Source organism: Streptomyces sp. cmx-18-6 (assembly GCF_046548915.1).
GTDB lineage: Bacteria > Actinomycetota > Actinomycetes > Streptomycetales > Streptomycetaceae > Streptomyces.
Genome location: NZ_JAEBEP010000002.1, coordinates 401,990 through 456,363 on the forward strand (window position 1 = coordinate 401,990; position 54,374 = coordinate 456,363).

56 protein-coding genes and 1 pseudogene (2 of these 57 running past the window's edge) are annotated in these 54,374 nt (G+C 71.4%); 34 read left to right on the forward strand and 23 right to left on the reverse strand.

What is annotated here, in order from left to right:
• Positions 1 to 215: the end of a calcium-binding protein gene (locus ACLJPL_RS06755; RefSeq protein ID WP_411079765.1), read on the forward strand. Its footprint begins 532 nt before the window's first position; the window shows 215 of its 747 coding nt (coding positions 533–747); the start codon falls outside the window, past its left edge; it ends in the stop codon at positions 213 to 215.
• Between the two features lie 194 nt (positions 216 to 409).
• Here the strand turns inward: ACLJPL_RS06755 and ACLJPL_RS06760 are convergent, their stop codons facing one another.
• Together ACLJPL_RS06760 and ACLJPL_RS06765 are read right to left on the reverse strand one after the other, a co-directional pair.
• Entirely contained in the window at positions 410 to 2,878 is a 2,469-nt protein-coding gene (locus ACLJPL_RS06760; protein WP_411079766.1) for an HAD-IC family P-type ATPase, read from the reverse strand.
• A 181-nt stretch (positions 2,879 to 3,059) separates the two neighbouring features.
• Entirely contained in the window at positions 3,060 to 3,389 is a 330-nt protein-coding gene (locus tag ACLJPL_RS06765; protein ID WP_411079767.1) for a DUF2530 domain-containing protein, read from the reverse strand.
• 213 nt (positions 3,390 to 3,602) lie between these two features.
• On the opposite strand from ACLJPL_RS06765, the gene ACLJPL_RS06770 reads away from it, so the two are divergent.
• Complete coding sequence (locus tag ACLJPL_RS06770) at positions 3,603 to 5,057, forward strand: NCS2 family permease (RefSeq protein ID WP_411079768.1); 1,455 nt, start codon at positions 3,603 to 3,605, stop codon at positions 5,055 to 5,057.
• A gap of 42 nt (positions 5,058 to 5,099) precedes the next feature.
• Here ACLJPL_RS06770 and ACLJPL_RS06775 read toward each other — a convergent pair whose 3' ends face one another.
• Positions 5,100 to 5,327: a hypothetical protein gene (locus ACLJPL_RS06775; protein WP_411079769.1), complete on the reverse strand. Its 228-nt coding sequence runs from the start codon at positions 5,325 to 5,327 to the stop codon at positions 5,100 to 5,102.
• A 134-nt stretch (positions 5,328 to 5,461) separates the two neighbouring features.
• Here ACLJPL_RS06775 and ACLJPL_RS06780 point away from each other — a divergent pair, with 134 nt between their 5' ends.
• Together ACLJPL_RS06780 and ACLJPL_RS06785 are read left to right on the forward strand one after the other, a co-directional pair.
• Positions 5,462 to 5,902 carry a MarR family winged helix-turn-helix transcriptional regulator gene (locus ACLJPL_RS06780; RefSeq protein ID WP_356747320.1) on the forward strand — a complete coding sequence of 147 codons (441 nt, stop codon included), beginning with the start codon at positions 5,462 to 5,464 and terminating at the stop codon, positions 5,900 to 5,902.
• A gap of 141 nt (positions 5,903 to 6,043) precedes the next feature.
• A complete protein-coding gene (locus ACLJPL_RS06785) occupies positions 6,044 to 7,378 on the forward strand; it encodes an MFS transporter (protein WP_411079770.1) in 1,335 nt (444 codons plus the stop codon).
• Positions 7,379 to 7,457: 79 nt separating this feature from the next.
• Here the strand turns inward: ACLJPL_RS06785 and ACLJPL_RS06790 are convergent, their stop codons facing one another.
• Together ACLJPL_RS06790 and ACLJPL_RS06795 are read right to left on the reverse strand one after the other, a co-directional pair.
• The gene (locus ACLJPL_RS06790) at positions 7,458 to 8,015 is read right to left on the reverse strand and encodes a Uma2 family endonuclease (RefSeq protein WP_411080034.1); all 558 of its coding nucleotides are present in this window, start codon (positions 8,013 to 8,015) and stop codon (positions 7,458 to 7,460) included.
• A gap of 123 nt (positions 8,016 to 8,138) precedes the next feature.
• Positions 8,139 to 9,182 (reverse strand): EamA family transporter, encoded by a 1,044-nt coding sequence (locus ACLJPL_RS06795; RefSeq protein ID WP_411079771.1) that lies wholly within the window; start codon positions 9,180 to 9,182, stop codon positions 8,139 to 8,141.
• Between the two features lie 77 nt (positions 9,183 to 9,259).
• Between ACLJPL_RS06795 and ACLJPL_RS06800 the strand changes: the two genes are divergently transcribed.
• The 3 genes from ACLJPL_RS06800 (at position 9,260) to ACLJPL_RS06810 (ending at position 11,504) form a co-directional block, all read left to right on the forward strand.
• Positions 9,260 to 9,748, forward strand: coding sequence for a MarR family winged helix-turn-helix transcriptional regulator (locus ACLJPL_RS06800; RefSeq protein ID WP_411079772.1), 489 nt, complete (start codon positions 9,260 to 9,262; stop codon positions 9,746 to 9,748).
• A gap of 89 nt (positions 9,749 to 9,837) precedes the next feature.
• Positions 9,838 to 10,827, forward strand: coding sequence for an aldo/keto reductase (locus ACLJPL_RS06805; protein WP_411079773.1), 990 nt, complete (start codon positions 9,838 to 9,840; stop codon positions 10,825 to 10,827).
• 164 nt (positions 10,828 to 10,991) lie between these two features.
• On the forward strand, positions 10,992 to 11,504 hold the full coding sequence (locus tag ACLJPL_RS06810) for a hypothetical protein (RefSeq protein ID WP_411079774.1): 513 nt from the start codon (positions 10,992 to 10,994) through the stop codon (positions 11,502 to 11,504).
• A gap of 27 nt (positions 11,505 to 11,531) precedes the next feature.
• On the opposite strand, the gene ACLJPL_RS06815 is transcribed toward ACLJPL_RS06810, so the two are convergent.
• Together ACLJPL_RS06815 and ACLJPL_RS06820 are read right to left on the reverse strand one after the other, a co-directional pair.
• A complete protein-coding gene (locus tag ACLJPL_RS06815) occupies positions 11,532 to 12,926 on the reverse strand; it encodes a polysaccharide pyruvyl transferase family protein (RefSeq protein WP_411079775.1) in 1,395 nt (464 codons plus the stop codon).
• Between the two features lie 391 nt (positions 12,927 to 13,317).
• Positions 13,318 to 14,154, reverse strand: coding sequence for an SDR family oxidoreductase (locus tag ACLJPL_RS06820; RefSeq protein WP_411079776.1), 837 nt, complete (start codon positions 14,152 to 14,154; stop codon positions 13,318 to 13,320).
• Positions 14,155 to 14,392: 238 nt separating this feature from the next.
• Between ACLJPL_RS06820 and ACLJPL_RS06825 the strand changes: the two genes are divergently transcribed.
• Entirely contained in the window at positions 14,393 to 15,169 is a 777-nt protein-coding gene (locus ACLJPL_RS06825) for an SDR family oxidoreductase (protein ID WP_411079777.1), read from the forward strand.
• Between the two features lie 33 nt (positions 15,170 to 15,202).
• Positions 15,203 to 16,102: a LysR family transcriptional regulator gene (locus tag ACLJPL_RS06830; RefSeq protein ID WP_411079778.1), complete on the forward strand. Its 900-nt coding sequence runs from the start codon at positions 15,203 to 15,205 to the stop codon at positions 16,100 to 16,102.
• Here ACLJPL_RS06830 and ACLJPL_RS06835 read toward each other — a convergent pair.
• Entirely contained in the window at positions 16,059 to 17,339 is a 1,281-nt protein-coding gene (locus tag ACLJPL_RS06835; RefSeq protein WP_411079779.1) for an erythromycin esterase family protein, read from the reverse strand. The genes ACLJPL_RS06830 and ACLJPL_RS06835 overlap by 44 nt on opposite strands.
• 166 nt (positions 17,340 to 17,505) lie before the next feature.
• On the opposite strand from ACLJPL_RS06835, the gene ACLJPL_RS06840 reads away from it, so the two are divergent.
• Together ACLJPL_RS06840 and ACLJPL_RS06845 are read left to right on the forward strand one after the other, a co-directional pair.
• Complete coding sequence (locus ACLJPL_RS06840; RefSeq protein WP_411079780.1) at positions 17,506 to 17,832, forward strand: nuclear transport factor 2 family protein; 327 nt, start codon at positions 17,506 to 17,508, stop codon at positions 17,830 to 17,832.
• Between the two features lie 214 nt (positions 17,833 to 18,046).
• On the forward strand, positions 18,047 to 19,300 hold the full coding sequence (locus ACLJPL_RS06845; RefSeq protein WP_411079781.1) for a protein kinase domain-containing protein: 1,254 nt from the start codon (positions 18,047 to 18,049) through the stop codon (positions 19,298 to 19,300).
• A 219-nt stretch (positions 19,301 to 19,519) separates the two neighbouring features.
• Here the strand turns inward: ACLJPL_RS06845 and ACLJPL_RS06850 are convergent, their stop codons facing one another.
• A complete protein-coding gene (locus ACLJPL_RS06850) occupies positions 19,520 to 20,305 on the reverse strand; it encodes an SAM-dependent methyltransferase (RefSeq protein ID WP_411079782.1) in 786 nt (261 codons plus the stop codon).
• A 257-nt stretch (positions 20,306 to 20,562) separates the two neighbouring features.
• Between ACLJPL_RS06850 and ACLJPL_RS06855 the strand changes: the two genes are divergently transcribed.
• Complete coding sequence (locus ACLJPL_RS06855; RefSeq protein ID WP_411079783.1) at positions 20,563 to 21,618, forward strand: LacI family DNA-binding transcriptional regulator; 1,056 nt, start codon at positions 20,563 to 20,565, stop codon at positions 21,616 to 21,618.
• 307 nt (positions 21,619 to 21,925) lie between these two features.
• Complete coding sequence (locus ACLJPL_RS06860; protein WP_411079784.1) at positions 21,926 to 22,993, forward strand: LuxR C-terminal-related transcriptional regulator; 1,068 nt, start codon at positions 21,926 to 21,928, stop codon at positions 22,991 to 22,993.
• Positions 22,994 to 23,122: 129 nt separating this feature from the next.
• On the opposite strand, the gene ACLJPL_RS06865 is transcribed toward ACLJPL_RS06860, so the two are convergent.
• The 4 genes from ACLJPL_RS06865 to ACLJPL_RS06880 all read right to left on the reverse strand — a co-directional run bounded on the left by ACLJPL_RS06865 (position 23,123) and on the right by ACLJPL_RS06880 (position 27,104).
• Positions 23,123 to 23,851, reverse strand: a complete 729-nt coding sequence (locus ACLJPL_RS06865) for an HAD family hydrolase (protein ID WP_411079785.1) — start codon at positions 23,849 to 23,851, stop codon at positions 23,123 to 23,125.
• Between the two features lie 121 nt (positions 23,852 to 23,972).
• The gene (locus ACLJPL_RS06870) at positions 23,973 to 25,157 is read right to left on the reverse strand and encodes an MFS transporter (RefSeq protein WP_411079786.1); all 1,185 of its coding nucleotides are present in this window, start codon (positions 25,155 to 25,157) and stop codon (positions 23,973 to 23,975) included.
• A 1-nt stretch (position 25,158) separates the two neighbouring features.
• Positions 25,159 to 25,827 (reverse strand): dienelactone hydrolase family protein, encoded by a 669-nt coding sequence (locus tag ACLJPL_RS06875; RefSeq protein ID WP_411079787.1) that lies wholly within the window; start codon positions 25,825 to 25,827, stop codon positions 25,159 to 25,161.
• A gap of 20 nt (positions 25,828 to 25,847) precedes the next feature.
• Positions 25,848 to 27,104, reverse strand: coding sequence for a cytochrome P450 (locus ACLJPL_RS06880; protein ID WP_411079788.1), 1,257 nt, complete (start codon positions 27,102 to 27,104; stop codon positions 25,848 to 25,850).
• Positions 27,105 to 27,663: 559 nt separating this feature from the next.
• Here ACLJPL_RS06880 and ACLJPL_RS06885 point away from each other — a divergent pair.
• Positions 27,664 to 28,716 carry a CPBP family intramembrane glutamic endopeptidase gene (locus ACLJPL_RS06885; protein WP_411079789.1) on the forward strand — a complete coding sequence of 351 codons (1,053 nt, stop codon included), beginning with the start codon at positions 27,664 to 27,666 and terminating at the stop codon, positions 28,714 to 28,716.
• A 116-nt stretch (positions 28,717 to 28,832) separates the two neighbouring features.
• Positions 28,833 to 29,396 (forward strand): hypothetical protein, encoded by a 564-nt coding sequence (locus tag ACLJPL_RS06890; RefSeq protein WP_411079790.1) that lies wholly within the window; start codon positions 28,833 to 28,835, stop codon positions 29,394 to 29,396.
• 118 nt (positions 29,397 to 29,514) lie between these two features.
• Here the strand turns inward: ACLJPL_RS06890 and ACLJPL_RS06895 are convergent, their stop codons facing one another.
• Positions 29,515 to 30,114 (reverse strand): TetR/AcrR family transcriptional regulator, encoded by a 600-nt coding sequence (locus ACLJPL_RS06895; RefSeq protein ID WP_411079791.1) that lies wholly within the window; start codon positions 30,112 to 30,114, stop codon positions 29,515 to 29,517.
• 223 nt (positions 30,115 to 30,337) lie between these two features.
• On the opposite strand from ACLJPL_RS06895, the gene ACLJPL_RS06900 reads away from it, so the two are divergent.
• On the forward strand, positions 30,338 to 32,620 hold the full coding sequence (locus ACLJPL_RS06900; protein ID WP_411079792.1) for a glycoside hydrolase family 3 N-terminal domain-containing protein: 2,283 nt from the start codon (positions 30,338 to 30,340) through the stop codon (positions 32,618 to 32,620).
• 172 nt (positions 32,621 to 32,792) lie between these two features.
• The gene (locus tag ACLJPL_RS06905; protein ID WP_411080035.1) at positions 32,793 to 33,857 is read left to right on the forward strand and encodes a VOC family protein; all 1,065 of its coding nucleotides are present in this window, start codon (positions 32,793 to 32,795) and stop codon (positions 33,855 to 33,857) included.
• An 89-nt stretch (positions 33,858 to 33,946) separates the two neighbouring features.
• Here the strand turns inward: ACLJPL_RS06905 and ACLJPL_RS06910 are convergent, their stop codons facing one another.
• Positions 33,947 to 34,339: a MerR family transcriptional regulator gene (locus tag ACLJPL_RS06910; protein ID WP_411079793.1), complete on the reverse strand. Its 393-nt coding sequence runs from the start codon at positions 34,337 to 34,339 to the stop codon at positions 33,947 to 33,949.
• 57 nt (positions 34,340 to 34,396) lie between these two features.
• A complete protein-coding gene (locus tag ACLJPL_RS06915) occupies positions 34,397 to 35,455 on the reverse strand; it encodes an MDR family NADP-dependent oxidoreductase (RefSeq protein WP_411079794.1) in 1,059 nt (352 codons plus the stop codon).
• A gap of 362 nt (positions 35,456 to 35,817) precedes the next feature.
• Between ACLJPL_RS06915 and ACLJPL_RS06920 the strand changes: the two genes are divergently transcribed.
• Positions 35,818 to 36,459 carry a TetR/AcrR family transcriptional regulator gene (locus tag ACLJPL_RS06920; protein ID WP_411079795.1) on the forward strand — a complete coding sequence of 214 codons (642 nt, stop codon included), beginning with the start codon at positions 35,818 to 35,820 and terminating at the stop codon, positions 36,457 to 36,459.
• 265 nt (positions 36,460 to 36,724) lie between these two features.
• Here ACLJPL_RS06920 and ACLJPL_RS06925 read toward each other — a convergent pair whose 3' ends face one another.
• Positions 36,725 to 37,429, reverse strand: coding sequence for a GDSL-type esterase/lipase family protein (locus ACLJPL_RS06925; protein ID WP_411079796.1), 705 nt, complete (start codon positions 37,427 to 37,429; stop codon positions 36,725 to 36,727).
• 172 nt (positions 37,430 to 37,601) lie between these two features.
• Between ACLJPL_RS06925 and ACLJPL_RS06930 the strand changes: the two genes are divergently transcribed.
• Positions 37,602 to 38,627, forward strand: coding sequence for a WD40 repeat domain-containing protein (locus tag ACLJPL_RS06930; RefSeq protein ID WP_411079797.1), 1,026 nt, complete (start codon positions 37,602 to 37,604; stop codon positions 38,625 to 38,627).
• 118 nt (positions 38,628 to 38,745) lie between these two features.
• Here ACLJPL_RS06930 and ACLJPL_RS06935 read toward each other — a convergent pair whose 3' ends face one another.
• Entirely contained in the window at positions 38,746 to 39,147 is a 402-nt protein-coding gene (locus ACLJPL_RS06935; protein WP_411079798.1) for a PPOX class F420-dependent oxidoreductase, read from the reverse strand.
• Positions 39,148 to 39,178: 31 nt separating this feature from the next.
• Positions 39,179 to 40,099 carry a TetR/AcrR family transcriptional regulator gene (locus ACLJPL_RS06940; protein WP_411079799.1) on the reverse strand — a complete coding sequence of 307 codons (921 nt, stop codon included), beginning with the start codon at positions 40,097 to 40,099 and terminating at the stop codon, positions 39,179 to 39,181.
• A gap of 128 nt (positions 40,100 to 40,227) precedes the next feature.
• Here ACLJPL_RS06940 and ACLJPL_RS06945 point away from each other — a divergent pair, with 128 nt between their 5' ends.
• The 15 genes and pseudogenes from ACLJPL_RS06945 to ACLJPL_RS07015 all read left to right on the forward strand — a co-directional run bounded on the left by ACLJPL_RS06945 (position 40,228) and on the right by ACLJPL_RS07015 (position 49,955).
• A complete protein-coding gene (locus ACLJPL_RS06945; protein WP_411079800.1) occupies positions 40,228 to 41,334 on the forward strand; it encodes an ATP-binding cassette domain-containing protein in 1,107 nt (368 codons plus the stop codon).
• Positions 41,331 to 42,221, forward strand: coding sequence for an ABC transporter permease (locus tag ACLJPL_RS06950; RefSeq protein WP_411079801.1), 891 nt, complete (start codon positions 41,331 to 41,333; stop codon positions 42,219 to 42,221). The genes ACLJPL_RS06945 and ACLJPL_RS06950 overlap by 4 nt, the downstream gene beginning before the upstream one ends.
• Positions 42,222 to 42,277: 56 nt before the next feature.
• A pseudogene (locus ACLJPL_RS06955) lies at positions 42,278 to 42,827 on the forward strand (class I SAM-dependent methyltransferase).
• Positions 42,828 to 42,966: 139 nt separating this feature from the next.
• Positions 42,967 to 43,290, forward strand: a complete 324-nt coding sequence (locus ACLJPL_RS06960) for a gas vesicle protein (protein WP_411079802.1) — start codon at positions 42,967 to 42,969, stop codon at positions 43,288 to 43,290.
• Between the two features lie 33 nt (positions 43,291 to 43,323).
• The gene (gvpJ, locus tag ACLJPL_RS06965) at positions 43,324 to 43,818 is read left to right on the forward strand and encodes a gas vesicle protein GvpJ (RefSeq protein ID WP_411079803.1); all 495 of its coding nucleotides are present in this window, start codon (positions 43,324 to 43,326) and stop codon (positions 43,816 to 43,818) included.
• A gap of 131 nt (positions 43,819 to 43,949) precedes the next feature.
• Positions 43,950 to 44,690 (forward strand): GvpL/GvpF family gas vesicle protein, encoded by a 741-nt coding sequence (locus tag ACLJPL_RS06970; protein ID WP_411080036.1) that lies wholly within the window; start codon positions 43,950 to 43,952, stop codon positions 44,688 to 44,690.
• Between the two features lie 4 nt (positions 44,691 to 44,694).
• Positions 44,695 to 44,961, forward strand: coding sequence for a gas vesicle protein GvpG (locus ACLJPL_RS06975; protein WP_411080037.1), 267 nt, complete (start codon positions 44,695 to 44,697; stop codon positions 44,959 to 44,961).
• A complete protein-coding gene (locus tag ACLJPL_RS06980) occupies positions 44,954 to 45,820 on the forward strand; it encodes a histone protein (RefSeq protein WP_411079804.1) in 867 nt (288 codons plus the stop codon). Before ACLJPL_RS06975 ends, ACLJPL_RS06980 begins: the two co-directional genes overlap by 8 nt.
• A gap of 6 nt (positions 45,821 to 45,826) precedes the next feature.
• A complete protein-coding gene (locus ACLJPL_RS06985) occupies positions 45,827 to 46,972 on the forward strand; it encodes an SRPBCC family protein (RefSeq protein WP_411079805.1) in 1,146 nt (381 codons plus the stop codon).
• Positions 46,969 to 47,352 (forward strand): gas vesicle protein, encoded by a 384-nt coding sequence (locus tag ACLJPL_RS06990; protein WP_411079806.1) that lies wholly within the window; start codon positions 46,969 to 46,971, stop codon positions 47,350 to 47,352. Before ACLJPL_RS06985 ends, ACLJPL_RS06990 begins: the two co-directional genes overlap by 4 nt.
• A complete protein-coding gene (locus ACLJPL_RS06995; protein ID WP_411079807.1) occupies positions 47,349 to 48,323 on the forward strand; it encodes a GvpL/GvpF family gas vesicle protein in 975 nt (324 codons plus the stop codon). The genes ACLJPL_RS06990 and ACLJPL_RS06995 overlap by 4 nt, the downstream gene beginning before the upstream one ends.
• A 2-nt stretch (positions 48,324 to 48,325) precedes the next feature.
• Positions 48,326 to 48,565, forward strand: a complete 240-nt coding sequence (locus ACLJPL_RS07000; protein WP_411079808.1) for a gas vesicle protein — start codon at positions 48,326 to 48,328, stop codon at positions 48,563 to 48,565.
• Positions 48,562 to 48,840 (forward strand): gas vesicle protein K, encoded by a 279-nt coding sequence (locus tag ACLJPL_RS07005; protein ID WP_411079809.1) that lies wholly within the window; start codon positions 48,562 to 48,564, stop codon positions 48,838 to 48,840. Before ACLJPL_RS07000 ends, ACLJPL_RS07005 begins: the two co-directional genes overlap by 4 nt.
• A 119-nt stretch (positions 48,841 to 48,959) precedes the next feature.
• A complete protein-coding gene (locus ACLJPL_RS07010; RefSeq protein ID WP_411080038.1) occupies positions 48,960 to 49,427 on the forward strand; it encodes an Asp23/Gls24 family envelope stress response protein in 468 nt (155 codons plus the stop codon).
• 114 nt (positions 49,428 to 49,541) lie between these two features.
• Complete coding sequence (locus ACLJPL_RS07015; protein ID WP_411079810.1) at positions 49,542 to 49,955, forward strand: DUF4259 domain-containing protein; 414 nt, start codon at positions 49,542 to 49,544, stop codon at positions 49,953 to 49,955.
• A 25-nt stretch (positions 49,956 to 49,980) separates the two neighbouring features.
• Here ACLJPL_RS07015 and ACLJPL_RS07020 read toward each other — a convergent pair whose 3' ends face one another.
• From ACLJPL_RS07020 to ACLJPL_RS07035, 4 genes are all read right to left on the reverse strand, one after another.
• Complete coding sequence (locus ACLJPL_RS07020; RefSeq protein ID WP_411079811.1) at positions 49,981 to 50,592, reverse strand: Uma2 family endonuclease; 612 nt, start codon at positions 50,590 to 50,592, stop codon at positions 49,981 to 49,983.
• Positions 50,593 to 50,747: 155 nt separating this feature from the next.
• Positions 50,748 to 51,866: a phosphoserine transaminase gene (serC, locus tag ACLJPL_RS07025; protein WP_411079812.1), complete on the reverse strand. Its 1,119-nt coding sequence runs from the start codon at positions 51,864 to 51,866 to the stop codon at positions 50,748 to 50,750.
• 112 nt (positions 51,867 to 51,978) lie between these two features.
• On the reverse strand, positions 51,979 to 53,217 hold the full coding sequence (locus ACLJPL_RS07030) for a cytochrome P450 family protein (RefSeq protein ID WP_411079813.1): 1,239 nt from the start codon (positions 53,215 to 53,217) through the stop codon (positions 51,979 to 51,981).
• Between the two features lie 61 nt (positions 53,218 to 53,278).
• A protein-coding gene (locus ACLJPL_RS07035; protein ID WP_411079814.1) for a cytochrome P450 crosses the window boundary here: on the reverse strand, positions 53,279 to 54,374 show its 3' portion. Its footprint extends 176 nt past the window's final position; the window shows 1,096 of its 1,272 coding nt (coding positions 177–1,272); its start codon lies beyond the right edge, outside the window — the gene reads right to left on this strand; its stop codon occupies positions 53,279 to 53,281.

The window sequence follows — 54,374 nt, forward strand, 5'->3', positions numbered from 1 at the left end:
CGTACGCGGGCTACACCAAGCAGCCCGTCCAGCTCCAGTTCCGCAAGAAGGGCGCCAAGACCTTCACCACGGTCAAGACGATCAAGTCGGGCGCCGGCGGCAGCCTGAAGACCACCGTCAAGGCGTCGGTGGACGGCGACTGGCGCTACAGCTTCGCCGGTACGACCCCGACCCCGGCCGTCGTGTCCGGCGGCGACTTCGTCGACGTGAAGTAGAGACGGAAGAACCACTCGCGATCACGCGCAGGGCCCCCGGGAAGCGACCTCGCTTCCCGGGGGCCCTGCGCGTGGAGCTCCCTGAGAGCCCTCCGCGTACGCCTCACGTCCTGCGCGTACGCCCTCTATGCCCTTACGCCCAGCGCACGCCCTACGTCCTGCGCGTACGCCCCATGTCCTTCGCCGCGTGCGGCTCACGCACCGAAGCGCCGGCCCACCAGCCGCCAGCTGAACTCCAGCGCGGTCGCCGCCGCCACCGCGATGCCGACCGCCGCCCACGGCATGGTCGTGCCCACCAGCTTCAGGGCGAAGAACTCCTGGAGCCACGGCACCACGAGCACGATCAGGAAGCCGAGCCCCATCGCCGCCACCAGGCCGATGCGCCACCAGGTGTACGGGCGGGCGATGATCGCCAGCACCCACATCGCGACCAGGAACAGCGTCAGCGTGGCCGCGCTCGTCTCGGCCTCCAGCGCGCCGGGACCGGAGTAGTGGTGGCGGGCCAGCAGGTAGGTGGTGAAGGTGGCCGCCGCCGCGATGACGCCCGAGGGGATCGCGTACCGCATGACCCGGCGTACGAAGTGGGGCTGGGCCCGTTCCTTGTTCGGCGCGAGGGCCAGGAAGAACGCGGGGACGCCGATGGTCAGCGTGGCCAGCAGCGTCAGGTGCCTCGGCAGGAACGGGTACTCCACCTGGAAGCAGACCACCAGGATCGCCAGCAGCACGGAGTAGACCGTCTTGGTCAGGAAGAGGGTCGCGACGCGGGTGATGTTGCCGATCACCCGGCGGCCCTCCGCGACGACCGAGGGCAGCGTCGCGAAGCTGTTGTTCAGCAGCACGATCTGCGCCACGGCCCGCGTCGCCTCGGAGCCGGAGCCCATGGAGACCCCGATGTCGGAGTCCTTCAGCGCCAGCACGTCGTTGACGCCGTCGCCCGTCATGGCGACCGTGTGGCCGCGCGACTGGAGGGCGGCCACCATGTCCCGCTTCTGCTGCGGGGTGACCCGGCCGAAGACCGAGTTCTGCTCCATGGCCGTGGCCATCTCGTCCGGGTCGGTGGGCAGCCGGCGGGCGTCGAGGGTGTTCTCCGCGCCCGCGAGGCCCAGCTTTCCGGCGACCGCGCCGACCGAGACCGCGTTGTCGCCGGAGATGACCTTGGTGGCGACGTTCTGCTGGGCGAAGTACTTCAGGGTCTCCGCGGCGTCCGGCCGCAGCCGCTGCTCCAGGACGACCAGGGCGGTGGGCACGGCCCCCTCGGCCGCGCCGGGCGCGTCGAGCTCGCCCCGTACGCGGGCCAGGAGCAGCACGCGCAGGCCCTGTTCGTTGAGGTGCTCGATCTCGGTGAGGGCGCCGTCCCCTTCGGGGAGGAGCACGTCGGGGGCGCCGAGCAGCCAGGCGGAGGGGGTCCGGTCGCTCTCCTCGAAGGCCGCGCCGCTGTACTTGCGGGCGGAGGAGAACGGCATCGCGCCGGTGACGGCCCAGGCGTCCTCCCCGCTCGCCGGGTACGCGTCGATGATGGCCTGGAGGCTGGCGTTCGGGCGGGGGTCGGAGGAGCCCAGGGAGCGCAGCACCTGGTGGACGTAACCCTCGTCGCTCCCGTTCAGCGGCCGGACCTCCGTGACGTCCATGCCGCCCTCGGTGAGGGTGCCGGTCTTGTCCAGGCAGACCACGTCGACCCGGGCGAGCCCCTCGATGGCGGGCAGCTCCTGCACCAGGCACTGCTTGCGGCCCAGCCGGACGACGCCGATGGCGAAGGCGACGGAGGTCAGCAGGACCAGGCCCTCGGGGATCATCGGGACGATGCCGCCCACGGTGCGGGCGACGGAGTCCTTGAAGTTGTTGTCCTTCACGACGAGCTGGCTGATGATCAGCCCGATCGCGGTCGGCACCATCATCCAGGTGACGTACTTCAGGATGGTGCTGATCCCGCTGCGCAGCTCCGAGTGGACGAGCGTGAAGCGCGACGCCTCCTCCGCGAGCTGCGCGGCGTACGCCTCACGGCCCACCTTGGTCGCGGTGAACGCCCCGCCGCCCGCGACGACGAAGCTGCCGGACATCACCGGGTCGCCGGGCCGCTTGAGCACCGGGTCGGCCTCGCCGGTGAGCAGCGACTCGTCGATCTCCAGGTTGTCGGCCTCGGCGACCGTGCCGTCGACGACCGCCTTGTCGCCCGGGCCGAGCTCGATCACGTCCCCGAGGACGATCTCGTGGGTGGAGATCGCGGCGGCCACCCCGTCGCGCCGGACGGTCGGCTTGGCCTCCCCGATCACCGCGAGGCTGTCCAGGGTCTTCTTGGCCCGCCACTCCTGGATGATGCCGATGCCGGTGTTGGCGACGATCACGAAGCCGAAGAGGCTGTCCTGGATCGGCGCGACGAACAGCATGATCACCCAGAGCACGCCGATGATCAGGTTGAACCGGGTGAAGACGTTGGCGCGGACGATCTCGGTGAGCGAGCGCGAGGAGCGTACGGGTACGTCGTTGACCTCGCCCCGCGCCACCCGCTCGGCGACCTCGGCGGTGGTGAGACCGGTGGCGCGGTGGCCGGACGGCGGCAGTTCCATGGGATGCACGGGGTCGAGTTCCGCCCCCGCGTCGATCATGGCCGGCCGGGGGGATCCGGGGGGGTGCTCCCCGGAGGAATCGAGTGCCCGCTGCTTCATGGTTAGAAGGTACGGGCGTGCGGCGCGGATCACCCGCCGGGGGGCCCAAAGATCCGACCAGGGGAGGAGCAAGACGGTCCCGTGGTCGTACGGGGGCGGCGCGGCTCCCGTACGGAGGGCTGACGAGGCCGCTGTACGGGGGTGGCGAGGCGCTCCGTACGGGAAGGGCTCGCCCGGTGACTCAGGAGGGGCGGTCGGCCTCGCCGCTCCCGGCGCCCAGCGTGGAGCCCGCAGCCTCGGCCCCGGACACCCCTTCGGCCCGGGCGGCGGCCGCGTGGCGCTTGAGGGCGGCGTCGCGGCCACGGACGTACCAGATGCCGATCAGCCCGAGACCGGCTCCGGCCAGCGGGGTCCACACCCACCAGGTCTGCCCCCGGTCGGCGAACCAGCCGTAGAAGGGGAGCTGGGCGAGGAAGAGGACGAACCAGAGGACCGTGCCGCCGACGACGGTGGCGACGACGGGGCCCTCCAGCGGCTCGGGCGCCTCGTGCTTCGGTGTCCACTTCTCCATGTCCTCAGTGTATGGGGACCCCGTACGGCCGATCGCGGGCCGGTCGGCTCAAGGGTCTACGCGCGGAGATAGCGATCTTCGCCTTATGTATTCATACTGAATCCGCTTTGGGCTGGCCCGAATTGTTCGTCGGAACATCTGAATTCGATCACCTTTCGCCCCTTTGCTCCCGCCCCCACTCCTTCCCGCCCCTACGCACGACTGAGGTCACCCATGCCCCCCTCGGCCACCGCTCCGGTCGACTCCCCGCAGCCCCCGGCTTCGCAGCCCCGGGGCCCCATCGACCGGTTCTTCAAGATCTCCGAGCGGGGGTCGTCCGTCGCGCGCGAGTTCCGCGGCGGTTTCGCGACGTTCTTCGCGATGGCGTACATCATCGTGCTCAACCCGATCATCCTGGGCGGCGCGAAGGACATCCATCAGAACCAGCTGGACAACGCCCAGCTGGTCACCGCCACCGTGCTGACCGCCGCCTTCTCCACGCTGCTGATGGGCGTCATCGGCAACGTGCCGATCGCGCTGGCGGCGGGGCTCGGCGTCAACACCGTCGTCGCGCTCCAGCTCGCCCCCCGGATGAGCTGGCCGGACGCGATGGGCATGGTGGTCCTCGCGGGCATCGTGGTCATGCTGCTGGTGGCGACCGGGCTGCGGGAACGCGTGATGAACGCCGTGCCGAGGTCGCTCCGCAAGGGCATCGCGATCGGCATCGGCCTGTTCATCCTGCTCATCGGCCTCGTCGACTCGGGCTTCGTCTCGCGCATCCCGGACGACGCCAGGACCACCGTGCCGCTCCAGCTCGGCGCGGACGGCCATCTCAGCGGCTGGCCGATCCTCGTCTTCGTCCTCGGCGCGCTGCTCACGCTGGCGCTGATCGTGCGCAAGGTGCCCGGCGCGATCCTGATCTCGATCGTCGCCATGACGGGTCTCGCGCTGGTCATCGACGCGGTGGCCGGTCTGCCGGAGGGGGCCTGGGGCCTGACGACGCCCTCGTGGCCGGGGAACCCCGTCTCCGCGCCGGACTTCGGGCTGCTCGGTGAGGTCTCCCTCTTCGGCGGCTTCTCGAAGGTCGGCTATCTGACCGGCATCCTCTTCGTCTTCACCGTGCTGCTGTCCTGCTTCTTCGACGCGATGGGCACCATCCTCGGCGTGGGCGACGAGGCCGAGCTCATGGACGAGAAGGGCAACTTCCCCGGCATCAACAAGGTGCTGTTCGTCGACGGCATCGCGGTCGCCGCGGGCGGTGCGAGCTCCTCCTCCGCCACCACCTGCTTCGTGGAGTCCACGGCGGGCGTCGGCGAGGGCGCCCGCACCGGACTGGCGAGCGTGGTGACCGGTCTGCTCTTCTCGGTGGCGCTGTTCCTCACACCGCTGGCGACCATGGTCCCGTCGCAGGCGGCCACTCCCGCCCTGGTGGCGGTCGGCTTCCTGATCATCGCGGGCTCGGTGCGGGACATCGACTGGAGCGACTACACGCTCGCCGTCCCGGCGTTCCTCGCGATGCTGATGATGCCGTTCACGTACTCGATCACCAACGGCATCGGCATCGGCTTCATCGCCTTCTCCGTGCTGCGCCTGGCGGCGGGCCGGGGCCGTGAGGTCCCGATCGCCATGTACGTGGTGTCGGCGGTGTTCGTCTTCTACTACGCGATGCCGGCGCTCGGCCTCACCTGACCGGCCTCGGGCCCACCGGCCTCACCCGACCGGCGCTCGGCCTCACCTGAGGGGCGGGGCCGCCTCCCCCATCGGCGGGGCGGTCTCCGTCCCGTCGCCGTAGAACCTCTCCGTCTCGTCGACGGCCGCCTTGAAGCGTTCGTCGAAGTCGTCGCGCATGAGCGTCCGGACCACATAGTCCTGGACGCTCATGCCGCGTTTAGCGGCGTGCTGCCGGAGCCGGTCGAGCAGCTCACCGTCCATCCGCAGGCTGAGCACTGTCGATCCCATGCCCAGCAGGGTCGCCGCCCCGGGGCGCTCTTCGTGTGACTTTCCGCTCCCGACTCACTCTTTCGGGTGATCGGATCCTCGCGCGCGTACCACCGGGTGGTATTTAGGATAGGTAATGAGTTACGCTAACAAACATGCCTGACCTGATCCACGACGGCGACAGTGCCGCCGCCGTGAGCTCCCTCCGCTCAGCCGTGATGCTGCTGGGCCGACGCCTGAAGCACCAGCGCGTCGACGAATCGCTGAGCCCCACCGAGATGTCGGTGCTCGGCACCCTTGCCCGCTGCGGCTCGGCCACCCCCGGTGAGCTGGCCCGCAAGGAGCACGTGCAGCCTCCGTCGATGACCCGCATCGTCGCGCTGCTGGAGGCGAAGGGACTCGTCAGGCTGGAACCGCACCCCGATGACCGTCGGCAGAAGATGGTCAGCCAGACCGAGCAGGCCGAGGCCATGCTCGCGGAGAGCCGCACCAAGCGGAACGCCTGGCTGGCCCATCTCGCCGAGGGCCTGGACGAGGACGAGTGGGAGACGCTGCGGGCCGCCGCGCCCGTGCTGGAGAAGCTCGCCCACCTGTGACCCCGCGGGCGCACCGGCCGCGTGACGCCTTCCCCGTACCGGATGAGACAGCCGGTACGGGGAAGACGATCACCGCCGGAGCGCCCGTCGTCACGTCCTCGTCGGACCGCACGCCGCAGACGTACGAGGAGATGAACCCTTTTGAGTACGGGATCCGGAGCAGACTCCGCCCCCGCACCGACTTCCACCCACGAGAGCACGACCGGCGGGACCTTCTCGTCGCTGAAAATCCGTAACTACCGCCTGTTCGCCACGGGCGCCGTGATCTCCAACACCGGTACCTGGATGTCCCGCATCACGCAGGACTGGCTTGTCCTGAGCCTGACGGGCTCCGCGACGGCCGTAGGCATCACCACGGCCCTCCAGTTCCTTCCCATGCTGCTTTTCGGCCTGTACGGCGGTGTCATCGCCGACCGCCTCCCCAAGCGGCAGATCCTGCTGGTCAGCCAGGCCATGCTGGGCCTGTGCGGTATCGCGCTGGCCGTCCTGACCCTCTCCGGCGTCGTCGAGGTCTGGCACGTCTATCTGGTCGCCTTCCTCCTCGGCATGGTGACCGTCGTCGACAACCCGGCCCGCCAGTCCTTCGTCTCCGAGATGGTCGGCCCCGCGCAGCTCCGCAACGCGGTCAGCCTGAATTCGGCGAACTTCCAGTCCGCCCGGCTCATCGGCCCCGCCGTCGCGGGCGTCCTGATCACCACGGTCGGCAGCGGCTGGGCGTTCCTGCTCAACGGCCTCTCCTTCCTGGCCCCGCTCGTCGGCCTGCTGATGATGCGGACGAGCGAGCTGCACGCCTCGGTGCGGGTGCCCCGCGCCAAGGGGCAGCTGCGCGAAGGACTGACGTATGTCCGGGGCCGCCCCGAGCTGATCTGGCCGATCGTCCTGGTCGGCTTCGTCGGCACGTTCGGTTTCAACTTCCCGATCTGGCTCACCGCCTTCGCCGACGGGGTCTTCGACGGCGGCGCGGGCATGTACTCGTTCTTCAACATCCTGATGGCCGCCGGTTCGCTGGCCGGCGCGCTGCTCTCGGCCCGCCGCCGCTCCACGCGGCTGCGGATGCTGGTGGCGGCGGGCACGGCGTTCGGGCTGCTGGAGATCGCCGCCTCGCTGTCCCCGTCCGTCTGGCTGTTCTCGATCCTGCTGGTCCCGATCGGGATGCTCGGCCTGACGACGAACATCACCGCGAACACGAGCGTGCAGATGGCCGCCGACCCCGGGATGCGGGGCCGGGTGATGAGCCTGTACATGATGGTCTTCGCCGGGGGTACGCCGGTGGGCGCCCCGATCGTCGGCTGGATCAGCGACACGTACGGGGCCCGCGTCGGCTTCGCGTCCGGCGGCGCGATCTCGGTGATCGCCGCCCTGGGCGTCGGCTTCGCCCTCGCCCGCGTCGGCGGCCTCCGCCTGAAGGTCGACCTTCGCCCGGGCCACCCGCACGTCCGCTTCGTCCCGCGCAAGGAGCTGGCGACGGCGGCGTGAGACACGCGAAAGGCGCCCTCCCCCAGGAATCGTCTGCCTGGGGGAGGGCGCCTTTCGTGCGTCCGGGGGCGGGTGGAGGTCAGTCGCGGGGGAAGGTGTCGGTCTTCAGCACGAGGTCCATGGACGTGCCGGTCAGGTCGATGTCGAGGCCGAAGTCGACGCTGAGCTTCCTGTGGTAGCTGCCGTCCTTCGGCTCGGAGTGGAGAAAGCAACGGCCCACATACGGGTCGACGATGAGGAAGAAGGGGACGCCGGCCGCCGCGTAGGCGGCCTTCTTGGGGCCGTAGTCGGCTGCCGCCGTGCCCTTCGAGATGACCTCGCCCACGAACTCCACATGCTCGGGCAACCAGCGGCCCCGGCTGGTCCTGCGTGCGTCGTCGAAGAGTTTCACCACGTCAGGGGCGAATCCGTTTCCCTTGCCGAAGTCGATGCGCACGTCCGAGAGGGCGCGCACGTCCATTCCGAACCGGTCCTCCAGCGCTCGTACGATCCGGCGGATGATCTCCCAGTGGACGTCCCGCTGTGGCGACATCTGGATGGCCCCCTCGACGATCTGCACCTTGTAGCCCTCGGGGACAGGCATCCGCTCCAGCCACTCGAACAACTTGTCCAGGCTGAGCTCGTCACTGTCGGCCATATCGGTCCCGTCGTGGTCAAGTGCGATGGTCACCGTGGCGCTCCTCCCCGCTGCCGCACGGGCGTGCGGGCAGCCGCGTAGTACAACGATAGGCCCGGCCCCCCGGACACGCCCGGACCTGCCCTACGTCTTCCCGGGGCCCTGAGGTGGTACAGGCCCGGCAGCCGGAGCGGAGCCCGGTGCCGTTACCCTCGCAGGGTGGACCCGAAGACCAGAAACCGCATCATGGCCGCCGTGCTCGTACTGATGTTCCTCGTCGTCGCCGCGGGGGCCGCCTTCGGCATGTGACGGAGAGGCCGCGGGCGGCTGCCCCGCGCCGCGCTGGGCCAGCACCACCGCGCCGACGACGCCCGCCGCGCCCAGCAACTGGAGCGGGCCCAGCGTCTGCCCCATGAAGAGGTAGCCCAGGACCGTGGCGCACAGGGGCGAGGCGAACGACAGGAACGACGCGGCGAGCGCCGGGAGCCGCGCGATCCCGTTGAACCAGACGACGTACGCGAGCAGCGCCCCGATGATGCTCAGGTAGCCGAAACCGCCGACGTTCCCCCAGGTCAGGCGGTCCGGCAGCGATTCGCCGAGCAGGGTGACGGGCAGCAGGAACAGGCCGCCGGCGGTGAGCTGCCACCCGGTGAACGCCAGCAGGGAGACCCCTTCGGGACGCCCCCAGCGCTTGGTGAGCACGATGCCCGTCGCCATGCATACGGCCCCGAGGAGGCCGGCGATTACGCCGACGCCGTCCAGGGCGGCCTGCGGCTGGAGGACCAGCAGCGCGACCCCCGCGGCGGCGAGCGCGCAGGCGGCCACATGGAGCAGGCGTATTCGGGCGCCGAGCAGGACCGCGCCGAGCAGCAGCACGATCATCGGCTGGACGGTCATGACGAGGGCCGCCACTCCGCCGGGCAGGTGATAGGCGGCGAGGAAGAGGAAGTAGAAGAACGCGCCGATGTTCAGGACGCCCAGCACGGCGGCCCGCGCCCACCAGATGCCCCGGGGCAGTACCCGGGTCAGCAGGAGCAGGATCAGCCCGGCGGGCAGAGCGCGCACGGTGGAGGCGAGCAGCGGCCGGTCGGGCGGCAGGAACTCGGTGGTGACCAGGTAGGTGGAACCCCACACGGCGGGGGCGAGGGCGGTGAGGAGGGAGATCCTCACCAGGCGCTGATCGCTCATGCCGGGAACGTACGTCAGGATTATAGTGACGTCAAACAGTTCGACGTCGAAGTACATGAGAAAGAGGCGAGGCGCTGATGCGGGATTCGGTCGACGACATCGTGGACCAGTGGGCCGCCCTGCGGTCCGGCCTGGACCTGGAGGCGATGGCGGCGGTGGGCCGGCTGATGCGGCTGTCCCGGCTGGTGGGCAAGGAGGTGGGCGAGTTCTTCGCCGGGCACTCCCTGGAGAGCTGGGAGTTCGACGTACTGGCCACTCTGCGCCGTAACGACCGCCCGCTCACGCCCAAGGAGCTCGCGGCCAGTGTCATGATCAGCTCCGCCGCCCTGACGAACCGGATCGACCGCCTCGACGCCCGCGGCCTGGTCGCCCGGGAGGCCGTGCCCGGTGACCGCCGCAGCCTGCACATCACCCTGACCGAGGCCGGGCGCGCGGCCGTCGACTCCACGCTGGAGGGCCACCTGCGCAACGAGCGCCGGATGCTCGCGGACCTGGGCGCGGCGGACTGCGAGGAGCTGAACCGGCTGCTGCGGACGCTGCTGGTCACGCTGGAGGGCGGTCGCTGACGGCAGACGCCGACCCTCCGGCGCACTCCCCGGCGTGTCCGGGACGCGTGCTTGCCTGGAGTGGACTCGAAGGAGTTGGCTGGGGGGTCATGAAGTACACACAGCTCGGACGCACCGGACTCAAGGTCAGCCGACTCGTGCTCGGGACGATGAACTTCGGCCCGCAGACCAACGAGTCGGACAGTCACGCGATCATGGACTCCGCCCTCGGCGCGGGCCTGAACTTCTTCGACACCGCCAACGTCTACGGCTGGGGCGAGAACAAGGGCCGCACCGAGGAGATCATCGGCACCTGGTTCGCCCAGGGCGGCGGCCGTCGCGACAAGGTGGTCCTGGCCACCAAGATGTACGGGAACATGGCCGCCGACGGCGAAGCCTGGCCCAACCACGACAAGCTCTCCGCCGTGAACATCCGGCGTGCGGTCGACGCCTCGCTCAAGCGGCTCCAGACCGACCACATCGACCTCTACCAGTTCCACCACGTCGACCGGAACACCCCGTTCGAGGAGATCTGGCAGGCCATCGACGTCCTGGTCCAGCAGGGCAAGATCCTGTACGCGGGCTCCTCCAACTTCCCCGGCTACAAGATCGCCCAGGCCAACGAGCAGGCGGCCCGGCGCGGTTCGCTCGGCCTGGTCAGCGAGCAGTGCATCTACAACCTCGCCGAGCGCCGCGCCGAGATGGAGGTCATCCCGGCCGCGCAGGAGTACGGCCTCGGGGTCATCCCCTGGTCCCCGCTGCACGGCGGGCTGCTCGGCGGCGTCATCAAGAAGGAGGCCAAGGAGGGCCGCCGCGCCTCGGGCCGCTCGGCCGACGCGCTGGCCAACAGCACGGTCCGCGCCCAGGTCCAGGCATATGAGGACCTGCTGGAGAAGCACGGCCTGGAACCCGGCGAAGCCGCCCTGGCCTGGCTGCTGACCCGCCCCGGCGTCACGGGCCCGATCGTGGGCCCGCGCACCGCCGAACAACTGGACAGCGCCCTGCGCGCGTTGGAGCTGGAGCTCCCGGAGCCCGTACTGACCGGCCTGGACGAGATCTTCCCCGGCCCGGGGCCCTCGCCGGAGGCTTTCGCCTGGTGACCTGAGCCTGCGGGCGCGTACGGCGGCCGCCGGTCCCAGCCGTGGACCGGCGGCCGCACGCCTCCCGCCCGGCGGGGCGGCCCGGCGGCCGCACGCCTCCCCGTGCGCGAGGTCGCCGCCGCCCTCCGCGAGCCACGGGGCGCTCGCGGCGTAACGTGGAGGCCGTGAACGCGACCCCCCGAACCCTCGCCGTCCTGGACGAGATCCTCGCCGCCGTCACCCCCGACGAGCGCGGGGCCCTGTGGCATTTGGCCGAGCCGGGGCGGGAGTTGGACGCCAATGTGGTGCGGCTTCCGGCGGGCGCGGAGGTGGGCGAGCACCAGGAGGACGTGCTCGACGTGCTGCTGATCGTGCTGGACGGCGGCGGCCGCCTCCGTACGGGCCCGGGCGGCCTGTCCCTCACCCCCACCACCGTCGTCTGGCTGCCCCGGACCTCCCGCCGCGCCCTGGCGGCGGGCCCGGACGGGCTCACGTACCTCACCGTCCACCGTCGCCGCCCCGGCCTCGCGATCAAGGCGTCGGGCGGGGCGTCGGGCGAACACCTCAGTGAGCCGTACGAGGCGGGTGGTGAAGGGCCCTGCATGCTGGACCGGGTCTGCCCGGAGTGCGGGCGGCTGTCCGAGGACCCCGCGCCGGTCTTCTGCAGCCGGTGCGGGGAGCGGTTCCCGGAGCGCTGACACGCCCCGGCGGGGTCCGCGGCCGCCCTACTCGGACAGACGCCTGATCCGCTTCCCCACGGCACGGCGGGCCCTGCGGTGCGGTGACTCCGACGCCGGCTTCCGGCCCCCCTCGCGCTCCTGCTGAAGCGCCCGCAGCGCCTTGTCGAGGGAGGCGACCGTCTTCTCCAACTCGGCCACCTGCGACGTCAGACCGACGATGCTCTTGCGGGCGGTGGCCAGTTGGCGCTTCTGCCTCATCGTGTTGCTGTGGAGCCAGGCCGTACGGAACCCGGTTGGGTCCGTGTCGCCCTGCCACGACTCGACCGGCGGGGCGAACTCGATCTCCGACATGCGCCGCTCGAAAGCGGCTCCCTGGTCCCCGCCCTCCGCGTACACGTGGTCCAGGCCGTGCTTGGCCAGGAACCCCGTGATGACCTCGAACCGCCGCCGGTGACCGCTGAGCAGGGCGGAGAAGTCCGCCCCGTCGTAGAGTTCCGCCACGTCGATCCGGCCGGCGAAGTCCGTCAGCCGCCGGTGCGGGATGTCGAAATACTCGCTCAGTTCCCTGGTCCGGGAGTCGTGGGCCAGCACCACGCTCGGGGTGCCGCCGAGCAGCGCCGTGATGTTGCCGTGGATGCGCGTGCCGAAGGAGAAGTCGTACGTGCCCAGGGTGTTGATCCACGTCACGGGGTCGAGGAAGAGCCGGGCCCGGTTGTCCTGGAACACCGGGTGCGTACGGTGCCGGGGCTGGTCCGCCTCCAGCTGCGCGGCTTCGGACGTGTCGCCCCAGTACATCATCTCCAGGTCCGGGAGGTCCTGGGCGATGTAGTGGAGGTTGCGGTACCGCTGGAGGTTCGAGCGCAGGATCGCCGAGGCGTCCCCCGCCCCGGTCTCGGTGAAGGACGCGGCGATGAGCGCGTCGGCGCCCAGCGTTCCGGACTTCTCACGCACGGAGAACCGGTCGCCGTTACGGAACATCGAGGGGCACCCGATGACGTCGACGTCCTTGATTCCCAGGCTGGTCAGGTATGCGTGCGTGAAATGCCCGCGAACACCCATGGACGGCGAACGCTCCAGCACGGCCCGGCAGAAATCCCTTACGGCGTCGTTGAGCGGGGCGAGCGGCTCCAGCTCGTACTCCAGCGTCGACTGGGCGCCGATGCCGATCACCATCACCGGGATGCGCAGTTCCCGTATCAGCTGCGTCCACTTCTTGAGATGCGGCAGATAGGCCGTCCGGAACGCGTTGGCGAACGGAAGCACCAGGATGTCGTACTCGTCGTTGACGCGAGCGGCGAGGGTGGAGGCCGCCTCCCTGTGCACGTCCTTCTCGCTGATGATCGATATGTCCCGATCCTCGGTGAGGAGCATCTTGTGGACCGAGTCGCTGAAGACGAAGTTTCCGAAATTCCCGCTCCAGGCCCGCTGCTGAAGCACCATTTCAGGAGTCACCGAAGTGAAAGGGGACTTGAATGACCGCATCAAGATTTTTTGCATGGGGCGGGATCCTTGCATCGGAGATCGATGGGATGGGGCGGTCCGCGAAAAGGAATCGCGTACCGACGTACCCGGCTCCTGCGGGTCGCGGCGGGACCCGTTCATCCCCAAGGGGCCCACTGGTCTACACCATAAGTCGTGCCTTTCGGCGTGATAAGGGTGATGGGGCTGCGAATGCGTAACGAGTAAGAGGGCGTCTCACCCGGCGTGCTTGGCGAGCACCGGTGCGGCGGGCGGGGCGGGTGGCAGGCAGCCACGCGGGCGCGCCCATGCAGGCAGCCACGCGGGCGCGCCTGTAGTCGGGTGGACAGCCCCCCTTGTGTGGACAGCCCCCTCAGGACGCCGCCCCGCCGTTGCTCTTCAGCAACTGGCCGTTGACCCACTGGCCCTCGGGCGAGCAGAGGAACCCCACCAGGTGCGCGGTGTCCTGCGGGGTGCCGGTGCGGCCGAGCGGGGTGCCCTGGGCGAGGGCCTGCCGGAGTGCGTCGTCCATCCAGCCGGTGTCCACGGGGCCGGGGTTGACGACGTTCGCCGTCACCCCGAGGTGGGCCAGCTCGTGCGCGGCGGCCAGGATGATGCGGTCCAGCGCGCCCTTGCTCGCACCGTACGGGAGGTTGCCCACGGTGTGGTCGCTCGTGAGCGCGACGATGCGGCCCGTCGCCGTGCCGGGCGCGCTGCGGAAGCGGAGCCCGTACTCGCGCACCAGGAGCCAACTGGCCCGTGCGTTCACGGCGAAGTGCCGGTCGAACGCCTCCACCGTGGTGTCCAGGAGGCCCGAGTCCACCGACTCGGCGTGCGACAGGACGAGCGCGGTGACCGGCCGGCCCAGGCGCTGTTCCGCCTCGTCGAAGATGCGGGTCGGGGCGTCGGGGTCGGAGAGGTCCGCCTCGATCGCCGCCGTACGGGCTCCGGCGTCCTGGAGCTCCTTCGCGATGGACGCGGCGGCTCCGTTCTCGGCCCCCCACGCCATGCGCCGGTCGTACGGGGTCCAGTAGGTGAAGGCGACGTCCCAGCCGGAGGCGGCGAGCTGCCGGGCGATGCCCGCGCCGATGCCGATGCTGCGTCCGACACCGGTGACCAGGGCGATGGGGCGGACCTGCTCGGGGGCCGGGTCCGAGGCGGGTGCCGGGGCGGGCTTCGGTGCGGACGGGGGCTGCTCGTTGATCGTCACGGGACGATCCTTCGTGACCCGTACGCGTACGTCAACGACTTTCCCGGTCGCCCCACGGGCCGGCCCGAACCCCGGCTGACCTGCGGTGACCCATCTTCCTGGTGGACCGACGCGATCTTTGTGTTTCCCCGGGGCGGGGGCGCGCTCCTAGCGTGGAAGGAGGAAACTGCAAGGAACACAGACGAACGCCGCATATCGACAGATGCGGCCGGAGAGCCAGAGGGAAGGGACCGCAACCATGAGCGAGCAGCAGAAGCAGCAACAGCAGCAGTCGCTGAACGGCAGGACCGCAGTCGTCGCCGGAGGAGCCAAGAACCTCGGCGGCCTCATCAGCCGCAGCCTGGCCGAGGCCGGGGCCGACGTCGTCGTGCACTACCACGGCGAGAACTCGGCGGCCGATGCCGAGAAGACGGCGGACGCGGTGCGCGCGACGGGCGCCCGGGCCGTCGTCGTACGGGAGGACCTGACCCGCGTCGAGGGCGTCCGCAGCCTCTTCGACCAGGCGCTCGACGCCTTCGGCGGGGTGGACGTGGCCGTGAACACCACCGGCATGGTCCTCCGCAAGCCGATCGGGGAGACGACCGAGGAGGAGTACGACCGCATGTTCGCGATCAACTCCAAGGCGGCGTACTTCTTCCTCCAGGAGGCCGGCGCCCGCCTCAACGACGGCGGCCGGATCGTCAGCCTGGTGACCTCCCTGCTCGCCGCCTTCACGGACGGGTACGCCACCTACGCGGGCGCCAAGGCCCCGCTGGAGCACTTCACCCGGGCGGCGGCCAAGGAGTTCGCCCCGCGCGGGATCGCGGTGAACAATGTGGCCCCGGGCCCGATGGACACGCCGTTCTTCTACCCGCAGGAGACGCCGGAGCGGGTGGAGTTCCACAAGTCGCAGGCGATGGGCGGCCGGCTGACGGAGATCGAGGACATCGCGCCGCTGGTGAAGTTCCTGGTCACCGAGGGCGGTTGGATCACCGGGCAGACCATCTTCGCCAACGGCGGCTACACGGTCCGCTGATCCCCTGTCCGGACGTACGGGAGGATGGACCGGGTGACCCTGGACCTGCACAAGCTGGAACACCTCGTCGCCGTCGCGGAGGAGGGCGGGTTCACCCGGGCGGCCGAACGGCTGCACCTCAGTCAGCAGGCGCTGAGCACCTCCATCCGCACCCTGGAGCGGTACGTCGGCGTCCAGCTCCTGGACCGGGGTCACCAGCAGGTCACGCCGACGCCCGCCGGGCACGCCCTCATCGAGGACGCCCGCGCGCTCCGGGCCCAGGCGTACGCCGCCCTGGACCGCGCCCGGCGCATCGGCCGGGGCCAGGCCGGGCACCTGCGCATCGGCCACACCCCGGCCGTCACCGCCGAGGAGGTGGTGGACCTGCTGAGCCGGGCGGGTACGGAGGAGGAGGGCATCCAGGCCCATGTGCGCCAGCTCTTCCCGGACGAGCTGCGCGAGCAACTCCTCACCGGGGCCTGCGATGTGGGGCTCTGCCGGTCCATGCCCGCCGACTCGGGCCTCACCCGCGCCCGGGTCGCCGAACACCGCCTCCGGGTCGCCGTCCCCGCCGCCCACCCGCTCGCCGCCCGCCGCGCGGTGGCCCTGGCGGACCTGCGCGGGGAGCCGCTCACGGTGTGGGGGGAGCCGGGCGCGTCCGCGTACACGGACCTGCTGATCGGCCTGTGCCGACAGGCGGGCGTGGAACCCGACACCCGGCGCAACCCGGTCCAGGGCACGCCGCCCATCACCGCCGTCACCGCGACCGGCCGCATCGCCTTCGTCACCGCGCCCCCGGGCCCGGCGGCGGGCGGCGCGGCCCGCGTCGTCGACCTGGACCCGCCGGTCGACGTGCCGGTCCACGCGCTGTGGCCCGCGCACACGACCTGCCGGGTCCGCGACGTCTTCCTCAGCCGGTGCGGGGGCCTGGCCGAAGAGGGCGGGCCGGTGTGACGTTCCGCCGGTGCACGATGACGTCGAACCACTCGGCCGGCGAACCGCCCGTCAGGTGGTGGGCGGGGTCGTCGTCGGGGTCGTAACGCGGTCCGATGGCGCGGAACTCGGCGGTCCTGGCGAGCCAGTCGGCGACCGGCCGCGGCGCATCCGCGCGGAGGTCCAGCAGGTAGTCGCCCGTCGCGTCGTCCTCCAGGACCGATTCCACCAGGGGCGGTACGGGGCTGGGCACCCGGTGGGGCGGGGCGTCGGTGTACGTGGCCAGTTCACCGCGGCCGAAGGTGAGGCCGATGGACGAGTACTGGTCCCCGAGCCCGTCGTGGAGGTGGCTGCCGGCGTTGCGTGAGGCGCCGGCCGGGTCCGGCGGGAAGCTGATGGCCCGGGCGGGCGCCTTGGCGGAATGCGAACTGGAGGTCCAGAACAGCACCTTGTGCCCGGTGTGCCGGTGCCACCACTGGACGTTCTCCGCGAAGGACCGCTCGTAGTAGGCCATGTTGTGCGGGTCCAGCGGATCGTCGTCGTGGTCGTGGAGCTCGTGGTACTGGACGATCACGCGGGCGTTGTGGAGTGCCCAGGCGTGTCCGTCCGAGCCGGGCGCCCCCGCCACCAGGGCGTGGGCCGCTCGCGCCCGGTCGCACCAGGACCGCCTGTCCGCCAGGGCGCGGAAACGACGCGTGTGCGCGGACACCTCGCCCTGCGGCCGGAGGTCGGCGTAACAGGTCTCCAGCTCGTCCAGCAGCCCGGGGGCGGCCCGGCGTACGTAGTCGGCCACCGCGTCGTAGGCCGATGGCCCCGTCTCGTGGGGGCTGACCCCGACGAAGCGGACGGGGTCGTGCGGGCGGGTCTCGTTGAAGGAGCGCATCCACCGGACGAGGTCCAGGACCTCGGCGGTGCGGCAGAAGGGCTCCGCCGACTCCAGCAGCGCCACGGGATCTCCGACGCCGGTGCGTACATAGGCGTCGAGCCGGACGCCGAGCGTCCAGTCCTGGTCGAAGGCGACGGCACGGAATCCGGCCTCACCGACCAGAAGCCTGGCGATGCGGACCTGGAGGGCGAAGAGCTCGTGCGCCGCACGGGTTCCGGCCCTGTATCCCACTACGGTCGTCCGCTCGCCGAGCATGCCAAGGAGCGGCCTCAGGTCATCCAGCGCACCTGAGGGGGACACGGTGGTCAGGGGCCGCGCCGTGCTCCTGATCCAGTTCTGAACCGCTGTGCGCTGTTCCGGTGAGATCGTCATGGGGGCACCCTCCGACCTCAAGTCTGGTTGAGGTCAACCCTGCTCGGGGGATGAGGAGGGGAGGGGCAGCGCCGAGGCGTCGACATGCGGGGGCGGGCGGACCGGCAGAGACTCGGTAGGGATCTCCGGGGACGCCCGTTCCCGGCCGGGGCAGAGGAGGAACAGCATGACCGCATCGATCAGCGACCCGGTGGTGGAGAGGTTCGTCGCCGCCGTCAACGCGGGCGACGAGTCCGCCTTCACCGCCGTCCTCACCGAGGACGCCACGATGTCCGACGACGGCAGCGAACGGGACCTGGCCGCCTGGACGGAGAAGGAGATCTTCTCCCCGAAGGCGAACGGCCGCATGGAGGTCGTGGACGCCTCGGACGACGGCCGCACCCTTGTCGTCGACTACACCAACGACACCTGGGGCACGATGCGGACGCGCTGGGTCTTCACGGTCACCGGCGACCGCGTCAGCCGCTTCGAAACGGGCCAGGCGCCGGCCTGACGCCGGGGGCCGGCGGTTTCCGGCCCTTGGTACCGCGCGGGAGTCCGGGTCAGACGGGCAGGTGTGCGGCGAGCTGCTCCCACTGCCGTACGGGCGGGGAGTCGGGCGCGGTGGTCACGAGGTGGAGGCTGACGTGGTCGGCTCCGGCGGCCTATGAGCTGACATCAGCTCATGAACCGTTCACGGCCATCGAGTTGCTCCTATGATCGGTCACATGGGCGATGTGTTCTCGCAAGGCGAGATCTTGGCCGGAGGCCGGTACCGCATCGATGGACTCCTGGGAAGCGGCGGAATGGCCCAGGTCTACCGGGCCCACGATCTCAGCCTGGCACGGGCAGTGGCGATCAAGACAATGCTGCCCGGATTCACCCACGACGCGAGCCATCCGGAGCGGTTCCGGCGCGAGGCGCAGGCCATGGCCGCGCTCCGGCACCCGCACGTGGTGACCGTGCACGACACCGGAGAAGAGCCGCGTGCGGATGGGCCGCCGGTGCCGTACTTCGTGATGGAACTGGTGCCTGGGCCCTCGCTGGCGGACCGGATTCGTGCGGATGGACTCCCCGTGTCAGCCGCGGTCCGCATCACGGACCAGATCCTGTCCGCATTGGCGGCCAGCCACGCCCAGGGGCTCGTCCACCGCGACATCAAGCCGGCGAACATCCTGCTGGCCGGGGACGGCATCGCGAAAGTGGCGGATTTCGGTATCGCCCGCGCGGCAGCCGGTGCCGGGCGTGCGCTCACCGACACGCGGATGACGATCGGTACTCCTCAGTACATGTCACCCGAGCAGGTGCATGCCTCGGCTCATCTCGACGGACGGTCCGATCTGTACGCGGTCGGCGTGCTGCTCTTCGAGATGATGACGGGCCGGACGCCATTCAACGGGCCAGACGCGTTCGCGATCGCCTATCGACACCTGCACGAACCGCCGCCGACACTGGCCTCCTTCGGAATTTCCGCACATCCACGCCTGGAACCGGTGCTGGCCCGCGCGCTCGCCAAGCTGCCCGAGCAGCGTTACCCCGACGCGGAATCGATGCGCATCGCCCTCCGGATGGCAGTGGCTCCTTCACCGCCCCCCAGACGGATGCCGATGCCCCCACCCACACCCGTACCGACGCTGAGCCCAGGGTTGTTCACACCCGATCCCGCGCACGTGCGCCCGCAATGGCGAACGCACATCACGCAAGGCGTTCGGCTGACCGTCTCCGCGATCTTGATGTGGGGAGCAATGGTGTTCGTCGGCATGGCACAGGAGGGCGGCTACACCATCCCGCTGACATCGGGCGAGACGTGGGCCTTTCACAGCTTCGCGACGGCCGCGGTGATGGCCGCCGCTCCTGCTTGGAGCCGACGAAGCAGACAGCAATCGGCACTGTGGAAAACGACCTCATGGCTCTTGATGACCTGCTACCTCTTCATGTGGTTGGCCGGAGCCGCGATCATCCATGAGGCAGGGAGCATGTAAGAGGTCGTTTCTTCCCGGTATCCATCCCCCGCACCACGCCTCGGTGCCCTCGGGTCCTGTCACCGGGAGGAGCGGCGGGCCCTCCGGGCCGACGTGCAGGCCCGGGCCGATGCCGCTCCCGAGCCTCCGCCCTGGCGGGAGCGCTTCGCCGCCGTCGCGGCCGCCACGGCCGGAGAAGCGGGCGGTGGCGACGGCGACGGCGGGCGGGGCGGAACCGGACTACGGAACCCGGGCGACCGCGACGTAGAGGCCGCTCTTTTCCGGGGTGGGGGCGTCCGTGCCCTGGAACCACTCCGGGGCCTCCACCAGCCCGGGCTCCACGATGTCCAGGTCCTCGAAGAACCGCGAGAACTCCTTGCGGCTCCGCAGGGCCAGCCGGATGCCACCCTTCTGGTACTCGTCCTCGCTCTGCTGCCCGATCTCCTCGTCCACATCGGAAGCGCCGTGGGACAGCACGACGTAACTGCCGGGCGCCATGGCGTCCGTGAACGTACGCACGATGCCGATCGGGTCCTCGGCGTCCGGCAGGAAGTGCAGGAGGCCGAGGAGGGAGAGGGCTATCGGGCGGTCGAAGTCCAGGACCTTGCGTGCGGCGTCGAGGATGACGTCGGGCTCGCGGACATCGGCGTGGACGTAGTCCGTCACGCCCTCCGGCCGGCTGACCAGCAGCGCTTCGGCGTGGCGCAGGACGATGGGGTCGTTGTCGCAGTAGACGACCCGCGCGGAGGGGTTGATCTCCTGGGCCGTCTGGTGCAGGTTCGGCTCGGTGGGGATGCCCGTCCCGATGTCCAGGAACTGCGTCACGCCCTCGCCCGCCAGCCAGGCCGTCGCCCGGTTCATGAAGGAACGCTGCTGCCGGGCGCCGATCTTCGCCTCGATGGGCAGGCGCTCGGCGACCGCCTGGTCCACGGGGTAGTTGTCCTTGCCGCCGAGCAGGGAGTCGTAGACCCGTGCCGAGTGGGGCCTGCTGGTGTCGATCGGGGGGTGAGACTTCTCGGCCGTCATACCGAACTCCCTGTACACGTGGTGTGAACCCATCAGTTGACGCAGTCTGTCATGTCAACTGGAGTGAAGTGAACGGGTGTTCGTGTTGCGTGGGATGTCGGTCCCGCCGGCCCGGGCTCGATCGCGGCCGTGGCGCGGGTCGTATCTCCGCCAGGCGGCGAAGCGAGGGGTGGACAGGGAGGGCATTCGGCGCGAACTCCGCGATATTCCGTCAACGCCCAGACCCGTCCCATTCGGTGGACGGCTACTCTCGCCGCGTGGCCCATGTGACGCGCGATCAAGTGGCAGCCCTGGCGGGGATATCCACCGCTGTGGTCAGTTACGTCATCAACAACGGCCCCCGGCCGGTCGCCCCGGCCACCCGGGAGCGGGTGAGGGCCGCGATCGAACAACTCGGCTACCGACCCGACCGGATGGCCCAGGCGATGGCGCGGCGTCGCACGGACCTTCTCGGCATGGTCCTGCCCGACGCGCGACAGCCGTTCTTCGCGGATCTGGCGCACGCCGTGGAACGCATCGCCTTCGAGCGGGAAAAGCTCGTCCTCATCGGCAACTCGGATTACGTGGGTGAGCGCGAGGAGCACTACACCCACGCGTTTCTCGGCATGCGGGTCGCCGGGCTCATCCTCATCAGCCAGACCGGTGCGCAGCAGGTGGCCGAGACCTACGGCCGGGACGGCGGCCCCCGGGTGGTCCTGCTGCACCGGCGTCCGGACGACCCGGCGAACGCGGCGGTGGTCACCGACGACGTGGCCGGGGCCCGGCTCGCGGTGCGGCACCTGCTGGCGCACGGCCACCGTACGGTCGCCTGCTTCGGCCGGTCGGCGGCCACGCTCGCCCCGGGCGACCCCGTGGTCGACCGGGTGGAGGGGTGGGCGCAGGCGATGGGCGAAGCCGGTCTGCCCGTCGACGGGCTGCTCGTCGAGTCGCCGTTCGACCGGTTCCGCACCTACGACCTGGCGCTCGGCCTCCTGCGGCGGCGGGACCGGCCGTCCGCCGTCTTCTGCACGACCGACGACCAGGCGCTCGGCGTCCTGCGGGCCGCCAGGGAACTCGGTCTGCGGGTGCCGCAGGAGCTGGCGGTCGCCGGGTTCGACGACATCGCGGAGGCGGCGTTCGGTGATCCGCCGCTGACCACGGTCGCCTCCGACGCCGAGGCCATGGCACGGGCGGCCGTCTCCCTGGTGCTGGACGCGCCCGCGGCCGACGAGGACGCGGGCAACAGGGTCCGTACGTTCCCGGCCCGCCTGGTCGTGCGGCGCTCGTGCGGATGTGAGCAGACGTCCGTGGGGGTGCCGGGCGGGCGGCGGTAGGCAGGAGGGGGCGGGGAGTGGTGGAGTGGAGTGGAGTGGAGTCGTACGCGGGTGGGGCCGGGGCGGCGGCGTCAGGCGGCGGGCCCGGGCGTCAGGCCCGTACCCCATCCCAGGTCGGTCGTGCGGCGCGCGGCCGCACGCGTCGCGGGTGACCTGCTGCTTCTACGTCGTGGGGCGGAGGCGGTTCGCATACCCGCCAGCCTGTCCGACCTACAGGATTGCGCACAGGGCACAGGGGTAGCGTCTTTGCGCATTGCGTGAAGCCGTGGGGGGACAAAAAATGGATATACCCCGATTATCGGGCGCGGTGGGCCGTTCCGTCCTGAGTGCCGACGCGCGGGGTGTCTACCGTCTGCTGGCCGGACGGTCGAAGGCCGAGCCGATCGACGAGTTCCGCGCCCGGGCCGGGCTCGGGGCCGAGCCGCTGAGCGCCGCCATCGCTGAACTCGCACGGCTGAAACTCCTGTGCCCGGGTTCGCTGGCCGCCGGAATGCTCCTCGCGGTCGCCCCGGACAGCGCCCGCGCGCACTACCTCGGCCCGATCGTCCGGGAGTTGAACGACCGGCAGTTCGAGGTCGACGCGGTACGGGAGGTCTACTCGGAGCTGACCGTCGTCCACCGGCGCGCCGCGCTCTGCGCCGCCCAGGAGGCCGCCGTCGAGGTGATCCGCGACCTGGGGATGGTCCGGCGGGCCATCACCGAACTCGCCGCCCTCGCCACGCAGGAGATCATCACCTCGCAGCCGGGCGGGGCGAGGCCCGAGGCAGTGCTCGAGGAGTCGCGGCGGCGTACCGACGAGCTGCTGGATCGCGGCGTGCGGCTGCGGACGCTCTACCAGCACACGGCCCGGTTCAGCCCGGCGACAGTCGACTTCGTCGAGTACCTCACCGGGCGGGGAGCCGAAGTCCGCACCCGTAGCGACGGCTTCATGCGGCTGCTGCTCTTCGACGGCCAGGTGGCCGTGACGGCGCTCCGCTGCGACTCGGACGGCGCGGTGATCGTCCGCGACCCCCATGTGGTCTCCTTCATGCAGACCGCCTTCGAACGGGCGTGGAGCCGGGCCACGTTGTTCCGTCCCGAGTACGATCCCGCCGTCATCGAGCGGACCTCCGACGAGGTCAAGACCACGATCCTCCACCTCCTGGTGGAGGGGCTGGAGGACAAGATCATCGCCCGGCGGCTGGGCATGTCGCTGCGGACCTGCCAGCGCCACGTCTCCGAGATCATGCGGCGGCTCGGGGCCAAGAACCGCCTGCACGCGGGGTACTTGATCCACCACCACGGCATCCTGGAACGCGGGATGATCCCCAAGCCGCCGCCGGTCCGGCGCGACGTACCGGCCGGCGACCGGACGCCCTCCGCGCGCAGGGGGTGAATCCGCTCGCAGGGGGTGAATCCGTGCGCAAGGGGCGAGTCCCTGCGCCGGGGCGAGTCCGTGCGCCGGGGTGGGTCCGTGCGCCGGGGTGGGTCCCGCGCCAGGGTTGCGTCAGGCACACGTGCCCCATCAGTGCACCAGAGTTGAAGCGGTGCCGGGCAGCATGCCCAGGCGCACTCTCGCCAGATCGACCGCCTCCCGCAGCGAGCCGGCCACCGGTACGCCGGCGGACGCCAGGTCCTGGCCCAGCTGGGCGCCCCCGGAGTACAGCACGGCGGGGATGCCGGCGTTCCGCGCCGCCAGGGCGTCGTCCAGGGTGTCCCCGATGGCCACCACCCGGGTCACGTCGACGGGGAGGAGCTCCAGGTGCCGGCGCATGGCGTCCGCCTTGGTCCCGCCGGTCGGCCCGCGTCTGCCGTCCACCAGGGTGAAGTAGGGGGATATCGCCAGCCGTTCGACCTCCTGGAGCAGCTCCGCGTGGGTGTGCAGGGAGAGGACGGACTGCGAGTGGCCCGCGTCGGCCCACGCCGCCAGGACCTCCGCCGCGCCGTTCATCAGCACCGAATCGGTTCGCGCGTACGCGGGGTAGCGCCGCTGGAAGATCCCGTCCGCGAGCTCCCACTCCTGGGCGGTCAGCGCCCGGCCCAGCAGCCTGGCGTAGAACCGGGGCACGGGCACGCAGAACGTCTGCCGGTACTGCGGCATGCCGATCGGCGCGACCCCCAGCGCGGCCAGGGAGTCGTTGAGCGCGCGCAGCCGCGCCGCGTTGTCGTCGAGGAGCGTGCCGTTGAAGTCGAAGACGAGGTGCCCCGGCGGCAGGGCGGGGCCGCCTTCGGTCGGGTTCAGGTCCAGCAGCATGCGAGTCCTCCGGTCGGGTCTTCACGGCGGCGGGCGGCGGCCGATCGCCCACCCCGCCGCAGAGGGGAAGCGTCGGTCGTGGCGTGGCTGGCGCGAGGGGCGGTGGTGGTGGCGGTGGTGGTCAGTCGAGGGCGTCGGCTGTCGGCCCTGGCCGGAGCGGCTGGGACCGGGCGTCCTGGAGCGACCTGGCCAGCGTCCGGCCCAGCAGCAGACAGGGCACACAGAGCACCGCCATCACCAGGAACGCCAGGCGGGGCGAACTCGCGTACAGCGGACCGGCGATGGCCGTCATGGCCGCCGTGCCGAGGCTCATCGCGACAGCGGCGTACAGGCCGTGCGCGGTGGCCCACAGGTTCTGCGGCAGATGCAGCCGGACCGCCTGCGCGTGCGCGAAGTGCGTGAGCGCGAACGTACCGGCGTGCAGGACCTGTGTGAGCACCAGGACCGCCGGCGGCAACGGCAGCGCGAGGACGCCCCAGCGCAGTACGGACGCCGCCGCGGCCAGCACGAACAGCGCCGGGACGGACCGGCCGCCGAGCAGGGGCACGGCGTACTTGAACAGCAGCAGCTCCGCCGCCACGGCCAGCACCAGGAGCAGGCTCACCCCGGTGGGGGAGACCCCGAGCCCGCCGAAGTAGGCCGCCCCGAAGGCGTAATACATGCCGTGGGAGCCCTGGAGGAGGACGGAGATCGTCAGGATCAGCGCGTACGGGCGATGGGCGAGCAGGGTGCGTCGCGCCGCGCGGGCGGGAGGCGTCAGGCCGAGCACGACGCCGGACGGTGGGAACACGCCGACGACGGCCATCACCGCGCACCCCGCGATGAACACCCAGACCAGCGCGTCCGCCCCGTACCGGCCGTCGACGAGCCCGCAGAGCCCCAGGCCGACGATGAAGCCGGCCGAACCCCAGTACCGTACGGCCCCGTAGTCCGCCTGACCGCTCTCCGCGCCGATCGTGGCGAGGGTCTCGCTCAGCGGCATGATCAGCGGGTAGCAGACCCCTACCAGTACGGAAACCGCCACCATCGACGCCAGGTTCGGGGCCCCGAGGTAGAGCAGGCTCGTCACGGCCGAGCCCCAGGCGAGCACCTGCGCCAGCGTCCTGAGGGACGCGAGCCGGCACAGCAGCGGGTAGAGGAACGCCACGGAGAGGGAGCGCGAGATCAGCCCGGACGTCACGATCAGCGCGACGTCCGTTCCGCCGAAGCCCGCGTCGAGCAGCCATATCCCCCAGTAGGAGAGGTACACGCTCCAGGTCAGGAAGAAGAGGAAGAACCTGGCGGAGAGCCACACCCGGAAGGACATCTCACCTGCCTCCCGAGAGCCCGAGGAAGTCGACGGCCGACCGCCAGGCCGCCGCGCTGTGCTCCGGCGAGTGGTGCGGGCTGTCCGGGTCGCAGAACCCGTGTTCACAGGCGTGGAGTTCGGCCGTCACACCGGGGCGCCCGGCCACGCGTGCGGCGAACTCCGCTCCGGAGAAGCTGACTTCGTGTTCGGCGATCACCAAGAGGCAGCCGCCGTGCGGCTGTACGTCGAGGTGGTCGCGGATCCGTGAACCGTAGAAGCACACCGTCCGGTCCAGTGCCCCCGTCCCCGCGGCCAGCCACGTGGCCGTGGCCCCGACGCTGTAACCGACCCCCAGGACCCGGCGGTAGCGGGGCCGCAGCTCGGCGGCGTACCGCGCGAGGGCACGTCCCATCGGTTCGACGCCGAGGTTCCGCATGAAGTCCTCGTACGCCGCCGGCTCCTCGGCCCGCCCGAACGCCTTCGGCACGGGCCTGAAGTCGGGGGTGAACACGTCGCAGCGGTAGCGGCGCAGGGCGTCGGCCACGACGGTGATGTGGTCGTTCACGCCGAAGATCTCGTGGGCGACGACGAGTGCGGTGTCGTGGGCCTCCTCCGTGTCGGCGGCGGGGGCAGAGGTGTGGGCGACCGCGACGGTGGTGTCGCGGTCGCCCGGCGACTGGTCAGCCATGGGGGAGGGTCTTCCGATCGTCAGTCCTCGATCTCCACCGGCATGGTCACGATGCCGTGGAAGGTCGGGTTCGCGGTCCACTGCGGCTTCGACAGGTCGTACCGCGGGGCTATGCCCGGAATCCGGGCGATGATCCCGCGCATGACCTCCTCGACCTCCACGCGGGCGAACGCCGCCGCGATGCACGCGTGGTAGCCGCCGCCGAACCCGAGGTGCCGCTTGCCGTTCCGGTCCAGCCGGAAGTCCTTCGGGTCCTCGAACGCCTCGGGGTCGCGGCCGGCCGACCCCAGGAAGAAGTACACGGAGTCGTTGGCCCGGATCTTCTTCCCGTGCAGTTCGACGTCGTCCTTGGCGTGCCGGGTGATGTACTGGATCGGGGACTCGACGCGGATGCACTCCTCGACGGTCGCCGGGGTCAGCTCGGGGTCCTTCTTGAGGGCCGCGAACTCGTCGGGGTTCGTGAACAGCAGATGCAGGCAGTTGCTCAGCAGGAACTGCGGGATCTTGTGCCCGCCGAAGATCAGGTGGATCGTCTGCCGGATGATCTCGGCGTCGGCCAACTGCCCTTCTTCGTCCGGGTTCTCCGAGATGAGGCGGGTGAGCAGGTCGTTCTTGGGGCTCTCCCGCCGCTCCTTGATCGCGCGCGTCAGGAAGTCCACGATCTCGGCGAGACTGCGCCGCGTCTGCGCGCTGATCTCCCGGTCGGGGGCCGGCTTCACCACGAAGTCCTGCATGAAGGCGGCGATGTCGTCGGACCAGCCGATGAATCGCTGCACCTCCTCGCCCGGGATGCCCAGCATCCGGCACAGCACGAGCGCGGGGATCTGGTGGGCGATCTCCTTGACGAAGTCGAAGGACGTGCCGTTCCGTTCGAGCACCCCGTCGAGCTGATCAGCGACGATCCGCTGGATCTCGGGCCGGATCAGGTCGACTTCCTTCGCCCAGAACGCCCGGTTCATGTGGGAGCGCAGCCGGGTGTGCACGGGCCGGTCGTTGTAGATCATCCAGGTCGAGATCACATCGATGATGTCCTGGAAGTCGCCTTCCTCGCCCGGCGGGACGTTCTTCATCTTGTTCGTGATCAGCGGGCTGGTGATGAAGGTGTCGCCCACCAGGTACGTGGACACGTCGCCGTACCGGGTGATGAACCAGGACTCGGACTCCTCGTGCCAGAACACGGGTTCGGTCGAGCGGAGTTGCTCGTACAGGCGGTACCGCTGATCCTGGTACGCCGCGTCGTAGATGCTGAACTGGGCGATGGCGGGTTCTGTCGGCATGCGCCACATCCTGCCTGCGCGCAAAACGATGCGCCCGCCTGCCAGGGGGCCGTATCGCCGCCAGACGGAGATGCGAGGGGCTGCCCGCCCCGCAGGCTCCCGCCGGGCGCCGGGGCTCGACGGGAGCTTCGCGCGCGTCGCTGGAGTTTCGCTCGGATCCTCTGGATCTTCGTCGCGATGCGGGTGGTCATCGTGGCCCTGACGTGCATCAATGGGGAGCCGTGCCCCGACGTGACGTGCATGCCGAGCGTGGCGGGCCCGGACAGACATGAGAGACGTGAGAGACGTGCTGACGGACCGGGCCGGACCGGACCGTCCGCATGTGTGGATTACTCAGAAGGCGATCGTTGTGAACCCTGACGTGCCCCCGCCCTGGGGCCCGCCCCCTCGCCCCGCCGACCAGGGCCGCCCCGCCGACCAGGGCGGGCCTGCCGACAAGGGCGGGCCTGCCGGGACTGTCGACCCGGGCGGGCCCGAAGGGCAGGCCCCTTCGCCTGGGTGGGCCCGACCTGGAGGGGCGGTCCCTCCGCAGGGGTGGGTCCCGCCTCAAGGGCAGGCCGTGCCTCAAGGGCAGGCCCCTCCACAGGGATGGGGGCCGCCTCCCCAGGGGTGGGGGCCGCCTCCCCAGGGGTGGGGGCCGCCTCCAGGGTGGGGGCCTCCGCAGGGGTGGGGTCCCGCGCCCGGTCCCGTACGGGCCGAGGCCGGGTCCCGTTACGACGAGCAGGGCCGCAACGGGCGGGGAGGCAGGTTCGGCTGGCTCGGCGAGCTGCTGCTCGTCCTGCTCCTGCTGATGGCGGGCTTCTTCGTCGTCTCCGTGATCGGCTTCACCATGGCGGAGGTGCTGGGCGCGGCCCCCGAGTCGACGGACGGCGGGATGTTGTTCGCGGACCCGACCGCCGACATGGCCTTCCAGCTCGGCGCCCTCGCGATAGGCATCCCCACGGTCCTGTGGGGTGTTCGCTATCTGGGCAAGCGGCCGGCGGGCACGCTCTCCTCGGTCGTCGGCCGGCTCCGTTGGCGCTGGCTGGGCCTGTGCGCCGCCGTGGCCTTCCCGTTGATCATCGTGCAGTTCGGGATCCTGCTGGCATGGACCTGGGGATCGGAGGCGGGCGAGCCGACCGGGGACGGCTGGCCGGGCTGGTCCGGTTTCCTGGTGAGCCTGGCCGTGTTGGGGGCGCTGGTCCCGTTCCAGGCGGCGGCCGAGGAGTACGTCTTCCGGGGCTGGCTGGTCCAGGTGATCGGCCGGGTCGTGCGGTCCCCGTGGCCCGCGATCGTCCTCGCCTCGCTCCTGTTCGCCCTGGCCCACGGGTTCGGGGAGCTCTCCGGCTTCATCCTGCTGCTCTACTCGGCGCTGTGGTGGGGCTGGCTGGTGATCCGTACCGGGGGCCTTGAGGCGGTGATCACCCTGCACGTCGCCAACAACCTCCTGGCCCTGGGCCTCGCGACGGGCTTCGGCGAACTCGCCTCCGCCGAGACGGCGGCCGACGCGCCGTGGCAGGCGATGGTGGTCGAGCTGGTCTTCGCACCGCTGTACTGCCTGGTCATGGCACGTCTCGCGGACCGGCGAGGGGTGGAGCGAGTGAGCGGTGCGGTGGAGCGGGCGAGCATCTGAACGGCCTGGGGCCGCTCCGGAACGCCGGCCGTCGCCCAGGCGGCGTACGGGCTGTCGGGCTCTGGTTGGATCGGAGCGGCGCCACGGTCCAGGACCCGTGGGCGGAGGGGGATCCCATGTCGGACGACGAGCGGTTCAGGGCGAGCGGGTGGCGGGGCCGGGAGGTGAGGATACCGAGGCCCGCCGGGACCCCGGGGCCCGTCGTGCTGGAGTTCAAGGGCGGCGTCACCACGTCGTTCCAGCTGTACGCGGGGAAGCGGACGGCCACGTACAGGTCGTACGGCGAGCAGTTGCTCCGCACCGGTGGCCCCCGGGCCCGCAGAGTGCTGGTGCCCAGCCACTGCAATCACGTGGGGGTCCATCGGATCAGCCCGGGGAGGAATGTCGGCACGGGCTTCGCGCGCTGGCGGCTGCGCGCCGTGGACACGGCCGAGCTCCCCGTACTGACGGACACCCTGTCCGGAAAGTGCGAGGACGTCGTGTTCTTCGACCGCCCCGCCCGTTTCTCGTTCGCCTGGGACGGCTCCCTTGCGAACGGCCGGCTGTATTTCACCCGGGCAGACGGGGGCGAGGCCCGTGCCGTCGGCCTGGAGGGCGTCTTCCGGGGCGTGACCGTCGTGCCGGGCGGCGGCTTCCTCTCCGTCTCCGTCTCGGAGCCTTGGACGCTGAAGAGGTTGTAGCGACTGCGGGGGCTGTGGGGGCCGCGGGGCTTGTGCGGGTTGCGGGGGCTGTAGCGACTGCGGGGGCTGCGGGGCTTGGGCGGGTTGCGGGGGCTGGGCGGGTCGCGCGGGCCGGAACTCAGAACCGTACGGTCAACTGGGCCTGCACATGCGCCCGCAGGACGCCCGCCATGTCCGTCGCGCAGTCGCTGATCAGCCACTGGATCTGGAGGCCGTCCATCAGGGCGATCAACTGCTGCGCGGCGGCCGCCGGGTCCACGTCGTCGCGCAGCTCGCCCGCGTCCCGGGCCTGGAGGTAGGCGCGTTCGGTGTTGGCGACGGACGTGCGGTAGCGCGCCTCGAAGTAGGCGTGGGCCGGGTGGTCGGGGGCGGTGGCCTCCGCCGCGACCACCGAGAACAGCTCGACGATCCCGCGCCGCTTGGCGTTCAGCTCCGCGAGGTCCACCAGCCGGCGCAGATGGTCGACGCCCCGGGTGACGCCCAGGGCGAGCCACTCGTCGTCCACGTCGTCGCGCCGCTGGAGCACCGCGAGGAGCAGGGCCTCCTTCGTCGGGAAGTGGTGCAGGAGGCCCGGGTGGGAGATGCCGCAGCGGGTGGCGATCACGCGGAGGGACGCGCCCCGGTAGCCGGCCTCCCCGAACAGGGTCATCGCCTGGTCGAGGATCTCGGTCCGCTTGGCCCGGCCCTTGGCGTAGCCGCGCCGCGTTCCCTCGCTCACGCGCCTTCACCCGCTGCTGTCATCGCACGCCTCTCTCGCTCCGCTCCCACTTCGCCGCCGCCGCGCCACGTGTGCGCCTCGCCGCTCCGGCGCTTCGGTGCTCCCGTACGTCGCCGCTGCGGTCCAGATTCTCACAGGGTCGAATACCCGCCACCTCAATACTTACCAAGCGGTCGGTATTGAGCGTACGGTACTGCGGAGTGCCGTCGTGAAAGGAACTCCCGTGGGCCTCCTGCCGCCGTATCTCGACCCCGCGCTCCCCGTCGCGGACCGGGTCTCCGATCTCCTGGGCCGCATGACGCTGCCCGAGAAGGTCGGCCAGATGCTCCAGCTCAACGCCAAGGAGGGCGTCCGGCACCTCGTGGAGGACCTGCACGCGGGGTCGATCCTGCACGCCTCGCCCGCGCGCGTACGGGAGGCCGCCGCGCTCACCGAGAGGACCCGGCTGCGCATTCCGCTGCTCGTCGCGGAGGACTGCATCCACGGGCACTCCTTCTGGGAGGGGGCCACGATCTACCCGACCCAGCTCGGGATGGCCGCCACCTGGGACCCGGAGCTGGTGGAGCGGATCGCGCGGGCGACGGCGGTGGAGGTCGCGGCGACCGGGGTGCACTGGACGTTCTCGCCGGTCCTCTGCATCACCCGGGACCTGCGGTGGGGCCGGGTGAGCGAGACGTTCGGCGAAGACCCGCACCTGATCGGGGAGTTGGCCTCCGCGATGGTGCGCGGCTACCAGGGCGACGGCCTGGCGGACCCGACCGCGATTCTGGCCTGCGCCAAGCACTTCGCCGGGTACTCCGAGACCCAGGGCGGCCGGGACGCCAGCGAGGCGGACATCTCCCGGCGCAAGCTGCGCTCCTGGTTCCTGCCGCCGTTCGAGCGGGTCGCCGCCGAGGGCTGCCGGACGTTCATGCTCGGCTACCAGTCGATGGACGGCGTGCCGATCACCGTGAACCGCTGGCTGCTGGACGAGGTGCTGCGCGGCGAGTGGGGTTACACCGGGACCCTGGTCACCGACTGGGACAACGTCGGCCGCATGGTGTGGGAGCAGAAGATCTACGCCGACTACGCGCAGGCGTCGGCGGCGGCGGTCCGCGCGGGCAACGACATGGTGATGAACACGTCGGGCTTCTTCGAGGGCACGCAGGAGGCGGTGGCGCAGGGCGAGTTGGCGGAGTCCGAGATCGACGCCGCCGTACGCCGGGTCCTGACGCTCAAGTTCGAGCTGGGGCTCTTCGAGAACCCGCGCCACCCCGACGCCGCCCGCCAGGCCGAGGTGATCGGCAGCGCGGCGCACGCGGCGCTCAACCTGGAGGCGGCCCGGCGCTCCCTGGTGCTGCTGGCCAACGACGGCACCCTGCCGCTGGCGGGGGGCCTGGCGGCGGACGGGGCGGGCGGGGCCACGGGGCCCGGCCCCCGTACGGTCGCCGTCGTCGGCCCCAACGCGGATGACGCACAGACCCAGTTGGGCGACTGGGCGGGCTCGTCGGGCCAGACCGACTGGCTCCCGGACGGGCAGCCGCGCGCCATGATCCGTACCGTCCTCGACGGCTTCCGCGACCATGCGCCCGCCGACTGGACCGTGTCGTACGCTCCCGGCGCGCGCATCCTGGACGTCGGGCCGGACCCCGAGGGGGCGTTCTTCCCGGACGGACAGCCCCGCCCGGAGGTCGTCGTCCCGGCCGCCCCCGACCCGGAGTCGATCGGTGAGGCGGTGGCCGCCGCCGAGGCCGCCGACTGGGTGGTGGCCGTGGTCGGCGACCGGATCGAGCTGATCGGCGAGGGCAAGTCGACGGCCACCCTCGAACTCGTGGGCGGCCAGGTCGCGTTGCTCGACGCGCTGGCGGCCACGGGCAGGCCGCTGGTCGTCGTGGTCGTCAGCTCCAAGCCGCTGGTACTGCCGCCGGCCGCGCTCGGTGCGGCGGCGATCGTGTACGCGGCCAACCCGGGGATGCTCGGCGGCCGGGCGGTGGCGGAGCTGCTGCTCGGCCTGATCGAGCCGACCGGCCGCCTCCCCCTCTCCTTCGCCCGGCACGCGGGACAGCAGCCGACGTACTACAACCAGGTGCGCGGCCAGCACGGTTCGCGGTACGCGGACCTCACGCAGAGCCCGGCGTTCGCGTTCGGGGAGGGGCTGAGCTACACCACGGTGGAGTACGCGGACCTGGAGCTGTCGACGGCCGTCGTCGAACCGGCCGAGACCGTACGGGCCCGGGTGACCCTGCGCAACACCGGCTCACGGCCCGCGCTGGAGACGGTCCAGGTGTATGTGAGTGACAGCGTGACGTCGGTGACCTGGGCGGAGAAGGAGCTGAAGGCGTACGAGCAAGTGGCGCTGGCCTCGGGGGAGTCGCGGGACGTCGTGATCGAACTGCCGGTAGCCGCTTGTACGTTGGTGGACTCGGAGGGGCGACGCGTGGTGGAGCCGGGGCGCTTCGAGCTGCTGGTGGGTCCGTCGTCGCGGAATGAGGCGCTGCTGCGGGCGGAGTTCACGGTGAAGGGGTGAGGGGGTGAAGGGGGGAAGGGGTGAGGGGGCGAGGCGGGCCGGCGGGAATCTAACCCGTATGCGTGTGTACGTGGGTTAGGGTTCGGGCGTGAGGGACGACAGCAGGAGCGACAACAGCAGCACCAGTGCGCCGGCCGGGCCTGGACAGGGTGACTTCTCCGGATTGCACCACGTGGGGCATGTCGTCGAAGACCTGGGCGGGGCCATGGAATTGTACCGGCGTCTGGGCTTCACGCTGCCGCCGCCGAGCGTGCCCGCGATGCCTCCCCGGGAGGGCGCGCCCCCCGAGCCGTTCGGCGCGGCGAACACGCACGCCGATTTCCCCCGGGGATTCGTGGAGTTGGTGACGGCCGTACGCCCCGGGGTCGGCTCGCTGCCGCCCGACGTCCACCTCGTACCGCTGGAAGCGCCACCGGAGGTGCTGCCCCAACTGGTCCGGCGCATCAGCGGGACCAGCGCGGGACTGGCGGCGTTGCTGGACCGTTTCGAGGGCCTGCACATCCTCATGCTGGCGGCCCCCGACATCGACGCGGCCGCCGCCCGCCTCACGTCGGGCGGTGAGCGGCACGGTGGGGTCAACTCCGTGCGGTGCCCGGCGCGTACGGAGGCGGGTGACACCGTCGTGGAGACGGTCAGCTACCTGGAGCTGGACGGCGAGGGGCCCGGAGGGGCACAGGGCCGGGTGGCGGAGGGGCGGGTCGGGGCCGTCGCCGAACTGGACCCGGCCATCCAGGGCCCCCGCGTGCTCGACCACCCCAACGGGGCCGTGGACCTCGTCGACGCCGTGCTGTGCGTGCCGGACGACGAGCTGGAGGTCTGGAGCGAGCGGTACGGTTCCCGCCTCGGCCGGTCGTACCGGGAGGAGGGCCCGGCCCGGGTCTTCGACCTGGGTCCGCGGGGCTGCGGGGTGACGCTGGTGCCCGCTTCGGGGCTGGGGAAGGTGCTGCCGGGGGAGGCAGGGCCCGTGGCGGCGGGCGAAGGGGCGCTCGGGCTGCCGGGCGAAGAGGCGCTCGGGATGTCGGGCGCGGGGGTCTCCGCGTCGCCCGGGGAAGGGGTGGCGGTGCTTGCGCCGGCGCTTCCGGTGTTCGTCGCGTACGCCGTCGCCGTACGGGATCTCGCCGCTGCCCGCGATCTGCTCGACGCGAACGGCTTCCACCCGCGCCGGACGGCCTCGGGGGATGTTTTCGTCCCGGCCGCGGAGGCGTTGGGGGCGGCCGTGGTCTTCCGCCAGGCGTAACCGCCCCGGGGACCGCCCTGGTCCTGGCCTCCCCCTCAGGACCGCCTCTGACATCGGGTCCGGGGGAGGTCGGCCCCCTCCGTCAGGAGTCAGGAGTGGCGACGCGCGGGCGCGTCCCCGAAGACCCGGCGGGCGAGGTCCTCGCGGAGCCGGGTGAGGCGGTCGATCTCGGCGTCGAGGACGGCGAGCCTGCGGCCGACGACGCCGGAGGCGGAACCGCCCGGGGCGTCGGCGGAACCGCACCGGGGCGGCGGGTCCTCGGTGAGGAGGTGGAGCCGGTCGGCGCAGGAACGCAGGTCCTCGATGGTGAAGCCGGAGCGCAGCAGTTCGCGGATGACGCGGAGCCGGGCGACCTCGTCGGGGCCGTAATCCCGCTGGCCCGAGGCCGTGCGGCCGGGCGGCGGGAGCAGCCCGCGCTGTTCGTACAGCCGCAGCGCCCTGGGGGTGCACCCCGCCGCCGCTGCCGCCTCACCGATCCGCATGACGCCCACCCGGCCCTCCGCACGGGCCCGGTTGCCCGGGCCGCCCCTACAACTCCACTACAACTCCACGACGACGGCCCCGAAGTGCCGCCCCTCGATCAACTCCCGCAACGCCTGCGGCGCGCGATCGATGCCCGGGATCCGGGTGTGGGGGAAGGTGATCTCGCCGGAGCGGAGCCACTCTCCGAACCGCCCGGTCCACTCCTTCTCTACGTCGGGGTGGTCCGTACCGCTGTAACCGCGCAGCGAGACGCCCTTGACGACGATACGGAACGAGTCGAGCTCCACCGGCGAGCTGCCGCCCTGGCGCCGCGCCGACAACTGCCCGGAGAGCGCCCCGACCAGGGCGAACCGGGCCCCCTGCCGGGCGGCCCGGACGGCTGCGGCCAGTTGCTCGCCGCCGACCGTGTCCAGCAGGACGTCGATGCCCTCGGGCGCGGCCGCGGCGAGCTGTGCGGCGAACGGGGTGCCGGAGTCCCGCAGGAGGACGGCGTCGTAACCGAGTTCGGCGACCAGCCGCTCCGCCTTCCGCGGCGACCCGGTGCTCCCGATCACCTTCCCGGCCCCCAGCAACCGGGCGATCCGGCCCGCGAGGGTGCCCACCGCGCCCGCCGCGCCGGTGACCAGGACGGTGTCGCCGGCACGGACCCCGGCGAGGCGGGTCAGGGCCCCGTACGCGGACGACCCCTGGGCGAGGTGCGCCACCGGATCGGGCAGGACGTCCCCCACGGGTACGCAGCCGGAGGCGTCCACCACGGCGTGGTCCCGCCAGCCGTGAAGGTGGGTGACGGTGTCGCCGGGGCGCAGCGGGCCGCCGTCCGGGGCCGCGACGACCTCGCCGACCGCCGGCCCGAACAGCGCGTCGCCGCTGCTCAGCGCGGGGAGCGGCACTCCGTCGACCTCGCCGCCGATCAGGGTGCGCAGACCGGGGAAGACCAGGAAGTAGCGGTTCCGCACGAGGACCTGCCCCGGTCCGGGGGCCGGCAGCGGCCTCTCCACCACGGCGAAGTCCTCCGGGGCGGGCAGCCCTTGGGGAATGGAGACGAGCCGGACCTCGCGAGCGGTGCGCGGGAGGCGCGCGGACAGGGGCGGGCGTGGGGACGGGGCGGCGGTCATCCGGAACTCCTCGGCGCTGGCTGTACGGGGATGGCTGTACGGGGACGGCGCGGCGGCACACGGAAGGCGTCCGCTCGACGGGTGCGCAGACGCTAACCCCTGCCCCGCACGTCAGGGTCAAGTCGGAGGAGGACAGGAGGACAGGAGGAGAGGGAACCGCGAGGAGAAGGAACCGCGAGGAGAAGCGAAGGAGAAATACCGGAGAAGGCGTGAGAGGGGGAGAAGAAGCGATTCGGCGTGACCGGGATCCCCCAAACGGGTGTGGCGCGGCCCCCCGGTGGCCCCCGGGCGAGCACAATGGGGCGGCGGTTCGTGCAGAGGTGCCGAGGCCCTCTCCCGCACCTTGCGCTGAAGGAGGACCGGTGGCTGATGGCTGGGCGGTTCAGCGGACGGGGCCCGGTGACCTGGCCCGCACACAGGCGAGGGAACAACTGCTGGATGCCGCACGGGAGCTGTTCGGGGTCGTCGGCTACCGGGAGACCACCGAACTGGACCTGTGCGCGGCGGCCGGGGTCGCTCCCGAGGTGCTCCGGCAGGAGTACGGGACGCGGGAGGGGCTGCTCATCGCCCTGCACAACCGGGTCACCACCATCGGCCTGCGAGCGGCGGAGGCGGCCCTGCTGGCGGAGGGCATCGACAAGTGCTCGATCGCCGAACGGGTCGGGCGGCTCTTCGACGCGTACGTGGGAGCCGTCACCCGGGACCCCCGCGAGGCGCGGGTGACCTTCGTCGAGGTGCTGGGCGTGAGCGCGGTGGTCGACGAGCACTGCAAGCTCTGGCGGGCGCTGTGGACGGAGTTCCTGACCGGTGAGGCCGAGCGGGCGGTGGAGCGGGGCGAGGCGGAGGACCGGGACCACCGCGTCGACGTCATGGTGATGGTCGGCACGGTCCACGAACTGATGGCCCACCACGCCCGCCGCTGCCGCCGCGCCCGCCCTGAGGAGGTCTCCGGCGAGCTGACGCAGCTCGCACTGACGATGCTGGGGTCGCAGCCGGTGGGGTGAGGGGGCGGGGGTGAGGGGCGGTCACCGGCCGACGAGGAGGCCACGCACGCACGGACGGTCGCCGCAGACGAATGCGGCGAGTTCGATGGGACGGATACGGCGAGTTCGATCGGACGAATACGGCGAGTTCGATCGGACGGATCATGCCGGCAGGACGGACTCATGCCGGCAGGACGGACTCATGCCGGCAGGACGGACTCACGCCGGCAGGACGGACTCATGCCCGCAGGACGGATCATGCCCGCGGAATGGACGGCTCTCCCGCTCAGGCGGGTTGCGGCAGCGAGGGCCGGCGTGCGTACGGGCCGGTGATCCCCCACGCCTGGTGCATCGCGTCGGCGAAGGCGGCCGCGAGCAGGTGCTCGCCGCTCGGGCCGGGGTGCGTGCCGTCGTACGTGTCCGTGTGGATGTCGTACTCCGGGGGGTGCGAGGCCAGGAGGAGCGGGGAGGCGGGCTCGTCCAGGTCGGCGACCGCCTTGGCGAGGAGTTCGTTGAAGCGGGCGCAGGAGGCGGCGAAGGGGGCGTCCGTCTCGGCCCGGACGTTGGGTATCACCGGGAGCAGCACCATCCGGATGTGCGGGTTGGCCGTGCGGGCCGCCGTGATGAACGCGCGGGCGTTGGCGGCCGTCTGCTCGCTGTCCGTGTAGAACCCGAGGTCTATCAGGCCCAGCGAGACCAGCAGCACGTCCGCGTCCGCCTCGCGCACCGCGTCCGCGATCACCGGGGCCATGTGCAGCCACCCCTCACCCCAGCCGGCCAGGTGCCTGCGCGCGTCGGGCGGGAAGGACGGGTCGGCGTACGCGTGGGAGAGCGGGGCGTTCGCCTCGGCGTCGTACAGCGTCGTGCGCGGCCCGACGATCTCGTACGGGGTCGGGCAGGCCGTCTCCAGGTGCTGCCACAGCCGGTAGCGCCAGGTGAAGTCGCCGGTGGCGCCGATGGTCATGGAGTCGCCGACCGGAAGAAAACGCATGGCGTCATCATGGCCGATCACGGCTGTGGCCTGCGACGTGACGATGGACACGGTGGTGGCGGCGGGACCGGGGTGCGGCGGTGGGCCTCCCGGGCGTGGTGGTGGGGCCGGCGTCGGCAGCGGACCCCGGGGTGCGGCGGTGGACGGGGGCGGGACGGTGGACACTTGGGCCATGCGTCCGTATCCGAGCCGTCCGGCAGGTCTCGCCGTTCCCGCCGCAGCCCTTCTGCTGCTCCTGGGGGCCGCCTGCCCCGCCGTCGCCGCCGATGGCGAGCCCGACCGTGACTTCACGATCGAGGACCCCCGCATCACCGAGTCCAGCGGCCTCGCCGCCAGCCGTCTGCACCCCGGCGTCTACTGGACGCACAACGACAGCGACGACGGCCCCTACGTCTTCGCCGTCGACTCCCGCACCGGGAAGACCGTCGCGACCGTCACCATGCGGGGGGTGGGGGAGCCGCGTGACGTGGAGGGCATCTCGATCGGGCCGGACGGCGACATCTACGTCGGTGACATCGGGGACAACCTGGACGGCACGTGGAGTCATGTCTGGATCTACCGTTTCGCCGAGCCCAAGACGCTCCAGGACACCACGGTGACCGCCACGCAGTACGACGTGAAGTACGCGGACGGGGCCCGCAACGCCGAGGCGCTGATGGTCCACCCCCGGACCGGGCGCGTCTACATCGCCTCCAAGAACGAGGACGGCGGCGGGCTCTACGAAGGCCCCGCGAAGCTCACCACCGGCGCCATGAACACGTTCCGGCGGGTGGGCGAGGTGCCGTGGGTGACGGACGGGGCCTTCTCGCCGGACGGACGCTCGCTGGTGCTGCGGTCGTACTTCAGCGCCCGTGTGTACGCCTTCGAGGACGGCCGCATCGGCGATGACCGGTCGGTCGCCGCACCGTTCCAGCGGCAGGCGGAGTCGGTGACGTACACGGCGGACGGCTCGGCCCTGATGTTCGGCTCGGAGGGCGCGCGCAGCGGTGTGGTGCGCGTGGAGGTGGAGGGCGGCGGCAAGCCGGAGAAGGGTACGGGGAGCCCGGACAAGGGGAAGCCCTCGGGGAGTGGAAGCGCCGCTGAAGGGCCTGAGGGCGAGGGCGGTGACGGCAAGGGCAGCGTGGGGCTCGGCGCGGCCGTCGTGGCGGGCGCGGCGGTCCTCTGGTTCGCGCTGAAGCGGCGGCGCGGGGAGGGGTGAGCCCGCCCCCGCAGGACCCCTGGGCCCCGCCCGCTACCTCGTAGCCGCGCCGGCAGGGGCTGATAGCCCCCATCAGCCGCCGGCCGCCATCAGCCGCCGGCAGTGGCCATCGGCCTCCTCAGCCTCCGTCCGTCACCGGCCACACCTCGTAGTGCAGCGTCCGGTCCCGCTTCAGCCGGTGTGCGAGCGGGACCAGGACGCCCTGCACGATCGGGTACTTCCGCGACAGCATCCGCGCCGCGTGCGTGTTCTCCTTCGTGCCCGGGCGCAGCAGCCGTGCGTGGGCCCTGATCTGCGGCCCCGTGGGGCTGCCCCGGACCGTGCACGGAGCGATCTCCACCCGCGGGTGGTTCCGCATCCGCTCGACCTTCCAGGCGGAGGAGAACGTACGGATGAAGGCGTGATCGCCCTCGACGGCGATGTTGACGGGCGTGCCGACGGGGGTGCCGTCCTCGCGGTGGGTGCTCAGCAGCACGGTGTACTGCTTGACGAAAGGAGCGAGTTCCCGGCTGGCGTCCATATATCCATTGGGGCACGGGCCGGGCGCGCTGTCATGTCCGGTCGTCTGCCGTCCGTTCCTCGACCAGGGCCTCGAAACCGGCGATCAGCCGCTGGAGCCCGAACTCGAAGTGGTCGAACTCGGGGCTGAAGGTGTCCTCGGCCATCCCCGCCATCAGCGGGTAGTCGCCGCTGTGCATGGCCCGCTCCAGGTAGGGGCGCTGGTTCTCCCAGAACGCGTCGTCGCTCAGCCCGGTCTGCCGCAGGGCCTCCGCCGCGTCGGCCCGGGTGCGGGCGAGGCCCTCGACGAAGCTGTTGACCGTGATGATCACGCCGATCAGCTCGGGGTCGCGCAGCCGCATGGACCGCAGCCCGGAGAGGGCGAGTTCGAGGCCGCGCAGGGCGCTGGGGCCGAGCACCGTACGGGCCTGGTTGATCTTCAGCAGCCAGGGGTGGCGGCGCAGGTTGTCCAGGTAGGCACGGGCCATCTTGTCGATCGCTGCCTGCCAGTACCCGGGCGCGTCGGTCACGTCGGTCACGTCAGGTGCGTCGGGCGCGTCAGTTACGGCGGGTGCGTCGGGTGCGTCGGGTGCGTCGGGTGCGTCGGCGGCGTCCGCAGGGCGGTCGCGGTCGCGGTCCCGGTCGCGGTCCCGGTCGTGCTCCGCGGGCAGGGGCTCGCCCAGCACGCGGTCGAGCATCAGGTCCAGGAGTTCGGCCTTGCCGGGGACGTACCGGTAGAGCGACATCGTGCCTGTGCCGAGCTCGGTGGAGAGCCGGCGCATGGAGACGGCGGGCAGCCCCTCCGCGTCCGCCACGGCGATCGCGGCGGTGACGATCCGGTCCAGCGTCAGGCCCGGTTTGGGGCCGCGGCTCGGGCGTTCACCGGTGCCCCAGAGGAGCTCCAGGCTGCGCCCGATGTCGCCGCTCCCGGCTGTCGTGCCGTCCGTCGCTGCTGTCGATCCGTCTTTAGCCATGGGGTCAGCGTAATGCGCCGGAGCAGATGTGAGTACACCGTACCCGTATTGGAGTACACCGTACTCAGAATGGGGTACGGTGTACTCAGTCGCCTTCCGGGCGACTCGGAGAAGCAGGGGGTAATGCCATGTCCACGTCTGTGTCTGGGGCCGGGCCGAGGTCCGGAGCCGGGGCGAGCACCGCGTCCGGGTACGCGGTGCTCGCCGAGGGCGTCATGAAGCGGTACCAGGTGAAGGGTGGGGTGGAGAAGCGGGCGCTGGACGGCTTCGACCTCGCCGTCCGCCCCGGCACCGTCCACGGCCTGCTCGGCCCGAACGGGGCCGGCAAGACCACCGCCGTACGGGTCCTCGCGACCCTCCTGCGCTTCGACGGGGGCCGGGCCGAGGTGGCGGGGCTCGACGTGGGGCGCGAACCCCGCCGCGTACGGAGCAGGATCGGGCTCACCGGCCAGTACGCCGCCGTCGACGAGGGCCTCTCCGGGCGGCAGAACCTGGAGATGTTCGGGCGTCTCTTCCACCTCGGCAACCGGGGGGCCCGGCACCGCGCCGGGGAGCTGCTGGAACGGTTCGACCTGGTGGAGGCGGCCGACCGGAACACCAAGGAGTACAGCGGCGGCATGCGGCGCCGGCTCGACCTCGCCTCCTCGATGATCCTCTCGCCCGACGTGCTCTTCCTGGACGAGCCGACGACCGGGCTCGACCCGCGCAGCCGGGGCGAGGTGTGGGACGCGGTCCGGGCCCTGGTCGCGGGCGGTACGACGGTGCTGCTGACCACGCAGTATCTGGAGGAGGCCGACAAGCTCGCCTCGCGCATCACCGTCATCGACCGGGGGCGGGCCATCGCCGACGACACCCCGGACGCGCTGAAGAACCGCGTCGGCGGCGACCGGATCGAGGTCGTCGCCGCGGAGGCGGGCGACCTGGCCGCCGTGGCGGAGGCCGTCGACCGGGTGGCCGGGGGCGGGCTCGTCGTCACCGACGACACCACCCGCCGGGTGCACGCCCAGGTCGCCGACCGGGTGGCCGCGCTGACCGAGGTGGCCCGGAGTCTCCAGGACGACGGGATCGCGGTGGAGGACATCGGGCTGCGGCGGCCGAGTCTGGACGACGTGTTCCTGCGCCTGACGGGACACGACACGGGCCGGGGCACGGCTCAGAACGCCGATCAGAACACCGATCGAAAGACCGATCAGAACACTGAGAACCACGACGTACCGGAGGTGGCGGCGGCATGAGCACGATCGAACGGAACCCCGAAGCGGTATCGACCGATGCGGCAGCGACCGCAGCGCCAGCGACCGGAACGGCCTCGACCGGAACGGGCCGGAGGCACGGCCTCGCCTACTGGGCCGTCTCCGACTGCTGGAACATCACCCGCCGCACCCTCACCCACTACCAGCGCCAGCCCTCTGCCATCGTCTGGCAGCTCGGCTTCCCGATCCTCTCCGTCCTGCTGTACGGGTACGTCTTCGGCAGCGCCATGAAGGTGCCCGGCGAGGGCGACTACCTGGCGTACCTGATGCCCGGCATGTTCGCCCTGACCATGGCCATGGGCTTCATGAACACCGCCGTGGCCGTCGTCACCGACGTGGGCAAGGGGGTCGTCGACCGCTTCCGGTCCATGCCGATGGCCCCCTCCGCCTTCGCCTCCGGACGCGGTGCGGCCGACCTGGTGGTCGCCGCCGCCGAACTGGCCATCCTGGCCGTCACAGCGCTGCTGATGGGCTGGCGCGCGGGCGGCGGGACGATGGCGGCCCTCGGGGCGTTCGGACTGCTCCTGCTGCTGCGGTTCAGCCTGATCTGCGTGGGCGTCTGGCTGGGCCTGCTGGTCCCCAGCGCTCAGGCGGCGGGCGGGCTGTACGCGGTCGCCTTCCCCCTCACGATGATCTCCAGCACCTTCGTCGCCCCGTCCCAGATGCCCGACTGGCTGGGCCTGGTCGCCGCCTGGAACCCGATCTCCTCGACGGCCACGGCCAGCCGCGAACTGTTCGGCAACCCGATGCCCGGCGGCGGCACCTGGGTGGAGGAGCACGCCCTGCTGATGGCCGTGGTGTGGCCGGCGGTGATCACGCTGGTCTTCCTGCCACTGGCGGTACGCCGGTTCCGGCGGCTGAGCCGGTGAGGGGCCCTGCGGGGCGGTACGTCTGAGGGGCCCGGGCACCCTCCGGGGTCCCGCTCATGACCGCACCCGAACCCGCCTTCCTGCGCACCACCCGTACGTCCTACGACGCGCTCGCCCCCGACTACGCCGCCTTCTCCCGCGAGGAGTTGGCGGCGAAGCCGGTGGAGCGGTCCGTGCCTCTCCCCGCGCATGCCGGCCGTGGCCAGGGAGGAGCACCCCGGCCTGCGCTTCGAGGAGGGGTCCATGACGGCCCTGGACCTGCCGGACGCCTCCCTGGGCGGCCTGCTCGCCCGGCACTCGACCATCCACGTCCCGGATGCTGAACTGCCGCTCGCCTTCGCGGAGTTCCACCGCGTGCTGGCCCCGGGAGCCCACGTACAGCTCGGGTTCCAGGTGGGCGACGAGCCGTTGCGGCTGACGGAGGCGCTGGGCCACGAGGTCTCGCTCGTCTTCCACCGGCGGCAGCCGGAGCAGATGGCCGGGCTGCTGCGGGCGGCGGGCCTGGAGGTGCGGTCCGTACTGTGGAAGGAACGGGAGACGGAGGGGCCGTTCCCGGAGCGCGCGCCCCAGGGATTCGTCCTGGCGCGCAGGCCGCCCGCGGCCTGACCCCGCTCCCGATCCCCTGGCCGTTCCTGATCCTCTGGCCGTTCCCCTGGGCCCCTTGCCCGTTCCCGTCGGGTGGGCGGGGTCGCACCACCGGCTCTCCCAAGATGCGGGGAGCCCTGTAGTGACCAGACTGGTCACCATGGCAGAACAACGTTCAGCGCGCGCCGAACGCTCCTCGACGGGGACCCGTAAGAAGGCCCCGTCGACGAAGGGGCCCGAGCACGCCGCCCGCGCCGCCTGCCGGAGCCTGGAAGCGCTGATCAGCCACCCCGACGAGGGCGTTTCCTCGATCCGGCGCTCCGACGACGACGGCTGGTACGTCGTCGTGGACGTGCTCGAAGTGCCCCGCATCCCGGACACGACCAGCCTCCTCGCCTCGTACGAGGTGCGGCTCGACCGGGCCTGCGAGCTCGTGGAGTACAGCCGGGTCCGCCGCTACCGGCGCGGTGCCGCCGACGAGTGACCCCGCTTCGTCCGACAGCTGGAAGGACCCCTGATGACGACCACGACCTACGTCGACGGAACCGCTCCGTGCCCGCCCCGCGCCGGCACGCTCTACGACGTGCTGGAGCTCATTCTCGACCGGGGCATGGTGATCGACGTCTTCGTGCGCGTCTCCTTGGTCGGCATCGAGATCCTCAAGATCGACGCACGCATAGTCGTGGCGAGCGTGGACACCTACCTCCGCTTCGCGGAGGCGTGCAACCGCCTCGACCTCGAACGTGACCCCAGCAGCTCCACCGTCCCCGAACTGTTCGGCGGCTCGGCGGCCCGCTCCATCGGCAAGCGGAAGGTGCGCAACGCCGCGGAGTCGGTCGGCGACACCGTACGCAAGGTGGTCGGAGGCGGCGACTCCGACGACCCCGACGAGTACGACGAGGCGGAAGAGGCGGTGGAGGAGCGGCGCGAGCGCCCGAAGAAGCGCCGCGCCCCCGTCCGTAGCAGCAGCAGCGGCAGCGGTGCGAGCCGTCGCCGCCGAGCGGAGGTCTGACCGTGCACGCCGCCGGACGGGAGAGCACGGAGGGGCGGAAGAGCACGGAGGGGCGGAAGCCGACCACCGGCCCGGGGTCGGCCACCGGCCCGGGGTCTGCCACCGGCCCGGGGTCGACTGCCGGCCCGGGGCTGTACGTGTACGCGGTCGTCCGGGCCGGGACGCCGCTGCCGCGACGGGCCGGAGGCGTGGGCAGCCCGCCCGCGCCGCTGCGGACGGTCGGCGTGGGTCCGGCGGTCGCGGTGGTGAGTGCCGCCCCCGCACAGTTGCGCGCCCGCCGCCGTGACCTGCTGGCCCACCAGGAGCTCCTGACGCGGCTGGCGGAGAGCGGGCCGGTCCTGCCGATGCGCTTCGGCATGGTCGCACCGGACGCGGACGCCCTGCACGCCCAGTTGGCGGTGGCGGAGGCGGGCCACCTCACCGCCCTGGACCGGGTCGCCGGGCACGTCGAGATGAACGTGAAGGCCCTGCCCGCGCACGACTCCCTGGCCGCGCTGGTGGCGGGGGACGCGACCGTGCGGCGACTGCGCGACGAGACCCGCAGGCGTCCCGGCTACGAGGCCAGCGTGCGGCTGGGCGAAGCGGTCGCCTCCGCCCTGGCCCGCCGGGCGGCCGAGGCGGGACGGCGCGCCCTGCGCGACCTGGCCCCGATGGCCCGCGCGATGGCCGGGGGCCCCGAGGTCCCCGGGTGCGCGCTCAACGTGTCCTTTCTCGTGGGGCGGGCCGACAGCGACCGGTTCCGCGCGGCCGCCGAGCGTTTCGCGGCCGCCCACCGCGACCACGTCGAGCTCCGCCTCGCGGGTCCGCTGCCCTGCTACAGCTTCGTCGACGCCGGAGCCGGGAGCCCGGCCGCATCGGTGGGCGGTGGCTGACCCCATGGGCCTGATCTCCGGACTGCTGCTGCTCCCCCTCGCACCCGCCCGGGGCGTGGTGTGGGTCGCGGAGCGGCTCCAGGACGCCGCCGAGCGCGAGCTCTACGACCCCGGGGTGATCCGCGCGCAGCTCGCGGCCCTCAACCACGAGCTCGACGAGGGGCACATCGGGCTGGACGAGTTCGAAGCCGAAGAGGAAAGGCTGCTCGACCGGCTGTACGCCGCACAGCCCGGCCGGACACCGACGACAGAAGGTGACAGGCATGGATGACCAGGCGAAAGTCGCACTCGCAGCCGCCGTGGTGGGCGGATACGTGCTGGGCCGCACGAAGAAGGGCCGGCTGGCCCTGAGCGTCGCGACCTATCTGGCGGGACGCCGGTTCGGACTCGAACCCCGCCAACTGGCCGCCGAGGGCATGCGCAGGCTCGGCGAGGTCCCGCAAGTCGCCGAACTCCAGCAGCAGTTGCGGGGCGAGGTCCTCGACGCAGGCCGTCAGGCGGTCACCGCCGCCGCCAATCGCTCCATGGTCTCCCTGGCGGACGCCATCGGCGACCGGACGGCCCGGCTGACCGCGGCCCCGGCCGACGAGGCGGACGAGGAGGAGGACGAGTACGAGGACGAGGGGTCCGAGGAGGAGCCGGAAGCCGCGTACGAGGACGAGGCCGAAGAGGGCGACGAGCCCGAAGAGGAAGAAGAGGAGCCGGAGGAGGAAGAGGAGGAGGACGAGGAGGAGCCGGAAGAGGAAGAAGAGGCCGAGGAAGAGGAGGAGGCGGCCCCCGCTCCCCGAGCCCGCCGCGAGCCTCGCAGGTCCGCGCCCCGGAAGCCCGCCGCGAAGAAGCCCCCGGCCAAGAAGTCGGCCCCGGCCAAGAAGTCCGCGGCGAAGAAGGCGCCTCCCGCCAAGAAGACCCCCGCGAAGAAGACCGCTCCGGCCAAGAAGTCGGCAGCGAAGAAGTCGGCCGAAAAGAAGACGCCGGCCAAGAAGAGCACGGCCAAGAAGGCCACTCCCGCCAAGAAGACGGCGGCGAAGAAGACGCCGGCCAAGAAGACCGCCCCGGCCAAGAAGTCGGCAGCCAAGAAGACAGCGACAGCGAAGCGATCAGCATCCAAGCGCGCCGACCGCCGGAGGTAGTCAGCCATGGCAACGACGGACAAGGACGAGGCCGAGGCTCTGGAGGAGTCGGGTGTCGACCGCATCAAGGAAGAACTGTCGAAGTTCGCCAGTGCCCAGGTCCAGCAGTTCGCCGAGAAGGCGGGCGGCAGACTCAAGGATCTCACCGGCCAGTTGAGCGACAGCGCTGAGAACGGCGGCTCGCTGCCCGCCATCGCCTCCCGCATGCTCCAGGGCGAATCCCCGGTCAAGGCTTTCGTGTCGGAGAAGGCCAAGGGCGCCAAGGACGCGGTGATGGACAAGGCGAAGGGCGTCTTCGGCGGCGGTGGCGGCGACGAGGGCGGTGGGGGCGGTAAAGGCAACCGCAAGGCCGGGGGCGGCAAGTTCATGAACATCATCGAGGTGCTCGACGTGGGCGTGCCGCTGCGCACCGCCTACGACGCCTGGACGCAGTACGACGAGTTCAGCGGCTTCATGAAGGGCGTCCAGAGCGTCTCGAAGGGCGAGGACGAGGAGAGCGACTGGAAGGTCAAGGTCGGCCCCTCCTCCCGCAGCTTCAAGGCCACGGTGCAGGAGCAGGTGCCGGACGACCGGATCGTCTGGACGTCCGAAGGGGCCAAGGGCAGCACGCGCGGGGCCATCAGCTTCCACGAGCTGTCCCCGAACCTGACCCGGATCGTGCTGGTCGTGGAGTACTACCCGTCCGGGTTCTTCGAGAAGACGGGCAACCTCTGGCGCGCCCAGGGTCGCCGCGTGCGGCTGGACTTCAAGCATTTCCAGCGGTACGTCACCCTCACCGAGGAAGAGCCCGAGGGGTGGCGCGGCGAGATCCGCGACGGCGAGGTCGTGGTCAGCCACGAGGAAGCCGTCGAGCGGGAGGAAGCGGAGGAGGCGGAGCAGGAGGAGGAGCCCGAGGGCGAAGAGGGCGAGGAGTACGACGAGGACGAGCCCGAGGAGGAAGCGGGCGAGGAAGAAGAAGGCGAGGACGAAGAAGAGGAGCCGGAAGAGGAGGACGGCGAGGAGGAAGAGGAACCGGAAGAGGAGGAAGAACCGGAAGAGGAGGACGAGGAAGAGGAACCGGAGGAGGACGACGAGGAGGAAGAGGAGCCCGAGGAGCCGCCCGCCCCGAAGAAGCGCGCGAGCCGTAGGCGCAGGTCGGAGGCCGCACGGTGACCGACCTCGACTTCCGCCAGGGAGGGCCACCGGCCAACGGCCCCCAGACCACCAACCTCGCCGACATCCTCGAACGCGTCCTGGACAAGGGCATCGTCATCGCCGGGGACATCAAGATCGACCTCCTCGACATCGAACTGCTCACCATCCGGCTCCGCCTCTTCGTGGCGTCCGTCGACACCGCGAAGAAGGCCGGCATCGACTGGTGGGAGACCGATCCGGCGCTCAGCTCCCGGGCGTCCCGCAATGCCCTGGAGGACGAGAACCGGCAGCTGAGGGAACGCCTCCGGGCGCTCGAACCCCCGGAGGGCGAGGTGGCGGGCGACCCGGCCCCGTACACCGGACGGGACGACGACAGCGAGGAGAAACGGCGCAGATGACCCACCCCGGCTCACAGCCCCAGGCCCCGGACGAAGGGGCCGGCGACGAAGAGGCCCAGGAGGTAAAGGCCCCGAGCGAGAACGGCGCGGACGAAGAGACCCGCGACGAAGAGACCCGCGACGAAGAGGCCCGCGACGAAGAGGTCCGCGACGAAAAGGCACCGGACGCGGCGGCACCGGACGCGGCGGCCACCTACGTCTTCGCGGTCTGCCGGGGCACCCGTGCCACCAACACGGCCGATGTCTCCGGACTGACCGGTATGCCCGGTGGCTCGGAGGTCCGGCTGCTGCCCTGCGGACTGCTGACCGCCGTGGTCCAGTCCGTCCCGGCCGCCGACTTCACGGACGAGGTCTGGCAGTCCCGGCTGGCCGACCGGCACGAGATCGAGCGGTACGCACGGGCCCACCACGAGGTGGTGTCCGCCGCGGCCGTCCACGGGCCCGCCGTACCGCTGCCCCTCGCCACGCTGTACCTCGACGACGAGCGGGCCCGCCGCGCGCTGGAGGGCGAAGAGGCCCGCTTCCACGCGGTCCTCCGGCGCATCGCCCACCACGCGGAGTGGGGCGTGAAGGTGTACGGGCCCGAGGCCGTGCAGCAGGACACCGAGCCGCTCCCGCCCCAGGAGGGCGGCGGGCGCGCGGCCCCCGGGCCCGGTGCCGGGCTCGCCTACCTGAACCGGAAACGCGGGGTCCAGGAGCGGCGGGAGCGCCGCCGCGAACAGGCCCTGTCCGTCGCGGAGTCGGTGGACGCCGAACTGCGTGGGCTGGCGGCCGCGTCGCGCCGTCTCCGTACGCACGGGGCCGTGCCGGCGGGCGACGGGCGGGTGCACGTGCTCAACGCGACCTACCTGGTGGCCGAGCAGCGCGCGGGGGAACTGACCGCACTGGTACGGGTGTTGGGTGAGCGGACCGGGGCGCGGATCGAGCTGACCGGCCCGTGGGCCCCGTACTCCTTCGTCGGGGAGGCGTAGCCGTGGAGGTGGAGGCGCAACGCGAAGTGGTGCCGTGGGACAGCCCCGAACCCCTCAGCGGGCCCATCGGGGTGCCGCTGGTGGACCTGCTGGACCGGGTGCTGGCGACCGGTGTCGTCGTCAGCGGGGACCTGGTGATCGCCATCGCCGACGTACCTCTGGTGCGGGTGTCGCTGCACGCGCTGCTCTCGTCGGTCAGCGAGCGGGTTCCGGCGCCGTGGGCGGACGGGGGGCCGCTGTGACGGGTTCACGGGTCGATCTGGACTCCGAGCAGATGGGGCGGGACCTGGTGGCGCTGGTCCTGACCGTGGTGGAACTGCTGCGGCAGCTGATGGAGCGCCAGGCGATCCGCCGCGTCGAGCAGGGTGACCTCAGCGATGCGCAGGTCGAGGAGATCGGGACCACGCTCATGCTGCTCGACCAGCGGATGAAGGAGCTCTGCGACCAGCACGGCGTGCGCCCGGAGGACCTGAATCTGGACCTCGGCCCGCTCGGGTCGCTGCTGCCCCGGGACTGAGGGCCGCGACGCGGGACCGTACCCCGAATGGCGGATGGCGGGGGGCAGGCGGAGAGTGGATGAGGGGGCCCGCACGGGTGGGAGGAGCGCCCGTGGCAACCACACTCTGTGAGGCGGACATGGTCGACATCGAATCTGGGAGCAAGACCCCGTCGACGACCGGCGGGAGCGACCGAGGCGGCGCGCGCGGCAGGACCACCATCGCTGACGGCGTCGTCGCCACCATCGCCGGGATCGCGATCCGTGAGACCGACGGGGTCCACTCGGTGGGCAAGGGCGCGTCGAGGGCGCTGGGCGCGGTGACGGGCCGGGTGTCCGGGTCATCGAGCAGCGGCCGGACCGTGAAGGTCGAGGTGGGCGAGAAACAGACGGCGATCGACGTCGACGTCGAGGTGGAGTACGGCGTTCCGATTCATGAGCTGGCCGACCGGATCCGCTCGAACGTCGTCGACGCCGTGGAGACGATGACCGGACTGGAGGTCGTCGAGATCAACATCAACGTCTTCGACGTGCACATCCCGGACGATGATGATGATGACGACGAGGACGAGGGTGGCGGCTCGGGCGGCGGCTCCCGCGTTCGATGAGCTCCCGCGTGCGGTGAGCTCCCGCGTGCGGTGAGCTCCCGCGCGTCCCGGCGGTCGGCCGACTGTCAGTGGTGGCTGTGATGATGGGGAATCCGACGCACTGAGGGGGACCCCATGGGCACGTGGGACATCGGCCACTTCGACAACGACAGCGCAGCCGACTTCGGCGGGCGGGTGGACGACGCGGAGCCGGAGAAGAAGGCGGACGTCCTCCGGACCGTCCTGATGGCCGCGGCCGGCACCGATCCGCAGGACTATCTGGACGAGGGCGAGGAGGCGGTCGCGGCCGCCGCGCTGGTCGCGGCCCAGTGCCCCGGGGGCGAGCCGGTCACCACTCCGTACGGCCCGAAGAAGCCGCTGCCCCCGCTCCCGGCCGATCTGCGCCCCCTGGCCGTCCGCGCCCTGGACCGCCTCACCGCGCAGAACGCGGAGCCGCTGGACCTGTGGGCGGAGGCCGGGGCGGCCGAGCAGTGGCTCACGGGCATAGCCGCCCTGCGCGCGGTGCTCGCGGCGGCCCCGGGGGAGTAGGGGGCCTGCCCGGTCTCCCCGGCCCTCAGCGCTTCGGGCGGCCCGCCCGCACCAGCTCGGCGACGTCGAGCGCGACGTCCGCGCCGATGGAGGCGGGCAACGGGGCCTCCTGGCCGGGGGCGTACACCTCGTGGCGGTCATAGCCGGCGGGCAGCGGTTCGGTCAGGACGTGGACGCGTCCGTGCTTGCGGTCGACGATCACGTAGACCGGGATCTTGGCCTGGGCGTAGGCGACCACCTTGTTGCGGAGGTCGTTCTGGTAGTTCCCGGAGGTGACCTCCAGGACCAGCCGGAAGCAGGCGGGGTCGTAGCAGTTGTTCGCGATCAGACGCTCGTTGTAGTCGGAGTCGACGATCGCCAGGTCGGGGATCACGTAGTCCTCGGGGCCGCTGGGAAGCCAGAGACCGATGCCTTGGAGGACTCTCGACTCCTCGCCGTGCAGACCGGCGGAGAGGAAGGGGACCATGAGCGTGGTCAGGGCGTCCGCGTGCGGGCCGTCCGGGGATGGTGCCACGGTGATGACGCCTCCGATGATCTCGACGCGATGCCCCGGAAGCTGCTCCATGAGACGGTTGGCCGTTTCGAGCAGCGTTTCCGGCTCATCGTCACAGGGGTGCTCGACTGCTGCTGCAGACATTGCGGGCCTCCTGGAATGGGCTGGTGTCGAGAGCATCATCGTAGGGCGGGACGACCGGAAGCCGCGCTTCTGGCATATGCCACCCGGTCGAGTGAAGCAGAAACGGCCCGGCACACCGCCTGGGTGCCGGGCCGTCTGCGTACAACGGGTAAGGACTACAGCTTCTCGATCACGTAGTCGACGCACGCCGTCAGCGCCTGGACGTCCGCCGGGTCGATCGCCGGGAACATCGCCACGCGCAGCTGGTTGCGGCCCAGCTTGCGGTACGGCTCGGTGTCCACGATGCCGTTGGCGCGCAGCACCTTGGCGACGGCCGCCGCGTCGATCTCGTCCGCGAAGTCGATCGTGCCGATGACCTGCGAGCGCTTCGCCGGGTCCGTGACGAACGGGGTCGCGTACTTCGACTCGTCGGCCCAGCCGTAGAGGTGGCCGGCGGACGCGGCCGTGCGGCCTGTGGTGAAGTCCAGGCCGCCCTGGGTGTTCATCCACTTCAGCTGCTCGTTCAGCAGGAAGAGGGTGGCCAGCGCCGGGGTGTTGTACGTCTGGTTCTTGAGGGAGTTGTCGATCGCGGTCGGGAGCGAGAAGAACTCCGGGACGTGCCGGCCCGAGGCGTGGATCCGGGCGGCGCGCTCCAGGGCGGCCGGGGAGAACACGCCGATCCACAGGCCGCCGTCCGAGGCGAAGGACTTCTGCGGGGCGAAGTAGTAGACGTCGGACTCGGTGATGTCGACCGGGAGGCCGCCCGCGCCCGAGGTGGCGTCCACCAGGACGAGCGCGCCCTCGTCGGCGCCCGCGACGCGCTTGATCGGGGCCGCGACGCCCGTGGAGGTCTCGTTGTGGGTGAAGGCGTAGACGTCGACGCCCGCCTCGGCCCGCGGGTCCGGGTGGGTGCCGGGGTCGGAGGCGATGACGGTGGGGTCGGACAGCCAGGGCGCGAGCTTGGCGGCCTTGGCGAACTTGGAGGAGAACTCACCGAAGTTCAGGTGCTGGGACTTCGACTCGATCAGACCGTGCGTCGCGATGTCCCAGAAGGCGGTGGAGCCGCCGTTGCCGAGGACGACCTCGTAACCCTCGGGGAGGGAGAAGAGCGCGCGCACGCCGTCGCGTACCTCGCCGACCAGGTTCTTGACCGGGGCCTGGCGGTGGGACGTACCGAGGAGAGAGGTGCCGGTGGCGGCCAGCGCGTCGAGCGCCTCCGTCCGCACCTTGGAAGGACCGGCGCCGAAGCGTCCGTCGGCGGGCTTGATGTCAGCGGGAATCTGGATGTCGGCCACGAGTCGGAGCGTAGTCCCTCGGCGGCACGGCCCAGCAACCGTGTCCGTCCGGTGAGACGCGCGCTCCGACTCGTGGAAGCCTGCGCGAAAGCGCGTGGACTCCCTTCCCGCGTCAGGCTTTCGGAGCGTCGTGGCCGAACGGGCAGCCCAGCTCCACCGGCAGCTCGTACAGGTCGTTCTGCGTCACGATCGGCTTGTTGCGCAGCTCGGAGGCCGGTACCGCGAGTTCCAGCTCCGGGAACCGCTCGTACAGGGCGGGCAGGGCGATCCCCGCCTCCAGGCGGGACAGCGCCGCGCCCGGGCAGATGTGCGGGCCGTGGCCGAAGGCGATGTGGCGGTTGGGGGTGCGGGCGGCGTCGAACTCGCCCGCTGTCGGGCCGTACTGCTCCTCGTCCCGGCCCAGGGCGCCGAAGGAGATGATCAGGCCCTCGCCCTTCGGGAGGATCCGGTCGCCCACCTCGATGTCCTCCGTCGCGAAGCGGATCAGGACGTGCGAGGTCGGGGTGTTCCAGCGCAGCGTCTCCTCGATCACGCCCTCCCATCCGATCTCCCCGTTGAGGACCTTCTTGCGCTGCTCCGGGTGGGTCTGGAGCGCCTCGACCACGTTGACGATCAGGCTGATCGTGGTCTCGTGTCCGGCGGCGATGATCAGTTGCAGCGTGTTGACGATCTCCTCGTCGGTGAGGTGGTCGCCGTCCTCGGAGGCCGCGATGAGGGCGCTGGTGAGGTCGTCGCCCGGGGCGGCCCGCTTGTCGTCGACGATCTTGGTGAAGAGGGTCCCGAGGTCCGCCATCATCTGCGGGACCTCCTCCGGCGGGGTCTGCGTCGAGAAGAACTTCTCGAACAGCTCCTTCAGACGCGGGTGGTCCGCCGCGTCCACGCCCATCAGCTCGCTGATGACGTTCATGGGCAGTGGGTAGGCGAACTCGGCCTTCAGGTCCACCGGCTGCCCGGCCGGCAGCGCGGCCAGCTTCTCCAGGCTCGCGTTCGTCAGCGCCTCGATGCCCGCCCGCAGCCGCTCCACCCGGCGCACGGTGAGCGCCTGCGCCACCAGCGTACGGAGACGGCGGTGGTCGGCCCCGTCGACCGTCAGCATCGAGCGGCCCGGGTTGGCGAGGCCGATCAGCGGCCAGTCCATCGGTATCTCGCCGCGCTGCCACGCGCCCCAGACGTTGATGTCCTTGACCACCCGGCTGTCGGTGAGCAGCGCGCGGGCCTCGGCGTGGCGGGTGACGGCGTAGACGTGCACCCCGCCCGGGAGCTCCACCTCGGCGAGGGGTCCCGCGGCGCGCAGCGCGGCGCTTTCGGCGTCGAGGTCGGTGACGAACGGGTCCAGCGCGATACGGGTCATGCGGGGCCTCCGGGGCTTGTGGGTCTGTCCAGGGGGCGTCTGACAATCCGGCGCGGAATTGTCAGACACCCCCCAGGGCGGGCGTGGGAGTGAAGAGCACCGGCAGGTCCGTCAGACCGCGCAGCCACGGTGACGGGCGGCGGGTGAGCTGTTCGGCGGGGACGGCGAGGTCCACGTCCGGCAGCCGGTCGAGCAGGACTTCGATGCCGGTACGGGCGATGACCTCGGCGGTCTCCTGGGCCGGGAACGGGCAGCGGTGCTCGCCGTGGCCGAAGGAGAGGAAGGCGCTGTTGCCACCGGTCAGCGCCGAGCCGTGGGTCCGCACCTGCGGGTCGCCGTTGGCGGCGGCGAGGCCGAGGAGCAGCAGGTCGCCGGCGCGGATGTGCCGGCCGCCGAGGTGGGTGTCGCGGGCGGCCCAGCGGCCGGCCACGTTCTGGGTGGGGGTGTCCTCCCACAGCACCTCGTTCATGGCCTCCGCGACGCTGTGCCGGCCGCCGGAGAGCGAGGCGGCGAAGCGGTCGTCGGTGAGCATCAGGCGCAGCGAGTTGCCCATCCAGTCGGCGGTCGGCTGGTGCCCGGCCGCCATCATCACCATGAGGTCCTGGGCGATCTCCTCGTCGGTGAAGCCGCCGGGGTCCGCGATCATCCGGGTGGCGACGTCGTCGCCGGGCTCGGCGTGCTTGTCGGCCAGCAGCCGGAACATGGACGCGCCCAGGTGCTGCGCCCCCGCGAGCGCCCGCTCCCGGCCGTCGATCATGTCGTTGATCGCGCCGACCAGGGGGTACGCCTCCTCGTCGGAGAAGCCGTAGATCCTGGCGAGCACCAGGGCGGGCAGCAGCTTGGCGTACGCGGCGATGATGTCGACCGAGCCGGTGGTGCAGAACCGGTCGATCAACTCGTCCGCGAACTCCTCCGCGTACCGCTTCAGGGAGAACGGGTCGACGCCCTCCAGCGCGTTGCTGATCATCATCGCGCGGACGCTGTGCCGCTCGCCGACCGTGTAGAGGATCGAGGGCTGCTTGCGCCCGATCATCGGCAGCAGCGGCCAGTCCTCGGGGATGCGCTCCCACTGGTTCCACAGCTCGGAGTCCCGGCTGAAGAGGACCGGGTCGCCGGTGACCTGGTGCAGCTCGCGGTAGCCGAGGACGAGCCAGGCG

Coding starts and splice junctions, on each gene's coding strand:
- ACLJPL_RS06815 (WP_411079775.1), bottom strand. CDS start 12,926: ATGGTGCTTCAGCAGCGGGCCTGGAGCGGGAATTTCGGAAACTTCGTC.
- ACLJPL_RS06910 (WP_411079793.1), bottom strand. CDS start 34,339: ATGCGGATCGGTGAGGCGGCAGCGGCGGCGGGGTGCACCCCCAGGGCG.
- ACLJPL_RS06765 (WP_411079767.1), bottom strand. CDS start 3,389: ATGGAGAAGTGGACACCGAAGCACGAGGCGCCCGAGCCGCTGGAGGGC.
- ACLJPL_RS06840 (WP_411079780.1), top strand. CDS start 17,506: ATGACCGCATCGATCAGCGACCCGGTGGTGGAGAGGTTCGTCGCCGCC.
- ACLJPL_RS06980 (WP_411079804.1), top strand. CDS start 44,954: ATGGATGACCAGGCGAAAGTCGCACTCGCAGCCGCCGTGGTGGGCGGA.
- ACLJPL_RS06825 (WP_411079777.1), top strand. CDS start 14,393: ATGAGCGAGCAGCAGAAGCAGCAACAGCAGCAGTCGCTGAACGGCAGG.
- ACLJPL_RS06935 (WP_411079798.1), bottom strand. CDS start 39,147: ATGGACGCCAGCCGGGAACTCGCTCCTTTCGTCAAGCAGTACACCGTG.
- ACLJPL_RS06795 (WP_411079771.1), bottom strand. CDS start 9,182: ATGAGCGATCAGCGCCTGGTGAGGATCTCCCTCCTCACCGCCCTCGCC.
- ACLJPL_RS06775 (WP_411079769.1), bottom strand. CDS start 5,327: ATGGGATCGACAGTGCTCAGCCTGCGGATGGACGGTGAGCTGCTCGAC.
- ACLJPL_RS07015 (WP_411079810.1), top strand. CDS start 49,542: ATGGGCACGTGGGACATCGGCCACTTCGACAACGACAGCGCAGCCGAC.
- ACLJPL_RS06940 (WP_411079799.1), bottom strand. CDS start 40,099: ATGGCTAAAGACGGATCGACAGCAGCGACGGACGGCACGACAGCCGGG.
- ACLJPL_RS06880 (WP_411079788.1), bottom strand. CDS start 27,104: ATGCCGACAGAACCCGCCATCGCCCAGTTCAGCATCTACGACGCGGCG.
- ACLJPL_RS06780 (WP_356747320.1), top strand. CDS start 5,462: ATGCCTGACCTGATCCACGACGGCGACAGTGCCGCCGCCGTGAGCTCC.
- ACLJPL_RS06875 (WP_411079787.1), bottom strand. CDS start 25,827: ATGGCTGACCAGTCGCCGGGCGACCGCGACACCACCGTCGCGGTCGCC.
- ACLJPL_RS07020 (WP_411079811.1), bottom strand. CDS start 50,592: ATGTCTGCAGCAGCAGTCGAGCACCCCTGTGACGATGAGCCGGAAACG.
- ACLJPL_RS06835 (WP_411079779.1), bottom strand. CDS start 17,339: ATGACGATCTCACCGGAACAGCGCACAGCGGTTCAGAACTGGATCAGG.
- ACLJPL_RS06915 (WP_411079794.1), bottom strand. CDS start 35,455: ATGACCGCCGCCCCGTCCCCACGCCCGCCCCTGTCCGCGCGCCTCCCG.
- ACLJPL_RS06975 (WP_411080037.1), top strand. CDS start 44,695: ATGGGCCTGATCTCCGGACTGCTGCTGCTCCCCCTCGCACCCGCCCGG.
- ACLJPL_RS06945 (WP_411079800.1), top strand. CDS start 40,228: ATGTCCACGTCTGTGTCTGGGGCCGGGCCGAGGTCCGGAGCCGGGGCG.
- ACLJPL_RS06850 (WP_411079782.1), bottom strand. CDS start 20,305: ATGACGGCCGAGAAGTCTCACCCCCCGATCGACACCAGCAGGCCCCAC.
- ACLJPL_RS06790 (WP_411080034.1), bottom strand. CDS start 8,015: ATGGCCGACAGTGACGAGCTCAGCCTGGACAAGTTGTTCGAGTGGCTG.
- ACLJPL_RS06950 (WP_411079801.1), top strand. CDS start 41,331: ATGAGCACGATCGAACGGAACCCCGAAGCGGTATCGACCGATGCGGCA.
- ACLJPL_RS06960 (WP_411079802.1), top strand. CDS start 42,967: ATGGCAGAACAACGTTCAGCGCGCGCCGAACGCTCCTCGACGGGGACC.
- gvpJ (WP_411079803.1), top strand. CDS start 43,324: ATGACGACCACGACCTACGTCGACGGAACCGCTCCGTGCCCGCCCCGC.
- ACLJPL_RS06925 (WP_411079796.1), bottom strand. CDS start 37,429: ATGCGTTTTCTTCCGGTCGGCGACTCCATGACCATCGGCGCCACCGGC.
- ACLJPL_RS07030 (WP_411079813.1), bottom strand. CDS start 53,217: ATGACCCGTATCGCGCTGGACCCGTTCGTCACCGACCTCGACGCCGAA.
- ACLJPL_RS06930 (WP_411079797.1), top strand. CDS start 37,602: ATGCGTCCGTATCCGAGCCGTCCGGCAGGTCTCGCCGTTCCCGCCGCA.
- ACLJPL_RS06770 (WP_411079768.1), top strand. CDS start 3,603: ATGCCCCCCTCGGCCACCGCTCCGGTCGACTCCCCGCAGCCCCCGGCT.
- ACLJPL_RS06805 (WP_411079773.1), top strand. CDS start 9,838: ATGAAGTACACACAGCTCGGACGCACCGGACTCAAGGTCAGCCGACTC.
- ACLJPL_RS06865 (WP_411079785.1), bottom strand. CDS start 23,851: ATGCTGCTGGACCTGAACCCGACCGAAGGCGGCCCCGCCCTGCCGCCG.
- ACLJPL_RS06985 (WP_411079805.1), top strand. CDS start 45,827: ATGGCAACGACGGACAAGGACGAGGCCGAGGCTCTGGAGGAGTCGGGT.
- ACLJPL_RS06845 (WP_411079781.1), top strand. CDS start 18,047: ATGGGCGATGTGTTCTCGCAAGGCGAGATCTTGGCCGGAGGCCGGTAC.
- ACLJPL_RS07010 (WP_411080038.1), top strand. CDS start 48,960: ATGGTCGACATCGAATCTGGGAGCAAGACCCCGTCGACGACCGGCGGG.
- ACLJPL_RS06995 (WP_411079807.1), top strand. CDS start 47,349: ATGACCCACCCCGGCTCACAGCCCCAGGCCCCGGACGAAGGGGCCGGC.
- ACLJPL_RS06800 (WP_411079772.1), top strand. CDS start 9,260: ATGCGGGATTCGGTCGACGACATCGTGGACCAGTGGGCCGCCCTGCGG.
- ACLJPL_RS06890 (WP_411079790.1), top strand. CDS start 28,833: ATGTCGGACGACGAGCGGTTCAGGGCGAGCGGGTGGCGGGGCCGGGAG.
- ACLJPL_RS06870 (WP_411079786.1), bottom strand. CDS start 25,157: ATGTCCTTCCGGGTGTGGCTCTCCGCCAGGTTCTTCCTCTTCTTCCTG.
- ACLJPL_RS06760 (WP_411079766.1), bottom strand. CDS start 2,878: ATGAAGCAGCGGGCACTCGATTCCTCCGGGGAGCACCCCCCCGGATCC.